We start from the raw sequence: 57,671 nt of genomic DNA, 5'->3' as shown, positions 1-57,671 counted from the left end.
CAGCAGGTGGCGCTGAAAATGCGCCGCACGGGCTTCGGCGATCCTTCACTAATCATCGACTCGCGGGGCTGGTCCCTGCGTCGCAGCAAGAGCATCAGGAGCATCAAATGAGTCGTTTTCGCCACGCGGTTAAGGGCCGCGATCAGCATATTTTTACCCTGCGGGCGGCCTGCGTCGTGTTGCTGATACTGCTGATGACCGCCCTGGGCGGCTGGATGCGCGCCCCGGAAAAGCTGACCATTCATAACCCGCCGGATTTACGCAAGGGCAGCACCCGCCCCTGGTGGGAAATACCGCCGCCCACGGTGTACGGCTTTACCTATTACATTTTTCAGCAGCTCAACGCCTGGCCCAAAAACGGCAAGGTTGACTATCCCGCCCGCATTCAGTCGCTGTCCTCCTACCTCACGCCGCAGTGTAAGGCGTTTCTTGAGGAAGACGCGAAACAGCGCGGAGAGAAAAACGAGCTCACCGACCGCGTCCGCGTGGTTTATGAAATTCCCGGCCGCGGCTACGACACCAACAGCGTGAAGGTGGTTGACCGCGATAACTGGGTCGTGAAGCTGGACCTGGTCGCGGATGAATACTACCTCACCGAGCCGGTCAAGCGCGTGACCGTGCGCTACCCGATCAGGGTCGTCCGGTGGGACGGCGACTCGGAGACTAACCCGTTCGGCATGGCCCTGGACTGCTACGACGGCATTCCGCAGCGCCTCTCCGCCGCCCCGGAGCTGCCAAAACACACCAACAAGGGGATGTTCTGATGATGTGCTCAACGTTAACGTTCAGCTCCCGCGCCTGCCTGGTGGCGCTGTCGCTTACGCTGATCCCGGCAGCCATACTGGGCACGGCGCCGGCTCGGGCCGACGAGCTGATGAAGTGGGAGCGCGTTCCCCTGCAGATCCCCCTGAAAACCGGCGCCGAGCGCGTTATTTTTGCCGATAAAAACGTGCGCGTCGGCTTTCCGCCCGCGCTGAACGGCAAGCTGCGCGTGCAGAGCACCGGCGGCGCGGTCTACCTGAAGGCCGACAGCGACTTTCCGGCAACCCGCCTGCAGCTGCAGGACATGGAGTCGGGCGAAGTGATCCTGCTGGACGTCCGCGCCGCCGGCACGGGCCCGACCGAGCCGGTAAAAATCATTTACAGCGGCGACGTCAGCACGGCCGGCAGCGCCGCCGCTGACGCTGCCCCGACGTCCGGCGAGGACGCCGGCAGGGCGCCGGCTCGCCGTAAAAAGGTCAGCTACAAGGCGCCCATTCCGGTACTGCTGACGCGCTACGCCGCGCAGAACCTGTACGCCCCGGTGCGCACGGTCGAAGGCGTGCCCGGAATTCATCCGGTTAATCCGCACCTGCCGTCCCGCATCACCACGCTTTACCCCTCGGCGCCCGTGACCGTGTCACCCGTGGCCGGCTGGGGCGCGGCCGGGCGAACCGTGGTGGCGCTGCGGGTGCGCAACACCTCTTCCCAAAAGATCGTGCTCGATCCGCGGGAGCTGCAGGGCCAGTTTATCACCGCCACCTTCCAGCACCGCTGGCTGGGCGCCGCCGGCACGCCGGAGGACACCACCACGCTGTACCTGGTCACCGCCGGCCGCGCCGATGAGGCGTTCGTGCGCGAGCCGTCCACCGCCCGCAAGGCCGTCCGTTCCGCCCAGAAGGTGATCCGCTATGAAGATTAAGTCAAACGGCCTGGTTAAGGTCCTGATGCCGGCGGTGCTCGTCGCCGGCGGTTTTATCGCGGTCAAAAGCCATAACAGCAAGGCGCCCGAGCCCGCCGCGCAGACGGCGGCGCAGGCCGACCCGGCGCTGGCGAACCTCTCCCCGCAGGAGCTGAAGGCGCTCGGCGTCGAGGGCGACACGCCGCAGGACACGCTGAAAACCATCGTGGGATCCCTGAACGCCGTGCGGCAGCAGCAGGCCACGCTGAACAAACAGAACGCCGACCTGCTGGACGAGAATAAAAAGCTGCGCGAGCGGAATCAGAACGTGTCCGGGCAGGTTAACGAGGCCGTTCAGGGCGTTCAGAAGGGCTTCAGCGACCGCGAAAAGCAGCTGCGCCAGCAGCAGAACGCGCTGACGTCAAAAATCAACGATCTGACCTCCCAGCTGCAGAAAACCGGCAAGGGGCTGGCCGACAAGGCCGGCGGCCAGGACGGCGACATTCCGCTGGGCCTCGGGCTGGACGGCATGGGCGCCGGCAGCGGCGGCGCGGCGGCGGCGGGCGGCGACGGCCTGATGTGGGTAACGCCGCAGGACGGTAAAAGCACCCAGTCCGGGCAGGGCGGCAGCGGCAACGGCTCTGCCAGCGCCGGCGGCACAACGGCCTTCCCGACCTCCTTCATGAGCGAAAATGCCGTCACCCGACAGAAGGCAAACTACGAACAGCAGGTTAAGGGTTCAACCAGCGAAAAGGGTGAGGAAGACGAGGCCGAGCCGGTCTACACCCTGCCGGAAAACTCCACGCTCATCGGCAGCCGCGCCATGACCGCCCTGCTGGGCCGCGTGCCGGTCAACGGCACCGTGACCGATCCGTATCCCTTCAAGGTGCTTATCGGCAAAGACAACCTGACCGCCAACGGCATCGAGCTCCCGGACGTGGAGGGCGCCATCGTGTCCGGCACGGCCTCGGGCGACTGGACCCTGTCCTGCGTCAGGGGCCAGGTCAGCAGCATTACCTTTGTGTTCACCGACGGCACGGTGCGGACGCTGCCGAAGCCCGACCGCAGCGGCAAGTCCGGCAACGGTCAGAACGCACAGAACGGCGGTAAAGACACCGGCACCAACGGCGGCATCGGCTGGATTTCCGACGAGAACGGCATTCCGTGCATTTCCGGCACGCGTAAATCCAACGCGTCCACGTACCTGCCGACGCTGGGCCTGCTGGGCGCCGCCGGCGCGGCCGGCGATGCGGTGGGCCAGAACCAGCAGACCAGCCAGACCAACGCCTACGGCGGCGTCACCTCCACGCTGACCGGCGACGCCGGACAGGCCGTGCTCGGCAAGGCGATTTCCGGCAGCTCCGACGAGATCACCGAGTGGGTGAAGCAGCGCTACGGCCAGACCTTTGACGCCATTTACGTTCAGCCGGGCGCGCACCTCGCCGTGCACATCACCCGCGAGCTGGCAATTGACTATGAAGACAAGGGCCGCAAGGTGCGCTACGACTTCACCCTGCCCGGTGAAGACGGCAGCACCGGCGGGCTCGACTGAGGAGAAGTGACATGCAGATTTCAGTAACACTCGGCGTTTTTGTGCTGGTCGCGGCCGCCACCCTGACGGGCTGCTCCACGTCAAAGGATGAGATGCTGCCGGCGGGCGACAGCAACATGCTGGAGCTCTGGAAGGGCACGGACGGCGAAAGCGGCCCGTCGCGCGGCGTGGAGGGGCGCGCCGCCCTGCGCCGCGCCCTGACCGATAACGAACAACAGGCGACGGCCGGCGACGATCGCAGCTACAGCCGCACCCAGGAGTCGGAGATCAGCCAGCAGTTTCCGCGCCTGCCGAATCCCGACATGGTGATGTACGTTTTCCCGCACCTGGCGCAGGGCAACACGCCCGTGCCGGGCTACAGCACCGTTTTCCCCTTCTATGACCAGACGCAGTACGCGATGCCTGGCGAACGCACGGAGGCGCTGTGATGTTCGGACTCTTTAAGAAAAACCGGCCGGCCGGACAGGCCGCGCCGGAGCAGGACGGCCCGGAGCCGCTGGCGCGCCCGGGAAAAATGACGCGGGGCGACGAAAGGCAGGTGTACTCGCACAATCCGTCGATCGTGGACTACCTGCCGTGGGCGGAGTTTCTGGACGAGGATCAGTGCCTTCTGCTGGACGACGGCGTCTCGGTCGGGGCCGTGTACGATATCACCCCGGTTGCCACCGAGGGGCGTCCCGACGCGCGCCTGGAGCAGATCCGGGACGTGGTTGAGGACGCGCTGCAGGACAGCTTTGACGACATCGAGGCCAACCCCTGGATCGTGCAGTTTTTCTGCCAGGACGAAAACGACGTGGACGCCTACCTGGACAGGCTGCGCGGGTACGTTAAGCCGCATGCGCAGCACACGGATTTTACCGAGGCGTGGCTGAAGGAAACCGAAAGCCACCTGCGCGGCATCTCCCGCCCGCAGGGGCTGTTTGTGGACAAGCTTATCACCGGCCAGCCGTGGCGCGGCCAGCAGCGCCGTACCCGCATGATCGTGTACCGCTGGGTGGAGAAAAACAGCCGCGACGTAATGCCGCCGGTCGGCATGCTGAACCAGGCGTGCGAAAGGCTGTGCGGCGCGCTCTCCAGCGTCAACATCGGCTGCACGCGGCAGAACGGCCTGCAGGTGCACGCCTGGCTCCTGCGCCTGTTTAACCCGGCGCCGGAGGGCATGGACCGGGAGCAGTTTTACCGCGCGGCGGCCTACGAGGACAGCCGCAACACGCCCGACGGCATGATCCCCGTGGAAAACGACTTCTCCGAGACGCTGCTGTTCACGCCGCCGCGTTCGGACGTGGAAAACGGCGTGTGGTGGCTCGATAACCTGGCCCACTCGGCCCTGACGGTTGAGCGGCTGCGCAAGCCGCCCGAGCCCGGCACGCTGACCGGCGAGAAAAGCCGGGGCGAGAAAAAGGTCAACGCCCTGATGGACATGTTTCCCGAGGGCACCATGCTGTGCATGACCATCATCGCGGAGCCGCAGGACACGCTGGAGGAGAAGTTTAACCGGCTGGCAAAGAACGCCATCGGGGAAAACACCGAGTCGGGGCGCGTGCGCCAGGACGTGGCCGCCGTGAAGGAGCTGCTGGGCAACCGGCACAAGCTGTACCGCGCCGGCATTACGTTTTTCCTGCAGGCCAGGGACATAAAGGAGATGAACCGCAAGCGCATCGAGCTTTCCACGGTGCTGCTCAACGAGGGGCTGCAGCCCGTTCGCGCCGAGCACGAGGTCGGCCCGCTGAATGCCTGGCTGCGCGCGCTGCCGATGTGCTTTAACCCGCAGCACGACAAAAAGAACTGGTACACCCGCCTGACGTGGGTCCAGCACCTTGCCGGCCTGCTGCCCGTCACCGGGCGTGAAACCGGCACCGGCAACCCGGGCTTCAGCTTTTTTAACCGGGGCGGCGACGTGCTGAACTTCGATCCCCTGAACAAACACGACCGTTCGCAGAACGCGCACATGCTGCTGTTCGGGCCAACCGGGGCGGGCAAGTCGGCCACCCTGTGCTCGATGCTCTGCCAGCTGATGGCCGTTCAGCGCCCGCGCCTGTTCATCGCCGAGGCCGGCAACAGCTTCGGCCTGACGGCGGACTACTTTGAAAGCCTCGGCCTCACGGTGAACAAGGTCAGCGTCAAGCCGGGCAGCGGCGTGACCCTGCCGCCGTTCGCCGACGCGCACAAGCTGTTTGAAAGCGACGCCCCGCCGCTGGCGGTGGACGAAAGCGACCTGCCGGAGATCGATGAGGACGACGAGGGGGAGGACAATGAAAAGCGCGACATCCTGGGCGAAATGGAAATCTCCGCCCGCATGATGATCACCGGCGGCGATCCAAAGGAAGACGCCGCGCTCAGGCGCGCCGACCGGGCCATGATCCGCGAAGCCCTGCTGATGGCCGCCCGTCAGACCCTGGATGAAAACCGCCAGATGCTGCCCAGCGACCTGCAGAACGCCCTGAACCTCATTTCCACTGACGAGGCCGTCGACGGCGGCCAGGTGCGTAACGAGTCGCGTCGGGCCAAGGCGGCGGAGATGGCGGAGTCGCTGGGCATGTTCACCCAGCCCGGCAGCTTTGAGGCCGAGCTGTTTAACAGGGAGGGATCGCTGTGGCCGGAGGTGGACGTCACGCTCATCGACCTCGGCCACCTGGCCCGCGAGGGGTATGAGGCCCAGATGGCGCTGACCATGGTGTCCCTGACCAACACCATCAACAACATCGCGGAGCGTGACCAGTACCTTGAGCGCGACATCGTGTTTACGGCAGATGAGTCGCATATATTGACCGTCAACCCGCTCCTGGCGCCGTACATGACCAAGGTGGTCAAGATGTGGCGTAAGCTCGGGGCCTGGCTCTGGCTCTCCACCCAGAACCTTGAGGATTACCCGGCAGCAGCGGCTAAAATGCTGAACATGGCCGAATGGTGGATCTGCCTGACCATGCCGAAAAAAGAGGTGGAGGACATCGCCCGCTTCCGCACCCTTTCCGACGAGGAAAAGGCCGTGCTGCTTTCCGCCAGCAAGCTTTCCGGGTGCTACACCGAGGGCGTGGTGCTGTCGAAAAAAATGCAGGCGCTGTTCCGGGCCGTGCCGCCCAGCCTGTTTCTGGCGCTGGGCATGACGGAGAAAGAAGAGAAGGCCGAGCGCAAGGCGTTGATGCGTAAACATAACTGTTCGGAGCTGGATGCTGCTATTCTCGTAGCAAGAAAACTGGATCGTCTGCGTGGACTGATGACGGCTGAGTTGGCAGGGATGCCGGAATACAACGATAAAAGAGAGAAGCTGACCGCATGATTAAGCTTAAATACGCGCGCCCCGTAACACAAAACCCGGCGGCCGACGAGACGCCGACGCCAACGCTTTTCGGCCTGTATCCGCAGGGCGAACCTGTCACCACGCAGAGCACGCAGGAGCGGCTTGAGGCGATGAAAGGCGCGCTGAAGGATCGTCTTCAGTCACCGGTCGCCATTACCTGCAATCCGCACCGGATCGGGAAAAACAGCTGCGTCGCCATTCATCTGGAGGATGGCCGGGGAAAGCGCGCGGACATTCTTCTGACCCAGGAGGGCCGCGCCAGCCTGCCGCTGGACGACGAATTTGACTCGCCCCGCTGGTACGTCAACGTGCCCGACGCGGCGGATATGGTTTACATGACGCTCTGGGTTAACAGCGTGTTCGAGGATTAATGTCTGTTGTCATCTCTGATAAAAAAACCGGCCTGTAAGGCCGGTTTTTTATTAGCTCTAAAGCCAGTGGCTGACGATGAAAGACTTCTTTATTCAGAGAATGAAATGTCCGCTAAGAGCGATCAGCGGACCTTCATATTTATGCATTGGACACTCCATCAGCCATTATTTCGCCGCGCTTTAGGGATGCATTGTTCTTATAACTGATATACGCAAAATGTCATCAAAACCCCTCCAACAGGCCGGCATCATCATTTCAGCAGTACTTCTCATCCTTTTTATACGGAGTTAATCCATCCATTACGCAAGCCAGCTACCCCGGCTTATGTTACAGCCACTGTGCGCGTAGACGAGCTCGTCTGACTTTTTACCTTTGTGCAGCTGCCTTCATCGGTTTCTCATCAAAGTAAATCAGGCTTGTGCCTGATACTGAATTAACTCACTGTTATTAAGAGCATTTCCTAAGAATTATTGTCATTAGAAACTTCAATGATGCAAAACTTATTGACAGGGGTAGAACAATCATTCTACCTTCTCGTCATGAACATGACGTCAGGCAATACCCGTGAAAAGATCCTTAAAACTGCTGAAGAGCTTATCTATAAGAACGGTATTCATGCCACTGGCATGGACCTTATTGTTAAGACCTCAGGAGTGGCAAGGAAAAGTATTTATCGACAATTTTCAGGTAAGGAGGACATTGCAACTGCCGCACTGAGTGTGCGCGACGAGCGATGGATGTATTGGTTCAGAACAGAGACAGATAAAGGCAATACGCCACAGGATCGCATCCTGAATATATTTACGGTGCTCAACAGCTGGTTTAAATCTGAGGGTTTCCGTGGTTGTGCGTTTATCAATACAGCCGGAGAAACGGGTGATCCCGAGGACCCCGTTGCCAGTTAGCAAAGATGCATAAACAAAAGTTGCTGGATTATGTCGGCGAACTTTCAAAACAGCTGAATATTCAACATCCGGAAGATTTGTCCAGAAAGTTGCTGATTCTCATTGAGGGAGCAATTACGACATCTTATGTCATGGGGGATCCTGATGCTGCAGATAACGCGAGAGAAATTGCGCAGATGCTGCTTAAGCAGGTCTCTCCGTAAGTCCGGTATAAAACCACTCTGAATTTTAAACAATGATTACAGGAGTCTTTAAATGACGGGATCACAGGCACGTCCACCATTACCGCCGTTTACTCTGGCAACAGCGACAGAGAAGGTACGCCTCGCCGAAGATGGCTGGAACACACGGGATGCTGCAAGAGTGGCACTGGCCTACACTCTGGATACTAAATGGCGTAACCGGGCTGAATTTGCAAAAAACCGTGACGAAGCCCAGGGCTTTCTTGAGCGCAAATGGAAAAAAGAGCATGAGTACCGCCTAATCAAAGAACTCTGGGCATTTGGCGGCAATCGCATAGCAGTTCGTTATGCCTACGAATGGCACGACGATTCGGGTAACTGGTTCCGCTCTTACGGCAATGAAAACTGGGAGTTTGAAGCTGACGGACTTATGAAAAGACGCTTCGCATCAATCAATGACATGCCAATTAAAGAAAGTGAGCGCAAATTTTTCTGGCCACTGGGACGCCGTCCGGACGATCATCCGGGCCTTTCAGACCTTGATCTGTAAAACAGTAAGCCTCTGACAGACTGTATCTTCGCCAATAACTGATTCTTTACGAACAGATGACCTTCGTAAAAAAGTTATTCACGCCGAAGGGCGAGCACATAATAATAGTTTGCTGAATGATCGCGTATTGTCAGACCAGGCTGGTGGGATGGACAAATATCACCGAATGTTTAATCAGAAATTGCCGGTGGGGAAGTGTAACTGTGATTATTGATGAATACAGGCGTAATGTGTGAGGGAGCCGGGAGGACGTAAATCCCCGGCTCCCTTAATTATGTCAGCGATGCGCGACAGTCATGATACTTCTGATGTGGTTTCTTTGTGAAATTTCATTCACGAACGCTTCAGCATAGTCTGCATATGAGATCCGACTTAGACCATCAGCGCCTTTCAATAGGCTACCACCACCAGTCTGGTAGTCGCCTGTTTTCTCCGATGGACTAATCTCCGCGGCAGGGGAGAAAAACGTCCATTCTAAGTCATCTGCGGTCTGATAAATTTTATAAGCCTCATCATGAGCCAGGCCATAAGGATAGTAATCTGATGGAAAGTAAGGGGCATTGAGCAGCTTTTCACCCGGTGCGACTTCAAGACTTGCAGCGCCACCCACAACGATGACACGCTTGATATCTGCAGCACGGGCTGCACTGATTATGGATTGGGCGGCCCCCACCAGTTCACCAATGTGCTCGCCATGGACGCCAAAAGCACTGGCCAGAACATCAGCCCCGTGAATGACTTTTCCAAACGAAGCCGTATCATAAATATCAGCGACTTCAAATTTGACATCTTGCAGCTCTTCGGGAACAGGGCGACCTGTTCTGACAATACCTGTAACAGTATGTCCCTGACGCAGTGCTTCCCTGGCAATCTCAAATCCGATTTTTCCTGTTGGTGCTATTAGCGCAATTTTCATTTCTGATCTCTCTTTCATAAAGTGAGTTGTGGCGTGACTTATCGGACACATTTAAAAAAGTGCACGTGGGAATGACGTCACATCAAAACGATTGCTTATAATCAGGACGTATTTAAATAAATAATTCTTGCGATTAAAACATCACGTAATTTTTTCACTTTTCAGGCGCCTGTACCTCCATAAATTTATTTCTGATTCACCATTAATCTCAGACATTGCCTCATAAATTCTATCCCGCAAAAGCAGGCCGTTACTGATTTTTATTCAGCAGCCAGTTGCAGGTGTCTGTGATTAACCTGGTTATTTCGGTATGTCATTTTTAAAGTCCTGGCTCACATCTCGTTATCATTAACTATTGCGGACCTGAGTACGTCGTCTGGAATGTTCTGTCCCCAGTTATTCATGGTCAGCAGAATCGGTTCCAGTGATTTACCCAATTCCGTCAGTTCATAAATCACCTTGGGTGGTGTTTCAGCATAAGCGGTACGCATGACCAATCCGCTCTTTTCAAAGCGTCGCAAACGGTGGGTGAGTGTATGCGCGCTGATACCAGTTAGTGATGTACGTAATTCGCTAAAACGCTGAGGACCACGCAGCAATTCTCTGACAATTAACGTTGCCCAGGGACCATCAAGTAAAATGAGAAATCTCGCCACACCGCATGATGGCAGGTTACATTTCAACATATGTATCTGACCTAAAGTTTTTGGCGCCAGCACCTGAATCATAAATTATCACACAGCGATGCGTTTTGGGTGACATGACTCTTCACTCATGTCTGAGATTACCCCTGAATGTCTGCAGTCTCAGCTAATCAACTTACCAGTTTAGGGATGATGTCGAGCGCCTGGAGCATTGAAAGCTGATCAAACTGCTCCCAGTGACCAGTGATTTTTCCATTCTCAAGAGAATAGGCAGTAATGCCGTTAAGAGAAAAATGACGGCCTGTCGCCGGCAAATGAAGAAACTGTCCCGTATGCTCTACCTCTGCATGCCAGATTGCGACAACGGTATCACCCTGTTCAATCATCCGGTCAACATGATAAACCTGCCGGAAAGCTTTATTAATAAAGCGCACGCTGTTCTCAAACCCTGTTTTATCAGGTTTTGCGCCAAATACAGGCGAATGATCCTGAAATGAATCAGACAGACGCTCGTTAACTAATTGAGAAGCAATGTCTGCATCGTTTGAGTTATAAAACGCTGTAAAAAGATCGGCACCGTAGGGATTAATACTCATCTTAAACCTCGTTAGTTGAAGTGAAAAAACCTGGTATTGCAGAGATTTTTACCGGTAAAGGGGAACCCCGATAAAACGAAGTTCGCCCGACAAAAAAATCCCTGTCTTTTATTCTGTGCATTACTCTCCCGGATGGTGCATTCATACGTTCCTTCAGGGCTTAATGCTTATCAGCATGAGAAAAATCGAGGATTCTCATGCTGTGCTTCACCGGGCAGGCTCAATAGTTCATTACGTGCATCAGTTACGTCAAATGCACTAATGCAGTTTTTATTCCTTTTCCTGAAATTTTTTATGGATGCGTATGATGAGCTTGTTCACACCTCCATAACTGCGTTGACATGCATTTTTTTACATACCTTGCTGCTCTGGCTCTGAGTGGCATCAGTTTTTACTCTTTTGCTGGCGCGATCATTTTTTTGGGCTCGAATGTAATTCTCCACGAGATGCTGTGGCTGACATTGGCTGCATCGCCCGCCCCTAAAGGCAGATTTAACTCTTTACGGGCCAGAAGACTGACGCTATGCCCAATAAAAAATGGTAAGCCAGCTTTTTTGAACGTCCGCTTCTGGCACATAGCGGACATTCGCTGTTCCATTTTTCATAATGATTCCGCCAATGCCGACAAATTTTCAAAATCCGAAATAGAGTTTACTGCTGAATCCCTGAGCACGCGCTGTCACGCTGGCACCCTGATACCCGTGACGGAGATTTGCAATGCGCATCAGGCCACTCCTGTTTTTTTCCCTGCTGATACCCATCCAGGTAATGGCAGGCACCGTCGTTTTTACCGACGCTCAGCACCCTCCCCTGAACCTTACCGCCGATTCTGAAGTTGTCTGGCTGGACGGGCCCGATCGTCTGCAGCAGGCCATATTCGGCGATTTGTCGTCAGATCCTCAGCAGGCCGCCCTGCAGGCTCAGCAGGTCATTCAGTCGCCCTACTGGCCCCGGAAGCAGGCGCAGATTGCCGGCGCCTATCGTCAGGTGGTCCATGCCTGGGAAATCGGCCTGCACAAGTACCCCGCCGTCGTATTTGATGATCGGGATGTGGTATACGGCACCGCTGACGTGGCACAGGCAAACCTGCACCGCACGCAGGGGGCAGACTGATGCCCGGATCATTTAGAAAACACCTCTGCGCCGCCGGCACGGCCTCGGTTCTGGCCGTGGCCGCAGCGCCCGCCACGCTCGCCGCCATCAATACCGCCGGGATTATCGCCAGCGCGGTGACGCAGGACTGCATCAGCTGGCGCGTGAGCGGCGTCTGCTACTGGCTGATGTGTACGCCCTTTGGTTGCTCGGTCAAAACTTCGGTTAAGGTGACGCACTACATCCCTGAAGTGGTGGTATCGACCTACACCGGCCCGGGCGGCAATCCCTGGCATGAAATGGCTTTTATGAGCGGAGCTGCCGGAGTCGTTGACGGCGGGCTGACCAGCGGCGCCGCCGCCGGAGGAGGGAATGCCGCCGACATCAAGGACGCGGGACGTCGTCAGTCAAACATTAAGTTCAAATACGCGGACGCCATCGGGCATCCGGCAACCTCCCTGATTGGCGGCAGCATTGCCGGCTACTCCTGCGACACCGCGGCCCGGGCATTTAATCCTTACTTCCTCAGTACGCTGGACTCCCTTATGTGGCGTTCGGGCCTCCCAGAGTCGCTTTATCCGGAGGCGCTTATTCCCGGACAGCGCGAGCTGGGCAGCCAGGCCAGCGCCAACATGTGGGGCAACCTCTATCCGCGATCGGGCTTCGTCAGCCAGACGGACGATGACAAGGCTTCCGCCGTCGTCGCCCAGCGCGTGGCCGACATCATTACCCGATCCGGGCAGATCCACGTTTATCAGCAGCTGAAGGGCACCCGCAAGCCGGGCTACTGGCCGCCGGGCGAGGTGAAGGAAAACACCGGCACGGCTAACCATAAATGGCAGCGGCTTTCCCCCACGCTCTCGGCCACCTGCGCCGTATTTCCCGACGGCGCCTGGCCCACGGCGCAGGACGGCAACGAGGCGTACGCCCTGTGGCAGCCCTACAGCTGCTGCAAGCGTCGCGGCCAGACCTTTCTGTATTCAACCAATTTTTAAGAGGCAAGTATGTCATCACGCAAAATTAAAACAGCCGTGCTGGCCGTCGCGATCGCCGGAACACTCGGCTCAGCTCAGGCTGACGATGATAACCGTTCGTCGGCGTTTGGCATTTCGCTCCCCTCGGTCAACAACAGCGCGATCGGCTATGGCAAAGACGTCAGCGGCGCGGTATCCGACAAGCTGTATTACACCCTCGGCGGTGGCTCCGTTATTTCTCAGCCGGCCACGCGCAACAGCATGCGCAAGCTGGGGATGAATATCGGCTGGAGCAGCGATCTGATGTGCGGCAACTTCGATCTGAAAACCACCGTGGGTAATCAGCTGAACGGTGTAACCAGCGGCTACAAAAATCTCATGGGCGAAGTAATCCAGGGTGCCACCGGCGCGGTGGCGAGCCTGCCGGCCATGGTCATACAGCGCGCCAATCCGGGCCTGTACGACATGCTGACCAACGGCGTGCTGCAGGCAAATGTGGCGTTTGATAAGGCGCAGCTTAACTGCCGCAATATGTCGAAGCGGATGATGAACTTTTCCGACGGCAATAAGTGGACTCAGGGCGCCATGATGGAGGAATACAAATCGCTGGTTAACAGTGGAGATGCTGATGCGGTGCGCGTGGATAACGAATCGGAACAGCTGGGCGGCAAAGCGGGCAGAAGCTGGATAGGCGGAGAGATGAGTGGAGGCCAGGGCCAGAAGGCGATTCGCCCTACTCATGATCTTGCCGCCGCCGGTTATAACATGATGAACAGCCTGCCCGTTCTCAGCACGGACTCAGTACACAGCGACAGCTGTGAAGGCGGAGCCTGCAAAAAGTTTGAAAGTGCGGAAAAAGCCGCCGACGCAATCGTCCAGGTTCTTGGCGATCGCTCACTTCGTACCTGCTCCAATGCGTCTGAATGTACCAGCGGAGGTGAAGAGCAACAGCCCAACACCACCATTGCCGGCACGGGATTTGCGCCCATTCTTGAAGAGACCACAAAGACCAATACTGAGCAGCTTGTGAAGCTCGTCAACGGCAGCGAGCCGCCAAACGCCGCCAACCTGGCGAAGCTGAAAACCGGCAGCCTGCCGATTACCGCCGGCGTCATCAGGGCGCTGCAGCGTGATCCGGACAATGCCGCCCTTACCGCGAGGCTAGCCGGCGAACTGGCGATGGCTGATACGGTTGAAACCGCCCTGCTCATGCGCCGCATGCTCGTCACCGGTATGTCAGAGCCGAACGCGGCATCTCAGCCACTGGCGATATCGGAAGGCGATCGCCGCGTCGAAGCGATCGATCGTGAAATCACCGCGCTGCGTAACGAAATGGAGCTCAAACGCGAGCTGTCCCGCAACTCCGTGCTGACCATCATCGATCGCGAAAATGGCCGCGTAAACAGCAACCCGCAGACCCAGAGCGATGACAACACGGACAGCCGCATGAACCGCCTGGCGGTGCCCGAGACTGAAAGCAAATGAGAGAGGCCCGCACCATGAAACCTGTAAAGGAGGCGCGCCGCGCCTCATTTTTCCGTCGTCATCCCGTTCTGCAGCGCACGCTGATCATTACCGGCACGCTGCTGGCTCTGCTGCTGGCCGCGCTGGTTATTGCGGACAACGCGATCAAAAACTCTGACCAGGCGGCCGCCTTCAGCAAGTGGATGGAGCAGGCAAAATACGGCTGGCTGATGTGGCGGCTGGCGATATACGGCGGCCTGACGTGGGGATTTGTGAAAATCCTGCGCGCGCCGGGGTTCAGGTCGCAGTACCGGCAGCCGCTTATGCGGATCGCCGCGGTCAGCGTGATTTTCGCCGTGGTGTGTGAACTGGTGCTGCTCAGCGGCACGGGAGCGTCATAATGCTGACCAACAGTTACCTGGAGTATTTCCTGACCCTGCTCGGCTGGGTCGTCAATAACGGCCTGTGGAATATCCTGCTCAGTACCGGCCTTTTTGCCGCTCCGGTGGCCTTTCGCCTTATCGGCATCTGGCTGAAGGTCCGGGAGGAAGGTGAGGATGAGGGAAACAAGGGTGCGCTGTCCATTCCCCGGATGGAGCACGCCATTTACACCTCCTTTCTGGTCATGATTGCCTGCTGCATGCCGCTGATGAACGTGGACATGAGCACCATCAAATATGATGCCTCCCGCGCGCAGACGTGCGGCACCTGGACGCCAAAGGCGCCGGATGACACCGGCTATTCGCCCGTGATTTCCAGCCTTAACGACCAGACGGCCGCCGCACCGATTTGGTGGTATCTGATGCACAAGCTGGCAAAAGGCATCACCCAGGCGTCCGTCGCCACCATCCCCTGTCGTCCTGACATGCGCCAGATCCGCTTTGAGGTGCAGCACACGCGCATCAATAACAAGGGGCTCGCCGAGGAGCTGCAGGACTTCACCAACGACTGCTATTCGCTGGCGCTGTACATGTGGAAGCGCGAGGATCAGGGCCAGACGAAGGATAAAGCTACCCTGCGCGACATTGAATGGATTGGCAGCAAGACGTTTCTGGGCAGCTATTACGGCAGCCTGCAGTCAAAAACGCCCCGCGCCGCGTTTCCGTGGAGCGAAAGCCGGGACAGCGGGCGCCCGGACACTGGCCGGGGCGGCTATCCGACCTGCAGCGAATGGTGGAGCAAGGCCGAAACCGGCCTGCAGGCCCGCGTCGTTGACCAGGCTGATCCGGGATTATGGACCCGTCTTTCCGCAGCCATGTCCATGATCGGCGGCAATGCGACCGACTACCGGGAGGCCGTAATACGTCGCCTGGTAAGCCCTGAAAGCCTGACGGTTTCACAGGGCGGCCACGTTTATGCCGGCTACGGCGGCAATGCGGATTTCACCCTGGATAACTCGGTGTCGCGCGTTGCGGCAATCGGCGGAACCGCACTGGGAAGCGTCGCGGCGTTTCCGGCATTCGACGCCATGCGCCAGGCGCTGCCCATGGTGCAGGCCGTACTGCTGATGGCCGTGGTAGTAGTCCTGCCGCTTATTCTGGCTTTTTCAGCGTATGAGATTAAAACGGTTATCACGCTGACGTTTGTGGTATTCGCCCTTAACTTCCTGACGTTCTGGTGGGAACTGGCGCGCTGGCTGGACAGCTGGCTGCTGACGGCGCTCTACAGCTCGGACACGCACAGCAGTTTCAACATGGCCGGCTTTCAGAACAGCTCGGATGATCTGATCATGAACTTCGTTATGGCATCGATGTTTCTGGTACTGCCGGCGTTCTGGATGGGGGCTTTGTCTTGGGCAGGTGTCAGGGTGGGTGGTGTGCTCGATGGCGCATTGAAAAGCGGTACAAATCAAGTTCAAAAGGCTGGCGGCAGCGCCGTAGAAGCAGCTAAGGGAGCGGTTAAATTATAAGAGAATTGATGATGAAGATTAGTTACTTAATCTTCATCATCATCCCAATCAACGCGTCCAGAGGTCACATTTATGTCGTCCGGGCCTGAGTAAAGCCCAAAACCTTCAGGCCCGTCTCGATATTCATGCCCCCCATAACTACTGTCCCGCGATCCATAATCCTCGTCGGAAGGATTAATGGTAATGTTAGTCAGCATGTAAACAAAGGCAGCGATCAAAAGTATGACCCCGCCTATTAATAAGCCACTAAAAAGCAGAATAGTTATTAATAATGCTATCAATATCGGAACTGGCAATCGTCCCACGAACGATGGTAAACCATGACGACTGGCCCAGCGCTCAGATGTATCCTGCAGAATTCGGGCTGTCTTGGTTAATTTTTTATAACCACTTGCGGCCTGAACTCCCCTCCTAAATGATTTGTTGTTCATCACCTACCCCCTTCCCTTCAGGATCGCAATTACTGAGATGGCGCTGCGTTATCCGAATCACCTGACGCTCTGAAATGCCGCATATTGAAGCTGTCTCACGGATACTCATCCCGTTTTGCAAACGAAGCTTAATGACATTCTGATGCATCTGCAGATTCGGCTGACGGCCTTTGAATTTACCACCTTCTACTGCCTTTACTATGCCTTCGCTCTGCCGGCGACGTCTGTCCTGATAGTCCTTGCGCGCGATAGCTGCAAGCATATCCAGCATCATTGCGTTTATAGCGCGCAGCATGGCGGCTGTGAATTCGTCTCCGCGATGGTTCTCGAGCGCGACATAACTTGTGGGCAGATCCAGGCTGATAATCGACAGGCTTTTGCTGCTTATAAGCTCTTTAAGTGTTTTCCAGCCATCATCATCAAGACGGGATAAGCGATCAACCTGTTCTATCAGTATCGCATCACCCGGCGCCGCGTTCTCAAGCAGTCGCATCAGCTCAGGTCGCCTCAGTGACGCGCCAGATACATTCTCGACGTACCAGCTGGCAATCCGGTGTCCTCGTTCGGCAACAAACTGCTGAAGACGATTTCGGGCACGTTCCGCGTCCTGCTCTCGCGTGGAAGCACGTAGATAAGCAAAGATGTACATTTTTTACCCGCAAATGACTTTTAGGTTATGACTAAGGATAGTATGACTTTTATATCATGACTTAAAGGTAAAAACGCATGATTTCATGGGGTGACATTTGGGTATACCTAGCCAATTTTTCATGCTTTGTACAAGCATGTCGGATTTTCAGCAGAATTCGCGTAGCGCGATCAATTGGAGAGAATGCTACATGTTATTTATGAGCGAGAAGCGGACGCTTCACTCATAATGACTGATTGCGCGCCGCGCATAAAAAAGCCCGCATAGCGGGCTTCAGTCGTAGACTTCACGTCGATGGCCAATGGTGGCCGCTAGAATAACCAGCTCGTCGTCCCTGATTTCACACAGGATACGATAATCACCGACCCGATAACGCCAGAACTCGCCCAGCTCACCTTTGAGCGGCTTCCCTGACTGGCGCGGATCGGCGGCAGCAGCAATGCGTAAATCCATAAAATCCACAATCCGTCGCGCGTTTTGCTTGTCCATCTTACGTAACGATTTGAGCGCCCGGTCGGAATAGTTAATCGTCCAGACCAAGTGACTTCCTCACGTCTTCAGACGAATGCACATTTTCATCGCCACGGCGAACGCGTGCCACAGTTTCTGCTGAAAGGTAATAATCTTCCAAGTCTTCCAGATGCGCCAGTATCGCTTCCCGCGCATAGAACGTCTTTGTTCTGCCGGTTTGTTTTGCCAGCGAGTCCAGACGTGCCTCAATCTCATCAGATAATCGGATAGCCAGCATGAAGACCTCCTGAATTACAATCGCTATACATGTATATCACACTATACAGCAGCTTTAATTAAAGGACAAAAAATAATCTATCCATACCTCTTGATAACCTGCTTACTGTCGAGATATACAGTTAGAGGGCTTTCCTCCTAAACGCTAAAAGGATATCTCTCATGGCTCTTAAACCTGGTCCTAAAAGGATTGCTGATTCAACAGGGGAACCTGATAAACGTCAGCGCGACAATAAAGATACCCCTGGAAACAATGACAAATTGAAACCCAGCAAATCCAAAAAAATAAGTCATTAACTCCAAAGCCCTTCGGGGCTTTTTTCCCTATCATTCGCGTTTATTCACCATAACATTAGTTCGCCGCACCGCCGCCGGCGCCCTCAGCGCGTTTCACGCCAGAACCCGGTCCTTTCCCTGCCCGAAACAGTGAAATTCATCCTGATAAGTTTTAAGCATTTGCATAGACATGCACGGAAGTGAATGGCGAGTTGTTAGAGTGCATATCAGAGCCAGCCTGCTGTTTTAAGCATAGATTCACCAAAAATTGATTAACGGGACAATGGCCTCTCAGATTTTTTCATGTGCTTAAGACAGGCGCGTTCACGTTGAAAGACGGACAAGCATCGCCCTGCGGGCGATATGCCTGGTTTTCCGTACGCAACGTCTTATTGAGCAAAAAAACCGAAGTCAGGGCTGAAAAAAACGCTCAGGAGTGCAGGCAAAGTCATCCTGTCATTTGACAGAAATACTGCAATTACCTCAGCTCATATCCCCCTTCACTTATACACCACCTGCCTGGCCATGACCGTCAGTGAACTATCACCCTGATTGACAAGCCTCCAGGGGGTACGTATAAAACTGACCGATAATAATGATTTTCATTTACACCGGGGTTCTTTTCCCGCCCTGCTGCTGTTATCCGGAGCGTTCCGGACAGGATCACACAGGCCGCCATCTGAAAATCTTCCACCGCCAGCCGGCTCATCCGGAGCTGAAAACAGGTCGTATTATGAAAATGCTGAAAACCGCTGTAACCCTCTGTGCGCTTGCCCTGGGATGTGCCGCTTCCTCTTTTGCCACCACGTATCCACTGACGATAGAAAACTGCGGTCAGAAAATGACCTTCACGCATGCGCCAGAGCGGGCGGTCGCGCTGGGACAGAACACCGCGGAAATCATGCTGCTTCTGGGGCTGAAAGATAAGCTCGCCGCTACCGCCTTCTGGCCCACAAAAGTGATGCCGGAACTCGAAAAACAGAATGCGCAGGTAAAATTACTGACCGTTGAAATCCCCACGCTGGAATCCATCCTGGCGGTCAACCCGGATTTTGTGGCGGCCCAGCTTCCCCTGTTGCTCGGCCCGGACAGCAAGGTGGCAAAACGTGAGGACTTTTCCTCGCTCGGAATAAACAGCTACCTGTCTCCGGGAATGTGCGCCACCAGGAAGAACACCGGTGACATCTACGGCAGCCGCGACGCGCTCTGGAACATGGACCTGCTGTATAAGGAAATCGCCGATATGGCGGCCATCTTCAACGTTCAGGACCGCGGAGAAAAACTTATCGCCGACTATAAAACCGGGAGGCGGCCCTGCGCAAAAAGTTTGCAGGACGTGCCGGCAATCCCTCCTTCGTATTCTGGTTCTCCAGCGCGTCGCCGTCTTCTGACGCCTACGTGGGGGGTAAAAACAGCGCCTCCGGCTTTATCGCCAGCGTACTCGGCGGCCATAACGCCATTACCTCCGCCACAGAATGGCCGACGGTAAGCTGGGAAAGCATCATTGCGGCCAATCCAGATGTCATCGTGGTGTCCAGCCTGGACCGCAACCGGTGGGCGCTGGATAAGGCCGAAGAGAAAATCAAATTTCTCAAAAGCGACCCCGCGGTCAGCCAGCTTGAGGCCGTCAGAAAAGGACGCGTCTTTGTTATGGATGGTCAGGCGATGAATCCAACCGTCCGGACCCTTCCCGGCGCGGAGCAGGTGGCAGAACAGATGGAAAAATCAGGAATTAAGTGATGTCGGCAGGAAGATTAACGTCAAAACTCATCAGGCGTACCGTGCTGACGCTGGTTTCTCTGTTGCTGCTGTTACTGATGGCCGGCTTTGCGGTGGGCGTGGGCGAGCTTTCCATTCCGCTGCAGACCACGTTTTACGCCTTCGGTAACAAGCTGGGCCTGACGGCGGTTCCGCTGAACCGCATTCATGAAACGGTTATCTGGGATTTCCGGCTGAGCCGCGCGCTGGTCGCCGCCTGCAGTGGGGCGGGACTGGCCGTCTGCGGCGTGGTGCTGCAGTGCCTGCTGAAGAATGCACTTGCTGAACCGTACGTGCTTGGCGTCTCCGCAGGCGCCTCGACCGGTGCGGTATCCGTGGTTGTGCTGGGGCTGGGAACCGGCGCAGTTTCGCTGTCGGCCGGCGCTTTTACGGGCGCCTTTGCTGCGTTTGCCTTTGTCGCCATCCTCACCAACGGCGCCAGGGGCGGCAGCGAGCGCACCATCCTGGCCGGCGTGGCCGCCTCGCAGCTGTTTAACGCCATTACCGCCTACATCATCAGCACCTCTGCCAATGCCCAGCAGGCCCGTGACGTCATGTTCTGGCTTCTGGGCAGTTTCAGCGGCGTGCGCTGGCCTGAGTTTACCCTGGTAATGACCGTGGTGATGCTGGGTCTTGCCGTCTGTCTCTGGTATGCCAAGGCGCTGGACGCCTTCACCTTTGGCGAGGATGCGGCGGCCTCGCTGGGCATCCCTGTGGGCTTTATCCGGCTTGTCCTGTTCTCCGCGACCGCCCTCATGGCGGCGACCATCGTCAGCATGGCCGGTTCAATCGGCTTTGTGGGTCTCGTGGTGCCGCACGTGGTGCGCTACTTTTCAGGGCCGTTGCACCGTCCGCTGCTGCTTGCCAGCGCCGTGGTTGGGGCGCTATTTATGATGCTGGCCGACATTGTGTCACGGACGGCGATAGCGCCTCAGACGCTGCCGGTTGGCGTGGTGACGTCGCTGGTCGGGGTGCCGTTCTTCGCCGCCATTCTTTACCGCGCCCGGAGGAAGCTGTGAGCATCAGCGCCAGAAATATTTCCTGGCGAATCGGCAAAAAGCTCATTGTCGATGACGTCTCCCTGAGCGTATCGCAGGGCCAGACGCTTGGCCTGCTGGGTCCGAACGGCTCGGGTAAATCATCGCTTCTGCGCATTCTTGCCGGTCTGCGCCGGCCCGACAGCGGCAGCGTGCTGCTCGACGACGCGGACATTGCCCGCATGGGCAAAAAGCAGGTAGCCAGGCGCGTGGCCTTTGTGGAGCAGCACGGCGCCACCGATGCCAATATCCGGGTGGAGGACGTGGTAAAGCTTGGCCGCACGCCGCACCATTCTCCGTTTTCATCCTGGACCGTCGCAGACGACCGCATCGTTACCGAAGCCCTGGATCGCGTGGAGATGGCTGACCGGCGTTCGCAGGGCTGGCAGAGCCTTTCCGGCGGTGAACGTCAGAGGGTACACATTGCCCGGGCGCTGGCCCAGTCGCCCGTGGAGATACTGCTCGACGAACCGACCAACCATCTGGACATTCATCATCAGATACAGCTGATGCGCCTTATCAGCACGCTGCCGGTGACCAGCATCGTGGCGCTGCACGACCTGAACCATGCGGCCATGTTCTGTGATTCACTGATTATCATGCAGCACGGGCGCATCGTGGCCAGCGGCACGCCGGACGAGGTGCTGACCGAATCGCTGCTGATGGACGTCTTTCAGGTGGAGGCGCGCGTGGGCGTTTCGCCCTTCCACGGTAAAAAGCATATTCACTTCCTCTGAAAAAGCGGGCGCATGTATAAGGTGCGCCCGCTCTTCAGAGCCGGCTTTTACGCTCTCTGATATGGGATGTCTTCGCCACCCGGCTTAAAGCACAAGCGTTTCATCGTCCGTATAGGCCAGCGCGCTGACCAGCTGACCCGGGTCGGTACTTTTCAGCAGGGGGAAGTTCAGCAGCCGGAAGCCGTTGCTGAACAGGATGTCGCAGGTCTTGCTGGCCGTATCCAGCCTGATGTCCCGGAAGTTACGCATGACAAAGCGACGGCATTTTTCGCGATCGGTTTTAAGAGCCAGGTTCAGCAGCGAAATATCGTTAACGGTAGCCAGCCGCTCCCGGCTCTTCAGGGCGTGCATCGTTACCTCGTTACTTTTGAACTCCCTGTGCAGCGCCTTTATCCTTTCGGCCAGCGCGGTCACCTCCGGCGCCACCTGCAGGGCCTCCACGAGCTGGTCAATGCTCTTCAGAATCAGAATATTTCGATCCTGCAGTATCCTGACGGGCACTTTAACGGTCCGCCCGGGCTGAAATTTATCCACAACGGCCAGCACCGTTCGTATCAGGTTGGCATCGGCAATGTCTCGCCTCAGCGCGGGCGCGTCGCAGCGATGAAGGCGCCGCATGGGACAGACGTAATATCCCATTCCCCGCGCGTCGATGCCGTTCAGCATAATGCTGTGGCCGCACGCCTTACAGGTCATTACCGAGCGAAAAAGATTAATCAGCCAGGGGTTATTTGTCTCTTTATCCTTTCCGTAAGGTCGGCTCCGAAACCCGCGCACGGCACTGAACGTTTTATCGGCAATAACGCGGGGGAAATAGCCCGGGATTTCCTGAATGCCGTTTGCGATTGTCCGGTATGACGGGACGTACACGCCGGTAAGCGCCTTATTAGAGAGCAGTTTCTCTACGGTGGAAGGATTCCATCGCCCTGCCTCGCCGGTCAGCGTAACCACGTTTCTGTCGTTGAGCATTTTGGTAATGCCGTTGATGGAGTTGCCCTCCAGACGCAGGCGAAATATCTCCTGAAGGGTGGCGGCATGTTCGGCTATAAGCTCAAAGCTTTTTCCGTCATGGCTCACTCTCAGCCACCGCGGGCAGCTGCGGGTAATGATACGGCCCGATGCCTCCGCGTCCTCTCTTTTTTTCTGCCAGGCAGACTTCATACGGCGCGACTTGATTTCGCTTTCCTCATTGGCTCGCTGGGCGATGAGAATGGCTTTTATCAGCGAGTAAGGGTCATCAAGAGAGTCTTTTGTGTAATGCGTGTGATCGGTCAGGGTAACCACATCTATGCCGGCGCTGAGAATACTGCGAAGCCGCTCCGTGGCCTCGCCAATCTTTTCGCGTGAAAGGCGGTCGAGGCTTTCCACAAGCAGTACCGTTCCATGCGGAATGTAACCGCCCTGTACGGCCTCCATAAACTCAGAAAAAGCACCGTGAACGGCATGGGAGCCGTCAAAGGCGCTGAGGCCGAGATCTTTGTAAGTAAGATCGTCCAGCAGATAATTCGGATGCGAATCCAGCCACTCTGCCACGAGTTTATTCTGGCGGCGAAGTGAGTCTCCGTACTGCTGCGAGGAAGTGGAAAAGCGAAGGTATGCGATGGCTTTTTTCATTGCTGATGCTCCGAAAGAACATGAGCGATAATGCTGGCATAAAACCAGCAGTTATTAAGAGAAATCACGCCAACTTTACTGCGAGCCTTCAGGCGTCAAAAGATGCATATGCCATGATTGCAAAGCGGGCTGACAACACACCCATGTTCGGAGCGAGCAGAGGATCTTTGACACTGAGATATTCAGCTTCTACTGGCATTTATTTTGTACCAGCCCTTTTCAGCCTGAACAGGAACCGGACATCCTGTATATGTTTGATTTCAGACGGGTGACTCGCCCAGCACCCAGCTGGGTCCGGTATCGGTAAAGCCCGCAGGGTAACGACTCGCGGCATTATATGACTGTATCCAGCCCGGATAACGAATCCCCGGATGACTGACCTCATCCAGCATCCCTTTTTCTTCTTCACTGAGCTCAACAGACAGTGCGCAGAGGTTGCCCCTGAGTTGCTCCACATTACGCACGCCCGCTATAACGCTGGTCACCTGCGGTGACGAAAGAAGCCAGGCGAGCGCAATGCTGGCTGGCGTGGTGTAGTGTTTTTCAGAAACGGCTCTGAGCACATCCACGATATCCCATGCCTGGTTCTTGTCGACGGGTGGAAATTCGATCTTCGCGCGCCTGCCCGAAGCGTCATGATTGCCGCTGCGATCAAATTTCCCTGAAAGCAGCCCGCCTGCCAGTGGACTCCAGCACAGAAGTCCGCTGTTGCTGTCCTTGATTGCCGGCAGGAGTTCATGCTCAATGTCGCGGCAGGCCAGCGAATAAAAAGACTGTACGCTGACAAATTTCTCAAGCTTATGTTCAGCCGAGACACCCAGGGCTTTGGCAAGCTGCCAGCCCGCATAATTCGAACAGCCGATATACCTGACCTTACCCTGACGCACCATATCATCCAGCGTACGCAAAACCTCTTCAGCCGGCGTTGCAGCATCAAAGTTGTGAACCTGATATAAGTCAATGTGATCGGTTTTAAGCCGCCGCAGGCTGGCTTCAAGCGCCTGCATCAGGTGATAGCGCGACTGGCCTGCATCGTTTGGGCCCGCATTCATTCTGCTGTGCGCTTTTGTTGCAAGGAAAACGTGACCGCGGCGCTGCGCCAGTACTTCACCCAGCACGCTTTCAGAACCCCCCGAACCGTAGACATCGGCGGTATCAATAAAATTGATGCCGGCGTCCAGCGCCTCACCAACGATAATGTCCGCCTCTTTGCCCGTCAGACGGCCGATGGCATTACCGGCGGCATTATCCGCCCCGCCAAATGTCATCGTCCCGAGACAAATGCGTGAAACATAAATCCCTGTTTTACCCAGTTCTGCGTATTTCATTTTGTTTTCTCCGTTAAGCGTCAAAGGATAATGACGCAGACAGATGCTTTCTTTTATTATAAAAATCCCTTTTTTATTATTCATTCGTCCAGGAAGTTATGGATCCGCTGTCTGATGTTCTTTCATTCCTGAAGGTAGAGGCCATTCTCACGGCCCGTATGGAAGCACGTGGCCCCTGGGCAATGCGGTTTCCCTCTTATAAACACATTAAGTTCGGGACTGTGCTTGAGGGGAACTTCTGGCTCTGGATGGACGGAATGCGGCCTCTGCTGCTTGAAAAAGGGGACTTCTATCTTCTGACTTCGGGTGACGCTTACTGCTGTGGCTCAAATCCGGCATTGATGGTGAGTGACGGACGGCAGATATTCTCTGCTCACCGTGAAGCGGATGGCGTGGTTCGCTACGGCCAGGGAGAACTTATCAGTGAGGGGATTGGGGGGAGATTCGTATTTGAGGAGGCTTCCAGCCCGCTGCTTTTAAAACACCTGCCTCCGGTGCTGGTTTCACGACAAGAGGAAAGTTCTTCTCCTGCACTCACCGCCCTTATCACTTTGCTTTCGCATGAAACATCAGCGCTGCGTCCCGGACACGACATTGTAGCCAGTAGCACGGCAATACTTGTTCTGGTGCAGATGCTGAGGGAATACCTGGAGAGTAATCAGAAAGGAACATCCTGGCTGAATGCGCTCGGCGACAGGAAAATAGGAGCCGCACTGTCACTGATACATTCTTCTCCATCTGCAGACTGGACGCTGGCAAGTCTGTCTGCAAAATCGGCTATGTCCCGCAGCGCGTTCGCCAGTCGGTTTCACCAGCTTACCGGTTCAACGCCGGGGAATTATCTGACGTCATGGCGAATGGAGCTGGCATGCGCTGAACTCAGGAAACATCACTTAAGTATTACTGAGATAGCCAGATTAATCGGATATAAATCTGTTCCCTCTTTTTCTCTGGCATTCAAACGTCATACCGGAAGAACGCCAGGAGGCTACCGTAATCTGCATAAGAACAGTTAACAGGCCACTCTGATAATTGTCTATTTAATGTGTTTGCAAAATTATCAAAAAGTTAACGCAGTGTTCAAAGATACAAGGTCCGCATCTGGCACAAAATGGACTGACATCAAGCCAATGTCCGCTATGAGCGAGAAGCGGACATTGCTAACAGCGTTATGAGTGAATCAACGGGGAGCAGGTCACTCGCAGCGATCAAAGCGCCTGCCAGGTCAGATAGTTTTGCTTCACCTTACCTCCCCGAGACAACGTCCTTCGGCGACATGTTCATAATACATGTGCGCGATCCGCATTTAGTTCAGCCGACTCATTCAAATCTCAGTAAAAATTCTCAGATTAAAATCCAGCAATGACTAATGCCGCTGCGAACATAACTTCATCCCGAGAAATAATGATTATTTAGCTTAAGTGCTTTGTTTAGCGTTACTAAAAGTTTATTCCGTAAAGCAGTAAATCAACAATGCGGTATAAAGTTAATGAAGGAATAACCGATAAAAAGGTTAAGGTGCTTTGCAAATGTATCTTTTGTAATTGTCACAATAACGAATTAATTCACCAGGAATTATAAATGAATAAGATTCTTAACAATATAAGTCTTACCGCCAAATTTGCCATTCTGGGCCTGTTTTCCCTGGTCCTGTTCTCAGTTCCTACCATGCTTTTCGTTTCCGAAGGTAATAAATACATTCAGGACAAGCAAAGGGAGGTAACAGGTGTACCTGTAGAAAATAAGATTTTAGCCCTACTCAATTTGATACAGCGCCATCGTGCAGAAACCGCCGTTGCCATTGCAACTAAAAATCCAGCAACACCGTCCCGCGCTCAGGTCAGAGATGAAATTGAAAACATTACTGACGTTATTACTAAAGATATGGCCAAGACAGAAGGCAGCGCTGCCATAATCAGCAAAATTAATGATGTGCGCACACAGTGGAGCCAGCTACAGCAGAGAATCGATTCTTCACAACTGACTCTAACAGCCAGTCTTGATGCACATGCCCTCCTCATTCGCAACCTTTTGAACGCGAACCGTGATGTGCTGGATTTTTACGGCCTTTCTCTCGATTCAGATATCAACACGTACCGTTTAATTACGAGTAATTTTTCATCATTGCCTGAATTGACCGAAAGCCTTGGGAAAATACGTGCATTCGGCACTTCCCTTCTTGCCCGAAATGAAAGCATAAGTGAAGCAGACTCTGTCCGTATGGAGTCTTTAATCAGTAATGGTTCGTATAACCTGAATTTATTTGTTCAGGATTCTGAAAAACTATTTTTATCTGATAACACACTTAAGCAAAAGTTCAGTGCAGATGCAGATGCAGCCGTTCAGGAGGCAAACAGTGCTCTCAAAACCGCTGAGGCGATTTTTCTTAACCGGAGCATGACGAATCAAAACCCGAAAAACTATGCAGCGCTCTTTACGCACGCTATTAACAAATTCAGCGACTACGCCATTGGTGGAGGTAATGAGCTGAATGAAATGCTGAATGCGCAGATTAAGGAACACCGGTATGCACAATATGCACTACTGACAGTTCTTGTTTTTATCGTCCTGTTGGCAGTAATTTTCGCTCTGGTTATCATTCGCTCCGTTACCAGACCTGTCAGTGCAGCATCAAAGCTGGCGCTTGAAGTCGCAGGTGGTGACCTTACGTCAACATTTACGGTGACAGGACGTAATGAAACTGCCGGACTGCTCAAGGCATTACTGCAAATGAGTCAGCGACTTACACTTACGGTTGAAAACATCAAAAGCAACGCTGTCACTATCGCTACCTCATCTGAAGAAATTGCTCGCGGAAATGGTGATCTTTCTGCGCGAACTGAACAACAGGCAGCCTCTCTGGCTGAGACTGCGGCCAGTATGGAGCAGTTATCGTCAATTATCGGCAATAATGCAGATAACACGCGCCATGCTGCTGAAATGGCCAACTCCGCTACCAGTGCGGCCTTAAGAGGCGGTGAGGCGATGGAGTCAGTGCTGGCTTCAATGGAAAAAATAAGCAACAGTGCGGGGCAGATTAAAGAAATCATCTCCGTTATTGACGGGATAGCGTTTCAGACTAATATTCTTGCTTTAAACGCAGCCGTTGAAGCTGCCCGGGCAGGTGAGCACGGCAAGGGCTTTGCTGTTGTTGCATCTGAAGTCAGGGCACTCGCACAGCGATCGGCTGGAGCGGCGAAGGAGATCAAAGGACTGATTGAGCAGTCAGTTGAGCATGCCGAACAGGGAATTTCGATGGCCCTGGATGCCGGTGAAAAAGTTAAGCAAAGCGTGGAAGCTATTGAGCAGACATCTCAATTAGTCAGAGAGATTTCATCTTCTTCTGAAGAACAGAGTGCGGGCATATCTCAGATAAATATTGCGGTGACACAGATGGATCAGGTTACGCAGCAGAATGCCGTACTGGTTGAAGAGTCTGCATCATCTGCTGATGAACTTGCAAGCCGGGCCGCAAGCCTGAGGGATGCTATCAGCGTGTTCCGCACAAACGCTGTATAAGTGGTTCAAATACTTTAGTTGTGTGCCATTTAATGCGGCAACATTTTTACAAAACTTCTTCTGTATTTGCATTTGATAAGCCATCTTGAGGGATGGCTTATCTCATTTAAAACCATGATAAAGTTATACTGTTGCAATTAAAGGCTCGGTGGACTAATTGAACGCCTGTTGAAATATTTGGCATTACCCCCCAATTGCCCATATGAGCTACGCTCATAACATCCGTAATGCAACCTGCAACGCGTTCCTCTTTATAGTTGTTTCTATTGCGGATGGCCTTCATAATTCCTCTCGTGCCGGACGGCGCGTTACACCTTCCCCCTGGGGCGCTGTTCTGCACTCGCGCCATCCGGCCATTCAGTCAAATCTCTTACTACGCAGTTTCATCAATCAGACTTCAAATTTAAAAATGGCGATATGCAGCAAATCATTAGAGGCGGGGTTAGCTGCATAGAGGCGCTGGCCTGCTCTCGGTAAACTAACATTCCATGATGCAAGCAACGTCCGCTTTTGGCACAAAGCGGACATCCAGTGAAGCAGTAGCTCACAAGCGAATATCAGCGTCTTCCATTGCCGTTTTTACTCTGAGAATGGTCTGACGTGTAGTATTAAATTCGCGGGCGATCGAACTGATGCTTTTCCCTTCACTAAGACGCAGCAATACTTCTTTCTTTTGTTCGTCATCCAGCGCAGGCGGACGACCAAAGCGCTTCCCAGATGCCTTTGCACGCGCGATACCTGCATGTGTGCGCTCAAGTAGCAAATCCCGCTCAAATTCCGCGACTGCAGAGATTACCTGCATTGTCATCTTACCGGCAGGACTAGTGAGGTCTACCCCACCCAGTGCCAAGCAATGAACTCTTATCTCTGACGCAGAAAGCATCTCAACGGTTTTCCTGATATCCATAGCGTTGCGTCCGAGGCGATCCAGTTTCGTTACGATTAAAACGTCACCGTTTTCCATTCGATCAAGCAAACGCATAAATCCAGGGCGCTCGGCAGCCGACACTGAACCACTGATATATTCTTCAATCAGTCGCTGGGGTCTGATGGCAAACCCGGCAGCTTCGATCTCCCGCCGCTGATTCTCGGTATTCTGTTCAAGGGTAGATACCCTACTGAATAGACCCGGGTTTCGTAGACACTTTTTTGCCTCATAATGGAGGCCTAATGAAGGAGTGTTTATGTCAGTTAAAACGTTCACTGAAGAATTCAAAATTGAAGCCGTAAAACAGATCACTGAGCAGGGGTACCCTGTATCTGAGGTCTCCTCTCGACTTGGTGTATCCACTAATAGTCTTTACGCCTGGGTTAAGCGCTACCAGAAGCCCGAGCCGCAGCGTAAGCAGGACGATGCACTTCAGCACGAAGTAAAGCGCCTCAGGCAAGAACTTAAGCGAGTAACTGAAGAGCGGGATATCTTAAAAAAGGCCGCCGCGTACTTTGCAAGAACGTCAGGCTGAAGTACGCCTTCATTAAAAAAATGTCGTCCTTTTATGCTGTACGCCGGTTATGCCTGGTTCCTGGCCTCCATCACAGCGGTTATTACCAGTGGCTAAAGCGGACTAAATCTTTGCGTACCCGGCAAGATGAACGGCAAACAGGCTTGATTAAACAACTGTGGCTTGAAAGCGGTACGGTTTACGGCTATCGAAAAATCTGGCTCGATATGAAAGATCTGGGTGAATGCGTCGGACGTAACAGGATCGCGCGCCTGATGAGGCTCGCTGAACTAGCATCTCAGACTGGATACCGAAAACGACGCTATTACGGTGGCGGAAAGCCTTCTTTTGCCAGTCCAAATTACCTTGAACGCCAGTTCGTTGTCCCAACCCCAAATACGCATTGGGTGAGTGACATGACTTATATAAGGACGCATGAGGGTTGGCTGTATCTGGCTGTTGTTCTTGATCTCTTCTCACGCAGGGTTATCGGCTGGAGCATGGGCGGACGAATGACCGCTGAGTTAGTAATGGATGCATTATTGATGGCGGTATGGCGACGTAAACCAACGGCAGAAGTATTAATCCATTCAGATCAGGGCTCTCAATATACGAGCGAAAGATGTCAGCATTTTATGACAGCTCACAATTTAAAAAGCAGCATGAGTCGTCGGGGTAATTGCCATGACAACGCAGTGGCAGAAAGCTTTTTCCAGTTGCTAAAACGGGAACGCATAAAGAAACGGATCTATAAAAATAGGGAAGAAGCGAAGGCGGATATCTTCGATTATGTCGAGATGTTTTATAATGCTAAACGCCGCCACAGTGCCTGTGAGGATCAACCCCCTGCAGTTTATGAAAGTGCCTGGTTCATGAGGCACGGAACAGTCTAGGAAACTAGGGTCTATTCACTTCGCTTGATAGGAGGACTCGTCCCGCGCTATTTGACCCCGGCGCAGGAACCTCGGGTGCCTGAACATTATAGTACATCTGATGTGGATATCGTACTTAACTTACAAGTGATCGCTGAAGGGGAAAATTATGCTTCTCTACACGATCAGCTGGTTGAAAGAGGCTTCAGAAAAAACTCTGATACAAACGCATGGCGCTGGGAGTTCCCTATTCAGAATGGTTCTCCTGTATTGGTAGAGTTTCTGCAAGGAAACAATGCTGGCAGAAAACCCGGCAGAGAAGTCCCAATTGACGGTGAGGCGGTCTCTGCTCTCGTGATCCCCTATGCTGAAGTATCATATGAATGGTACGCCGAGAAAGAGATCTCTGCGATGCTCTTTGGGGATAAGGGCCAGGGAGACGCAGGAATTGTTTTTGAAACCATACGGTTTGCGGATGAAGTTGCGTTCATATTGTTAAAAGCGATTTCGTTTCATAACCGCAACGAACCAAAGGACGCGGCCGATTTAATCCATGTGATGCGTTATGCCGGAGAACCTGAAGAAATTGCAGAGAAATTTCTTGATCGCATAAAAAGTGGGAAACATCGGACAGCCATCGAGAAGGGACTGAATGCACTGCAGAAATGCTTTGCTGAAGGTAATAACAACGTTGAAGGCTACCTGCTGACGGGCCCAGTGCGTTACGGGCAGTTCATGCATGGTACCGATGCAAATTTGGAAAATGAGAGACTGCAGGAGCAGCGCTTCGCCACCGCACTAGTAACCGAAGTTCTACATCTCATAGATGAAGGCCAAGATAAAGATCAATAAAGCAGATCGTGGGATCTGTTCCGCTGTTTCCCGGTATAGACAGAATGAATTATTCTGGTTAATAGCGGCTTCAGTACGACGTTGTGAGCGGGCTTATGCCCTCAGACCACAGCCGGCAAGCCCTAAAAGCTGCTTATGGCGGTGCGGCGGAGCGGGAGTATTTGCCGCTCGTAAGTTTTCTATTTGCGGTGGCCCTAAAACCGGAAAAAGGCCGGTTTATTGCCATAAAAAGCCATAGGGCCATAACAAGGAAAGCCTGCGATCATGCCATTAGTGAATTAAGGGTATAAAACACCTTGGTAATAGCTCTTCAAATTACAAATAACCCTCCTCCAGACTCATTGCATAAAAGCCACTGCAGAAGCTGTCATCAGTGCCATTGCAACAGTCTTAGATACCGCTCGATGAAATTTTCAACTGCTGCGACGCGGCCCCTATGCTACTCATACTCAGCTACACACAGGCTATCCCCAATTTCTGTGGATAACTGTTCAGCGGTTTGTGCAATGAGGCCGAAAAGTCACTTATTCTGGAGGGGATTCGAGGCTATATAAGAGGCTAGAGATGGTTCTTTTGTGACAACGTCACCTATTGGGGTCGAATCTGACTATAGTGTAGAGTTGGTATTGTCAATTTAGAGACACACGCACCCGCTTATGAACAGAGCAGATGCTCTGTCAGTAAATTATTAACACTTGGTCAAAAGTCATTCGAAAATAACCGTATTGCGCTATGTGAATTCTGAGCAATTAGCAGGGGTCTAGGTCGCCAGATTTCACGTAGCGCAACCATAAGAAATGCGTCGTTTTGGACCAGACACGTGATCTTCTGAACCAAATTTTACAGTTAAGCCCACTTTAAAGCAGCAAGAGCGTCTATCTTGATTATAACTTCATATAACACTAATTATATAAAGAAGTCAGTGGCTCAAAAGGAAAACGCGTCAGGTGCCTTATGCGTAAATCCGATCAGGAAACCGTGCTGTGAACGCTGAACTGCCTCTGGTCCTATAAGCAGCAGACAGTGAGAACGCCAGCGGGCTGCGGCCTGTTTTGGCGTATTCAGGCGTTAATTACGGTGCCCTCACAAAGGAAATGGGCGCCATGAAATTGCAAGAGCCACATCCACGGGTTAATGGTTCGAGACATGGCTGAAAGAACTATTTGCGGCATTCAGGGTTGAGCCATGAGACACCTTTCATAATACCGGCGAGCAGATTAATGGCAGCTATAAAATAGAGGGGGGAGATTTATTTTATGAAAGTCAAGTGTCACCAGACTATTACACCAGCTGCGGTTTTACACGTTTTTGAAGGCAAGCTGCGGCAAAAGGCTTCCTAGACACGTCGGGTAATTATCAGCTGGAGGGGATATTCGGAAGTCGGGCTTCAGGCGTTCAGCCGAGGGAACAGCATTAGTTGCGTAAGCGGAGCCGATCTGTAATACAGTCAGGCGGCCGCATTGCATTACGGGTAATGCTAAATGCAAAAATTCGCGAAACCTCCGCGTCAGGCAGCCACTTTGTAGCCTACCAAGAACTGTGTAAATTTAAATAGATATAATGAGTTAAATTTATATATACGCCATCTGGAAAAGAAATTCGAGAGAGTTGAGACATATTCTAGAAGAGGCTGCATTTGTAATGCAGGCGAGGTCAGTAAATGTAAGCGGTATCAATGACTCAGCATGAAAAAACACTCCAATTTATAATTATATCCATTTTTTGCAGATTTTATAAATGTGATGGGTCGTGGCGAATATTAATTTCGCCACGTCGGAGAATATTCAGTAATACTCAAAAGGTGTTAGGGGAAATAAATTGTATTTTTTGGAAATGCGATTACGGTATCTTGATCTAATCTTGCGTAGAACGTAACTTTGTATTTGTCTGAGCTTGAGATAACTCACCATGGGTATGACACCAACAATAAAGGATACATTCCCGAGAAGAGTATCTCCAGGCCTGTTGAAGGAAATTATTGCTGCTGCCAACACACATAATGGTAGCGTGTAGATAATAAACGATGAAACAAGAAACTCTGTCTTTGCAAAAAATTTGTATAACCAAAGAGATTTCTTGCGCGTATCAATTTGACTGTTGCGATTTTTTTGTATTTTTTCGAGAGTCTCCTGCTTTTTCTCTGATAGTTTTTTTTCAAGCGCCTCGTTCACCTTTGCTGATGCATCAAGCTGATGCTGGAGCGCTTGAATAGTATTTTTTCCCGCTTCAGCTTCCTTTGCCTTGAAGGTTAGTAGGGTGATGTTTCTTATTGAATCCTCGATAAAGTCATTATGTAAAAACTGGGTGCTTTCACCAATAATTTCAGATGTGAAATCTTCTGGCATGTAGAGTTTTGAACGGAGTTCAGACACGATTACTCCGGCGCTCTCCATACTAAGACTTCCTTGCTTAACTTTTTTCTGAAGATCCTTAAACGAATCCGCTATTTTATTCCCGGCTTCTGTAGACAAAATAACTTGGGCTTTCGCCACCACATTAAAGCTAAGCGGCGTTTTTTTTCTGCCGCCAAATCCCTTACTTAGCTTGAACCAGAGTCTTTCTGTCATGTAGTCAGTCGCAGAAGCATAAGGGGTCAGATTTCCCCCGGATTTAGTGGCCAAAAGGTAGGATATTTTCTTTGTAGCATTTGTTCCAGTGAGGAAAATGCAGCCACTTTGTTCCAGCCCACGATTATTAACCCCTCTGCGCAGATGATTTATTTTCGTGAATATTTCAAGCGTGTTTGTCACGTTTTCTTCGTCCAACTCAGGATATTTTGCCCTTATATAACTGACTTCACTGGTGCCTTCGACTATGTATCTGGGATCCGAGTAATAATCAGCATCCTCTTCAACCGTTATTTTTAGTTTTTTCAATTCTTCAATAAAAGTTACTTTCTTGAATAGCACATCAGTTGGATAATGACATCCATTTATTATTGCGGCCATAGCAGGTTTAGCGAGATGCGGTTGCCTTCCTTCTTCAATAGTTTTTTGCGCGGCATAGAAGAAACCCTCAAACTCTTTAAAAGTCTCTTGAAAATATTTAAGGGTAATCCTTACTCCTTTTGGAGTGTTATAATTTGCATCTGTAATTAACCCGTATAGTTCGTCGAATATTTTTTTTCTCAGTGTGCCGTTGAGGCCCAGCGCATCGAAGAGGATCTCCGTATCCAGAAATATTGTGAAGTTGTTACACCATGGTTCTGGGTTCGCAAGGTCGGAAGAATGGCATATGGCGGTATAGATAATAAACCCCTCTTCCACGCTGTTAATTTTCCGAGTAAAGCTCTCATCATCTGAGTTTTTTATAATAAATTCGCTTATGGCGATTTTATTATCGCAGTCTTTCAGCGCGCCTGTGAAATATAAATGAAAGTCAGAAGCAAGCTCATTGCGTAATTGCTCACTCAACACTTTTCCTGAGCGGGATTGAATATAATCAGTCAGGCGTCCGATAATAAAATCCTGTTCATCTTGGATTTCTCTGTAACTGGCTCCAAGACTGTCAGACTTGTCAAACTTGTCTGTCACATGATACTTTCCTTCCATCTGGGTCAGTAGTTGATGTCGCTTCATTCTTTTTCTCAAACATGTTTCAACAATAGCCTCGGGGATATTGAATCCAAAGTCCTCTTCAAGCTTATTAACACATTCTGAAACGTTAAACACCCACATTGAATTGATATTAATGGTGGAAGTTATAAACTTGGTTAACACATCATAAATATCAATGCGATTGTCATGTAGTTTGCGGAATAAAGCTGCTGAGGCTAGTATCTTATGATCTTGCATGTTACTTGTTGTAATCCTTAGCATAGGTCTCACCTCTTATACCGCATGATTGCTATATACAGGGTTGAGGGTAGGCAGAATCTGAAATTATATGCATTAATTTAGCTTCACAAATTTTTTTTGTCCAAAGTTATTTTAGAACTATCTATGAAAATTCATAAAATAAAGTTTAATGACAAAATTTATGTTTTCCCTGCTGCTAAGTTTAATTTCAGCTCCATTTATTAAAGTTAGTTACTGGCAATTTGAGTTATTCAAGGTTTTTCTTTCGCAAAATTTTATTCGAAAAGATTTTGGGTAATCGTTCTCACCTACTGTGGGCCTTTCCGTATTCCGCCAAAGTTGGAACACGCATAAGCTGGCGCAAAAAGTCTTACCCACTACCGCCTGAGCTTTCATCCCGTTAGACTGAGGAACAAAAGGAGGCTGGCTTGAAATTGAAATTGAATCGCCACGGGTTTAACAGATACCTCAGAGTCATTTAAGGTGGCTTAAAGAGAGGTGCTCATGAGCGGTAAGCGTTATCCAGAAGAGTTTAAAATTAAAGCAGTCAAACAGGTTGTTGATCGTGGTCATTCTGTTTCCAGCGTTGCAACACGTCTCGATATCACCACCCACACAGCCTTTACGCCTGGATAAAGAAGTACGGTCCGGATTCTTCCACTAATAAAGAACAGTCAGATGCTCAGGCCGGGATCCGCCGTCTCCAGAAAGAGCTGAAGCGGGTTACCGACGAACGGGACATATTAAAAAAAGCCGCGGCGTACTTCGCAAAGCTGTCCGACTGAGGTACGCCTTTATCCGTGACAACACCTGTTGCTGGCCTGTTCGCCTGCTCTGTCGGGTGCTGGATGTTCATCCCAGTGGCTTTTACGCCTGGCTTCAGCAGCCGCATTCACAACGCCATCAGGCAGACCTGAGATTGACAGGACAGATTAAACAGTTCTGGCTGGAATCGGGATGCGTCTGTGGTTATCGCAAGCTCCATCTGGACTTGCGGGACAGCGGGCAACAGTGCGGAGTCAACAGAGTCTGGCGACTGATGAAACGTGTCGGGATAAAGGCTCAGGTCGGATACGGAGCCCGCGGGCACGTAAAGGCGAGGCCAGTATCGTGTCGCCCAACAGGCTCCAGCGGCAGTTCAATCCGGATGCTCCGGATGAGCGTTGGGTAACGGACATAACCTACATCAGGACCCACGAAGGCTGGCTGTATCCTGCCGTGGTTGTTGATCTGTTCTCACGCAAAATTATCGGCTGGGCAATGCATTCCCGGATGACAAAGGACATTGTCCTGAACGCACTGCTGATGGCTGTATGGCGGCGTAATCCCCAAAAACAGGTGCTGGTTCACTCTGACCTGCTCCCCGTTGATTAATACACCGCGATGTTAGTAATGTCTTCATAAGCCACATGAGGACATCCCCATGAAGAAGCGTTTTTCCCACGAACAGATCATCAGTATTCTCCGCGAGGCTGAAGCCGGAGTTTCTGCCCGTGAGCTCTGCCGTAAGCACGCCATTTCCGACGCCGCGTTTATACCTGGCGTAAGAAGTATGGCGGCATGGAGGTGCCTGAGGTTAAGCGCCTGAAGTACCTTGAGGAAGAGAACGCCAGACTCAAGAAGCTGCTCGCCGAGGCCATGCTGGATAAGGAGGCGCTTCAGGTGGCTCTTGGGCGAAAGTACTTACGACAGACCAGAAGCGGGAAGTCGTGGTGTTGATGTGTGATGCGACCGGTCTGTCGCAACGTCGTGCCTGCAGACTCACAGGTTTGTCCCTGTCGACCAGCCACTATGACGCTCAGCGTCCAGCTGCTGATGCCCATTTATCAGGGCGCATTACTGAACTGGCACTGGAGCGCAGGCGTTTTGGCTACCGCCGCATATGCATACTGCGCCGTGAAGGGCTTCTGGTTAATCACAAGCGCGTGTACCGCCTTTATCATCTGAACGGGCTGGACGTTAAACGCAGACGTCGTCGTAAAGGGCTTGCAACAGAACGTCTGCCGCTGCTTTGACCAACCTGATCTGGTCGATGGATTTCGTCATGGACGCACTGGCCATCGGTCGCAAGAGCAAGTGCCTGATCTGTGTGGACGACTTCACGAAGGAGTGCCTGACTGTCACCGTCGCCTTTGGATTTCAGGCGTGCAAGTCACACGTATTCTGGCCAGCATTGCACTGTTTCGCGGCTATCCGGCGACGATAAGAAGTGACCAGGGGCCGGAGTTTACCTGTAGAGCCCTTGACCAGTGGGCCGTTGAGCATGGCGTGGAGCTGCGGCTTATTCAGCCCGGCAAGCCGACACAGAATGGATTTATTGAGAGCTTTAACGGACGTTTTCCCGATGAATGCCTGAATGAGCACTGGTTCAGCGATATCATTCACGCCAGAAAAATCATCAGTGAAAGACATCAGGATTATAAAGAGTGCCGCCCGCACTCCACGCTGAATTATCAGATGCCGTCTGAATTTGCGGCGGGCTGGAGAAAGGGTAATTCTGAGAGAGAAGGATACGATATTACTAACTGAGCGTTGTATCTAATCCTGGGGGCAGGTCAAAACGACTACTCAAAATCAGCCGGCTCCTGACAGTCTTTTGAAAGACTAGACCATAAAGCGGCGCTAGGATACTTCCAGTTGGCCATAAGCCAGTCATGTTGCAGACTGCCGTCTTTTTCAAAGATCGATTTACCATGAGCGAGTGGAAAACTGAAGTAATGTGGTTCATCGTTTGGCCCGTCGTATAAGGTAGCTTTGATGGCGGCATTCGGACCATAAAGCGCCGAGAACTTGCTATTTAATGACGCGATAAGATAGTGCTCTGCCACAGTATAAGGTGCTTCCGGAGTAGCAACAAAAACCTTGCTGAAAGGTGGTTGATCAAGCAAATCAGCTAAACCCGGCATAACAATCGCACTACTTATCATCACCCACTTAGTTTCACCCGGTGCGATACTGAGCGGTGTATTAGCGTTTTTATCAGAGGTAAGCGAACAGCGACCATACCAGCCTGCTCTACCGTTACGTGCGACATGACTACCAGTAACTGTCACACTAGCGGCCGTTATCATGGCAGTGATGTTGCTATAATTACGTACTTCCATAACCAAGAAGGCTTCGTCCCGCCCCTCATGAATATCTGGTCTGATACGGTAAGGTTTCAGCCTTGCTTTGATGACTACCAGATTCTCTTTTTTACTGCTCAGCCACTGTCTCATGTTGCTGATAGTGGCACCGATATCATTGAGATAACCACAAAGAACTGCAATTAAAACTAACATTCCGGTGGCTTTTGCTTTATGCGCTAAGAAGCCACGCCAAAGCACACGAATCAAATTTACAAGGTTGCGAAACATAACGACTCTTCAGTGGAATAAAGGTAAGAAATATCAATATACTCCCTATGATTAAAAGCAGCTTAGATCGCTTGATGCAGATAAAACCCTGCATACTCTAAAAAGTCAAAGGCATGCACAATATTTATGATTTTATCTCTACAGAGACCCTCACCTTACTATTTTCTTTAAAAATCAAAATTTTAATAAATTCTCCATTAAACTTTTTCATTTAGACTTATTTAAATTCTTGTGCATTTTTTGACCTGCGCCCAGCTGATTAGTATATCTCAGAGTCATTATCCTCAGCGAGGCTGAAGCCGAGTATCCGCCCTTGAATTTTGCTACCAAGGTGTACGAATCAACCGGCAGCAGGCAAAGGGGTTTAACAGTGGCGAATCCAAGAGGGTTAGCTACTAGGAGCGCCATCTATTTAGAGATGACCCTAGCAGAGTTGTCTGATGAATAAAATTTCTTCTGTAGTTAAGGCTGCCAAGATGATCTTTTCAATAATTCAATGTGTGTTGTAACTATATAAAGGAGGTTTACTGAGAACATGCCGCCCTATTCTTTCGGATCATCTCTGAATTTTGACAAACGTCGGCTTCAATGAAATGCTTCCGTCGGTTTGGCAAAGTCGAAATCACAATCTAAATGAAGCATGCACGCTTCTTTCTCATTAATTTCTTGAATCACACACGATCAATCAATAACACTCAAATGTGTATTTGAGCATGAATAATTAATTGAATTTTAAGTCATTTTTATATTATTAATACACATTTACTCAATTACTTTTTTACTCATTTACTCTTAAGTACTTTGTTGTGTATACTCAAATACACTTTTGCACAAAAAAGGTTTGTTTCATGAGAGTTATTTCTTTCCTTAACCCTAAGGGCGGCTCAGGCAAAACTACCGCGGTAATCAATGTAGCCACCTGTTTATCGCGTAAGGGGCTAAACGTAGCCGTGGTCGATACAGATCCACAGATGAGCCTGACAAACTGGAATGAATCAGGTAAAGCCCAGTTTGACGTATACACAGCGGCGTCAGAGAAAGATGTATATGAAGTTCGAAAAGGGCTCAAAGACTACGACTATGTGGTTATTGATGGTGCGGGTTCATTGTCAGTCATCACCTCCGCCGCGGTAATGGTCAGTGATTTAGTAATCATATCCGTGACGCCTAGTCCGTTAGATTTTTCTGCATCAGGAAGTGTTGTCACCGTTCTCGAAGCTCAGGCTTTCAATCGCCCTGTCGACGCTCGTTTCTTGATCAACCGTAAAGTTAATCAGGCAACTATGCTTCGCGTTTTGAAAGATAGCATCGCTAATACCGGCATTAAGGTATTCAAAACAGGCATAACGCAACGTCAGGTCTACGTAAAAACTATCCTTGATGGCGAAACCGTATTTGAGACTTCTGACAGTGGCGCAAAAGGTGAAATTGAAGTGCTTACCAATGAAATTCTGGCCACTTTTGAGTAAAAAATTTTTAGCTCAAATGTGTTTATACTCAAAAACACTATTACTCAATTGAGTATATGATATGATTGATTTTTACAATTAAGAGGAGTTCATTATGTCCCTCCAGAAAAAGCATGAAGCTAAAAAAATGATGGCATTTGGCGAGCATCGGGATGTGCAGAAGGTTTTAGAATCAAAACCGACCGGAAAAACAAAGCGTGTAAATGTGAACCTTGATGAAGAACTGCATACACGATTCAAATCTGTTTGCGCCCGCAAAGGCACATCAATTTCTAAGGTTCTGGAAGACCATATCCATGAATGGCTAAAAGTAAATGAGTAAATACTCATTTACTCATTTACACTTTTAAGTAAAGACACAAAGGAGTACATGCAAGCGTTATGAGAGATAAATAGTAAAAAGGACAACGAGTTACTAGAAATCATTATAAGAAAAATAGAGGATCACCTTGCATTTTCACATGCTTGAGCCTGAATACGTTATTTAGGTAATCGGTCTGTAACTAACATAAAAAATCCAGTCTATTTAACAGATCGATTGAAGGTGCGTTTTTAATAGTGCTTCTCACCCAATATTTCCACCCAACCTATTCCTCCGGTGCTATTCGCGTCCCTTGAAGCTTCTTTCGAAACAGCCGCTAACTTGTTCACTAATGTGTTGGGGTGATTCATCAGGTGGCAGCCACCTTTGAGCCTTTCTATATTTCCCTCCCCGAACAACAAACAGTCGTCTGTGTGAGCAAAAAAACGGCAGAAAATCATCTAATGTTTTGATAGTCATATTGCGCTGTTCCTGTTCTGTGCCGCCGGGTTTTCATCGGCGTCTTTCTCTGTTTAAAACAATATCAAGTATTGCGATACTGCCACATCCAATCACTACTATTAGCTAACAATTCTTTAGCTAACTTACTCCTTTACTCAAATGAGTAAATATTCTTTTGAGTAAACACATACGATTTTGCAAATGAAGCAAATTGATGTCAGCTATTCAAAAGTTGCGGCAATCTTCAAAATGCCGTACCCAAAGAGAAGAAGTGCATCGGATCAAGAGGCAGGCAATTTGTAGGCAATCAGCAATCAACTTTTATCAAAATTGACTGTTGGATTTTCACAAAATGAAGGTAGCAGGGGCGTTGCTTATTGATACTCCGCAGGAAAAATTAATGACTTCAAAGCGCAACCATGAGATTACTCAAATACACATTTACACCTAAACTCATAAACACAAATGTGTTAGCCAGATGAATTACGTCATTCACTTCTGCAACCAACCATGGTGAATAGCCCATAGCTTCTGGAAGCATTATCCAACATCAAGCAGAAAGAGGAGTTAGAGCTGAGGGCTAGAGATACAAGCGGAAGGGCTCAGCAATAAAAAGAAGTTCACTAATGGCGAGCGTATCAAATTGCCCATTGAGACGTTAAGCCTATCAATAGGTCGACTAACGTATTGAGTAAGCGAAGCTTTAAGTGATTTACGATAGCACCAGAAATAACGCTCACATAAGAAATTTGACCGATCTCCTTAGCCGAAGATACACGAGCTAACCTTTGCAATACCATCGGCGCACATAGCGGCACAAGACTGCCCACTTCACTGCCTAGCATATCGCTCGGTGGATTTACCGAAGCTATGTCCCGACAAATACTCAATCAGCTCAAAGATTCTCTCATGATTAGCTTCAGAAGGCCTGCTGCCAGTCATGGAAACAAGCTTAAGCCAACCATCGCTAGCCGTGATTGCTTCAACAATCTTTCTGGTTTCTCCAAGTAATAATTCAGCCTCTTGTGCCCGGCATGAGTAAGAATGTTCTTTCCGCGATAACGTCGGTCAAAGTCATAATCTTAAAACGATTATAATCAGTACCTACCACACCCGTTTTTCTGTATGTCATTCGATCACAACATGGAAATTTCGTTCAACAAGAACACCCTGCTGTTGGGCATCCTGTATGCCGCACCGAGCGAGCCCGCATCATTCTTAATCATTACTATTGAGCCGTTAAATGTCTGAGTGGGCTTCGCGAAAGCACCGCCGTAAAGTGCTACAAACGAGCTGTAAAGCATTCTGCCATGATTAACTATCTTCCCGGCCCAAACCAGCCCATAGCGCTCTTACAATGGTTATGTGAGCAGTGAGAGGCTTTAGCTATGGATGCTTACTATGGGAAAACGGTGGTCGCACTGGCTCTTATAGCCGGAGTTGAAAATTGCGAACTGAGTATGTGCTCCTTTGGCATTCTAAAAAACCTAACTCAAAGGTCTTTAGGGAGTCAGGGGCAATCGTAGATGCAGAGGCGTATGCAAATATGTTTATAAACTGGAAAATGGCATAAAGTAAGTTAAGTGGAATGCAACATTGACTGGGTAAACTTTGAGTAGCAATGCTGCTGTCAGAGGTAAACACAATGATGATTCCACCAAATGAGGACGTTCTGGTACTGGCGGAGCGCTGGCTGAAACTGCTGTCCGACCTGGGCAGGGCTCAGGCCACACTCTCCGCCTACCGCAGTGCCCTCAGCCATTATTTTGCGTTCTGCAGCCAGAACAGCATTGAACCTGAAAAGGCCCGGTTTGAAGACCTGGCCGCCTACATCAGCCCTCAGCTACCCGGCATGCCTTTTCCCGCGGCCAGCGCCACGCTCCAGCTGCGCCTTTCTGCGATCCGTCTCTGGTATGACTTTCTGGTTTATCAGGATATCTGCAGTCTCAACCCGTTACCCCGTTCGGGTTTGCCGGGGAGCGCTTATACGGGACGCGGTCTGGTTCCCCGTATCACACGTCTGCCCGTTATTCCTGATGATGAGCAATGGCTCAGATTCCTGATGCATGTCTCTGCCGCCTCCCTGCGTGACAGATTGATGCTAGCCCTGGCGTATTACGGTGCGCTTCGTCGCGCAGAAGTAGCCTCCCTCATGCTTGAAGATATTGATCCTGCTCATCGTCTGATTCGTGTTCGCGCCGAAACGACGAAAAACAGGCGGGAAAGGATAGTCTGCTACAGTTCCGCCGTAACACCGGTGCTGGCAAATCATTTCCGGCAGTTACGGCTCGCGGGTTACCGAGAAGGTGCATTGTTTCGCTCGGCTTCTGATCGTAACCACGGTGCCCCCCTGTCTTTCTGGAACTGGAGTAAAACCGTCCGGAAATGGGCACTTGATGCCGGCCTTCCACAAATCACCACACATACCTTCCGCCATCTTCGTCTGACGCACCTGGCACGCTTTGGATGGAAACTCCATGAACTAGCCGCATACGCAGGACACCGCGATCCGCGTACTACCCAGATTTACATCCATCTTTCAGGTTCTGATTTGGCTGGTCGGATGGCCGCTGCAGTAGCTGAAATTGATCGAAAAGTTGCCGGCCTTATTTTTCAGACGGAGACTCGCTGATGAAAGAAGAAATAATCATGTGTACTTATAGCCCCTTTGAACGTGCAGATTATCAGCTGAATGATGTGCTCACTGCTGAAGAACGGGCAGCGCTAAGTACAGGCCATCGCAGATCAGCCGCTCTCGAACAGCCGGATTCTTTGTCATTGTTACTGATGCCTTTGCAGGATATTGCCACTCGCAGTGGAACCAGTGACAGGCTGATCAGAATCATAATTCTTTCCGTTCTGGCAGAAACACACCGGACAGGGAAACCCTGCTGGCAGTGGCCGCAGGAAAAATGGATTTATCTGTTACAGCAGCATGAATCAGGCAGGCCGCTGCTTGCAGCTTTTGCCTTTCATCTTGGCCCATTTTCTTCTCCGTTCAGTTTGCCGCATCAGGGCGCGCCGTCGCTGTATGCCCGAGCCATTTTTGGACAGAACATTTTCAGTCAGGAGCTCAGCCGTCTGACTGAAGCTCTGGTTTCGCTTGGGTATAAAAGTCAGAACCAGAAAAATGCTCTGTCAGCCATACTCGGCGTACTGATGCTGATGAATAAAAATCCTCAACTTGAAAGCTTTACGATCGATCTGCTGTGGCGGGCACAGAATTATCACGATCGGGGAATAGCAAAAACAGCTGGCAGGGTTTCACACGCACTTGCCGCAATGGGCATCATAAAAAATTCTGTGCGTATGCGGAATTATAAAGAATGGCATGAAAAACCCACGCAAGGTATCGCGGCAGACTGGGTCAGGTGGTGCCGGAAATGGAGGCATACGTCAGTGCTTCGCCCCCGATCGCGGGAGAACCAGTACAGTTTTATTCTCCGCTGTGGGCTGTGGCTTGCCCGTGAATATCCGGATATTCACGAACCGGCCGACTGGACAATGGAAACCTGTGCCAGCTTTATTGCGGCAGTTGGACGAATGAAGGTGGGCGAGCTGTCACTGGGCACTGAAGGAGGTGCCCGGCAATCTGCCCGGATAGGTGAGCCCTTGCTGCCGAATTCCCGTAGTGGATTTGTTTATGCGGTTCGCCGTTTCATGATCGATTATGAAAACTGGGGCTGGGGGCGACTGAAATTCAGTCCGGCACGACATCTCTCTACGCCTGGCACTCCACTGTTCCGTCAGAGTGTAAATCCCCGCGTCATTGATGATCCGGTCTGGCTGAAGCTGATCTGGGCAAGCCTCAATCTGCGCCATGAAGATCTCCTGAGTGACATTCACTATCCTCTGTCCATGTTGCAGGCGATGGCCGTTATCTGGACACATGCCGGGCTGCGCCAGAACGAGTTAATGCGTCTTACTGCTGGCTGCATCACTCTGCAGGCGGATGATATCAGGCGGGAGGATGGCAACATCATTCCGGCAGGAACGCTTTGCTACCTCAGCGTACCGGCAGGAAAAACGTCTAAAGCCTTTGTAAAACCTATCTCTGCCGTCGTGAAAAAGTACGTTGATATCTGGCTCAGCGAACGTCCACAGGAACAGGCAGCTCTTACGGATGAGCGTACCGGTGAAAAAGTCCGCTTCCTGTTTCAGTTTCGGGGCAAACCTGTCGGCAGGGATGTCATAAACCGGACTGTCATCCCGGTTCTCTGTGCCAGAGCGGGTGTGCCTGCGCAAGACAGCCGGGGGCCAATTACCAGCCATCGGGGGCGCGCTTCAGCAGTTACAGCCCTGGCCAGTGTCCCACAGGGCATGACTTTGTATGAGCTGATGCAGTGGTCAGGTCATTCTACGCCTCAGTCCACCATGCATTATATTCGTATACGTCCTACCCAGCTGGCTGCGTCTTTTGTGAAGGCGGACCGGGTGGCGCATATGATGAGCGTGCTAATCGATCATGATCCGGAGGCTGTCAGCCTGACCGGACCGGCAACCTATTACGATTTAGGGGATTCTTTCTGTACGAACCCATTCTGGAGCAGCTGCCCTCACCGTATGGCCTGTATCGGGTGCGATTTTAACCTACCTAAAGAAAGCGCCAGAGGCCTGCTGCTGGAAAGTAAGGCTTCAGTGAAGCGTTATCTGGAGGAAGTTCCTCTGACTGCTGACGAGCAAGAAATTGTCGTTAACGATATGGAAAAACTGGATTATGCATTGAAAAAACAGTAAGGCACCCTGTTTCGCCCCGGAGAAGCATTTTGCCTGAATGGACCCGGGGCGAAGGTTCAGACAGGTTATATTACTTTCTCATTAAAGATTCCCAGAGGTCCTCCGCCAGAAACCTGCTTTACGTTAACAGACCCCAAAGCGGAAGATGATTATTTTTTCAGCCACGTTTCCATATGCTCAATTTCACCTTTTTGCGCTTTGATAATGTCCTCTGCCATCTTCTTCATTTCCGGATCTTTCCCGTATTTCAGTTCCGTTTCGGCCATGGCAATAGCCCCTTTGTGGTGCTCAATCATGCCCCTGGCAAACGCTCTGTCAGCATCCTGCTCCTTCATGGCATTCATCATGCCGCTGTGCATCTTTTGCATACCAGACATGTACTCTTTTGAAGCCGGGGACATATTCATATCCTGGGACATCTTTGAATCCGGCTGCTGTGCTATAACGGCAGCCGGCAGGGCAAAAATCAGTGAAGCAAAAACAAATTGCGTTTTTTTCATAACGTCACTCCTTCATGTATTGGATTCAGACTTCAGATTTTCCCGATATCCTTTAATGTGCCGGGAAACCTATTACTGATACTAAGGCAGTACAAGACCATGAAAATTGCCGACCTGCCGGTAAAACGTTAAAACACCTCCCGGGGAGCCGGCATCATTGCCGTGAACGTAATTACATTATCGTTCATGGAAACCTGCAGATCGCCCTCATGAGCCAGTAAAACAGAACGGGTGATGGACAGCCCCAGCCCGGCACCGTCCGTATTATGCTGACGGGAAGCGTCGCCCCGGTAAAAGCGGTCAAAAAGCCGGTTCAGACTATCCCGGTTGATATTTTCTGTGGGGTTAGAGATATGTATAAAAACCCTGCCGGCGTGGTGTTCAGCCAGCACATTAATAGCTGATCCCGGTAATGAATATTTTATGGCGTTAGTTATCAGATTACTCATTGCACGACGCAGCATCAGGCGATCGCCTCTGACAACTGCCTCCCCCTGCAGAGAAAGCGTTTTACCGCTGTCACCGGCAAGCGGTTCAAAAAAATCGAGGAGCTCTTCCAGCTCTGCGTTTAACGAAACGTCCTGTTTCTCCAGAGGCATCAGCCCGTTTTCAGATTTAGCCAGGAAAAGCATATCACTGCTCATTCTGGCGAGCCGGCTCAGCTCTTCCAGATTTGAAAAAAGTACCTCACGGTAACTTTCGGCATCACGTTCACGGGACAGCGCAACCTGAGTCTGCATCATCAGATTACTGACAGGGGTACGCAGTTCATGCGCGATATCCGAAGAGAACTCAGACAGACGACAGAATGAATCTTCCAGCCGTTCAAGCATGCTGTTAATTTCAGCTACTGTTACCTTTAGTTCGGCTGGCAGATTATGGCCAGGGAGACGTTTGCTCAGGCTGTTAATCGTAATTGCTGAGGCAAGCCGGTTTATTTCATTCAGAGGCCTGAGTCCCATCCGGGTGACGAGCCATCCCAGAAAAACGGAGATAAATATCAGGGCGACATTAAACCAGACCAGCCATCTTTTAAGCTGACCGATAAACTCATCATGAAGGCTGGTATCATAGGCGGCCGTAATCAGTACATCGTTTAGTTTTCCTGCGCTCTTAGCATTAATTTTTCTGACCATAACGTTATAACGCCAGCTATCTTCCTCTACCGTCTGCATAATACCCGGACGGGTAGCTTCGTCGCTAAAGCGCTCATAAGGCACCAAAAAACCGGGTGATGAATAGTCGGCCAGCATCTGGTTATCGGTTGTTTTAACGGAAAGATAAAGTCCGCTGTGACCAACCATGGCATCCGAAAGCTTTCGTGCAAGCGATGCGCTGTCGAGCTTTCCGGCGTGCACCTCGCCCTCAAGAAGCTCTGTGGCAAGTTCAAGCTTTCCGGTCAGCAATGTGGCATCCTGATGACGAAAATAACTGCTGAGGGCGGCTACAAGCAGCACACTCGAAAGAAGCCAGACGGACATCATCACGCCGGCAAAGATTATGCTCAGTCGTGATGTCAGGGACCAGTTACGCTTCACTCTTCCCGTATCTCCAGCACATATCCGATACCCCGTACCGTGTGAATAAGCTTTGGTGTAAAGTCATCATCCACCTTACTGCGAAGTCGTCTGACGGCCACATCAATCACATTGGTATCGCTTTCAAAATTGATATTCCAGACCAGAGATGAAAGCAGGCTCCTTGGCAGCACCTCTCCGGTCTGCTGTAACAGTAGCTCAAGCAGCACAAATTCTTTAGCAGACAAGTGTATCTTTTTGCCGGAACGGCTCACACTCCGGCGGGTGACATCCATAACCAAATCAGCAATGCGGTGCGTACCGGACGTTTGCGTACGGTTGCGTCTGAGCAGGGTGCGGATACGCGCCAGGAGCTCGGCAAAATCAAAGGGTTTGAGCAGATAGTCATCCGCGCCAAGATCGAGACCTTTAATCTTTTCACTGACGTTATCCCGGGCAGTCAGAAACAGCACGGGCTCTTCGTGCCGGGCCATACGCATCTGCTGAAGAATATCCCAGCCGTCCATTGAGGGCAGCATTACATCCAGAATAATGAGATCATAATGCTGTCGCAGGATATGCTCCAGTCCCTGACGCCCGTCGTTTACAAGGGTTACATCATATCCCGCTTCCAGAAGCCCCTGTTTCAGGTAGGTACCGGTTTTCAGTTCATCCTCAACGATCAGCATAGTGGTCATGGGCAGCTTTCCTGCAGGATACGGTTAGTCGTTATTCCATACCGGTACCCGGCGATAGCGTGCCCAGCCAGGCGACGGTTGCCAGTATCAGTACCGAAACAGTAAATTCCGTGATAATGCTTTTACGCATCAGGTAAATACCCATCTTATATTGGCCCTGAAGCAGGGCCGTTTCCAGTCGCGGTGTAAGCCGGAAGCGATTGGCGGCGGCCAGCAGCAGCATAAGAAAAAACAGAACAGTTTTTACCAGCAGCAGCAGACCATAGTCACTGCCCGGCAGGGTACTCAGAGGCTTTTCAACGATAAATACGAAGTTAACTACGGCGGTGATGACAATGCTCAGCACAATGATCGTGCCGGCACGGGCAAAACCCGACAACGCTGCGGCCAGCTGGCTGGCATAGACAGCCTTTTCAGCCTTTTTGATGCATAAGAGCAGAGTAAAAGCCGCCAGTGCACCGATCCAGGCCCCGGCCGCTGTCAGATGAATGATATCGCTCAGAAGATGAAGATAGTAGCTGATGCCGTCATTCATTGCCGCATGCCCGCCCCATGCCAGTGTAGCAAGTGCTATACCGCCGGACAGGGTAAGCACATAACGTGACAGCCCGACATGCCTGAGCCGCAGGCCAAGCCCGATAAACGCCATGACCAGTGCAGCGAAGCGGATAACCCAGCTCATGCCCACTGCAGTTTCCCCGACAACCATCTCCATAATATGGAGAGTCAGTTCGCCGGGATCACTGACGCCACTCATGGCCTGAGCGACAAGCAGCATATTTGCAAGGGACAAAACCATGCCAGCAGAGATGAGCGTAAAAAAGAACGACCAGACGCTGAACAACGATACCGATTTCTTCAATACTCCCTTTACCCCATAAATTTCGAATAAAGGCAGGCCAAAAAGAAGCATAAGATCAAGGTAAAGAAAAAAACGGATGATAATAAAAGTCTGATCGTTCATGGTATTACTTCACGCTGAAACTGTAGTTGCCGGTCCGGGGGTGAGTATCAGAAGATACCGCCCGCCATTCCACTTTATAGGTTCCTGCAGGCAGAGTTTTTGCCGGTGTGATAATCATCGTTTTCGGATCGCTGCCCGCTGAGACTTTAGCCGCAACCGGCATTGGCGCATGAGAAGACATGCCCGGCATGGCGGTCATTACAAGACGGGCACCGGAAAATTTCGTTACCAGATTTTCGGTGAAATGCAGTTCCAGTTTAGACGGTGCCGTTATCTGAGACTTATCAGCAGGGACAGCAGACGCCAGTTCCGGATGCGCCTGTGCAGCAAAAGCCGCGCCAGAAGCAATTAAAGCGAAGAAATATTTGGCAGATGAATGTTTCATAATAATACCTGTTTTGTTTGAATTAACTGCATCAGAACCACATGCGAGCCCCGAGGAGGAAGCGCACTTCATTATCTTTTTCACCTTCACGGGCAGCCATATCAGCAGTATTGCCATAGAGCTGGCTCCACGAAACCCCCACGTAAGGTGCAAATTCTCTTTTCACTTCATAGCGAAGGCGAAGAGCAAGTTCGGTACTGGAAAGGCCTTTACCGGTTTCCCGTGCCTCATCATCTTTCCCGTAAATATTCGCCTCAAAGGAAGGTTGCAGGATCAGGCGATTGGTCAGCAGCACATCGTATTCGGCTTCCAGCCTGAGCGCTGTCCGTCCCTGCTCGCCGGCAAACGCAGTCAGCTCACTTTCAAAGTTGTACAACGCCATGCCCTGAAAACCAGCAGCCAGCCAGGTTTGCGGTTTTCCGGGTCTGAAATCCTGCCGGGCACCGGCAACCACGTCCCACCAGGGTGTCAGTGCATGCCCCCATAAAGCCTGAACTTCTGCGGATTCGACTTTACCTCGGGTGGTTTCACCTTCGCTACGTAACCAGAGTCGATTGATATCCCCGCCAGCCCAGCCGCTTACATCCCAGCTGAAGCCACCCGGATCGTTGTTTTTTTGCCATTCCAGCTGATCGGCAAGCACAAAGTAATTTATGCTGTTGTCATGAACCTTATGCCCATGTACGTCCGGGAATGCTGCCTTACGGTCCGCCTCCGTAACCGGCGGAATGGTGTACGGCTTCTGCTGGCGCCGCGGGCTGCATGGATTCCATACCCTCCATACCGGATGTCCCAGGCGTCATTCCTTCCTATAGAGCATGATCCATTCCCTGCATAGCAGAATGGTCCATGCCTGACATATCATGCTGTTGTAAATTGTCAGATGGTCCCGTAGGTGCTGCAAACACGGGCATCACTATCGCTCCGGCAAACGCAGTGCAGGCCAGCAAACCTGCAGCGGAACGTGAAAAATACTTTGTCATATCATTCCATCCTGAAACTGACATTATCGCTACCTCACTCTGTAACCCGGACTTCACGAAACATGCCGGTTTCCATATGGAAAAGAAGATGACAGTGATAAGCCCACCGCCCGAGTGCATCGGCAGTCACCCGATAGCTTCGGCGGGTACCCGGAGGCATATCGATAGTGTGTTTGCGTACCAGGAAATTACCGTCCTCATCCTCCAGATCGCTCCACATACCATGCAGGTGAATGGGGTGCGTCATCATCGTGTCGTTAACCAGCACCACACGCACGCGTTCGCCATATCGCAACGTAACCGGTTCTGAATCGGAGAATTTAATACCGTTGAATGACCAGGCGAATTTTTCCATATGTCCGGTGAGATGTAGCTCGATGGTACGCGATGGCTCACGCCCGTCCGGATCGTCAAATGTGCTTTTCAGATCGGCATACGTAAGGACTTTTCTGCCGTTATTGCGCAGACCAATGCCCGGGTCACTTAATTTAGGCGCCGGCATCATGGCCTGCATATCAACCAGAGGATTGTCTGTTTCAGATGCAGGATGTTTCTGCATGTCCCCCATGCCACTCATACTGCCGTGATCCATCCCGGCCATGGCGCTATGGTCCATTTCCGGCATACTTTCTGCAGCTCCGGAGACACCAGAGCCATCCATAGCCTGCATAGCATTACCATCCATGCCCGTCATGGTGTCGTTATTCATGCTCTGCATCTGGCTGTGATCCATATCGCCCATGCTGCCATGATCCATGCCGCCCATACCCATATCGTCCATAGTCAGCCAGGGGCGAGGATCGGGAGCCGGTACCGGAGCATAAAGCCCTTCACGGACAGCCAGCGTGCCGCGAGCGTAGCCGCTTCTGTCCATAGACTGCGCGAAAATAGTGTAGGCATCTTCAGCCGGCTCCACGATTACATCGTAAGTTTCGGCCACAGCGATGCGGAACTCGTCAACAGCAACAGGCGTGACATACTGGCCATCAGCCGCCACGACCGTCATTTTCAGCCCCGGAATGCGCACATCAAAGTAGGTCATGGCGGAACCGTTAATGAAACGCAGGCGTACCTTCTCGCCTTTACGGAACAGCCCTGTCCAGTTTTTTCCAGGGCCCTGCCCGTTCATGAGATAGGTATATGTGGCACCACTGACGTCAGCCAGATCCGTCGGATTCATCTTCATTTCCGCCCACATTTTCCGATCGGACAACGTACTGCCTAAACCTTTTTCCCTGGCGTCACGGAAAAAGTCAGAAACGGTAGGTTTCGCAAAGTTGTAATAATCGGACTGCTTTTTCAGTTTGGCGAGAATGTCTGATGCTTTTTCATCAGACCAGTCGGTAAGCATGACTATGTGTTCACTGTCCCAGACAAACGGTTCTGGTTCAGCTGCATCAATAATAATCGGGCCATAGACACCTTCCTGCTCCTGCAGGCCGGAATGGCTGTGATACCAGTATGTACCGTTCTGCTTTATCTTAAAGGAGTAAACATAGGTATCGTCCGGCTCAATACCATGAAAACTCAGTCCCGGTACGCCATCCATATTCGCCGGCAGAAGAATGCCATGCCAGTGAATTGATGTCGGTTCAGAAAGGCGATTTTTAACTCTTAATGTAACGGTATCGCCTTCTTTCCAGCGCAACAGAGGGCCTGGCAGGCCGGCATTAATGGTTTTTGCATACCGGGTTTTACCGGTGATATTTAGCGGCGTCTCGCCAATAAACAGATCAAAGTCTGTGCCGGTAAGTGTGCGGGACTGCATCAGGCTTACCGCCGAGAATGCATCGAATGTTCGCAGGCCCAGTCCGCCCACAATGCCAGCGGCAGTGATCCCTTTAATGAAATTACGTCGTGAACTTTTAAGCTGCATGACTGAACTCCGGCAATTTTCTGTTATCCCGGGAGAATGGCTCTCTCCGCTCCGGAAGCACAAGCCGTGCTTACCGTTCAGGATGAAAAATTTTTGTTACCGGAAAGCTACCACAGCTACAGACTTTGTGTGATTACAATTGTGTAATGTTGGAACGCACTGTTTATAAATTACATTTCTGTCATTTTTCGCCGTAACGTTTTTTCTTCTGTACGATGAACATCACTAAGGCCACAGGTAAACCCGGCCGGTAATTGTTTATTCTTATTTTACATTCAACGTTAAGGACTGCCACCATGAAAAAAGTAAAGCTTATCCCTCTTGTGATCCTGATTTCCGCTTCGTCCGCATGGGCACAGCAGCATCCTGAAACAGCACTAGATAACACTGATAACCGTGTTTCTGTCTCTGCGATGAATGAGCATGAACGTGCCATTCTTGCGCATGAGAGCATGGATAATGCAAACTCAGCTGCGCATCAGAGCATTATCGATATGCACCGTAAAATGATGCTGGAAGAGAAATAACGGATAGTATGTGGACAGAAAATTCGCCCGGAGTTTTCTGTTCTTCTTTGCCACTGCATCCGGGATGTGTTGTGTATTACCCTCATCATTAATGTATTTCCGGTAAATCTTCTTTCAGGCTGATTTCAGCCGGCCCGCTGACTGTGGCGGGCTACATTTTTATATTTTAAACATTCTTTTTACCGCAGCCCCCGGTTTACTCAACGTGCAGTAAGGTGTAACTGTATTTAACTTTTTTCACCCGGTTCAGGTCTTGTCTGCCAGCTAATCGCCCTAACCTGCACTGCAATCTGCGATTTATCTTCAGGTTATGCCTGAAAGGCCTCATGTTGAAACGGTAGAAAGCATCACAATGAATATACAACCGCTTACAGGATATCATCAGAGCCTATAGATTTTGTAAGTCAGTTTTTTACATTTCATGTCGTATACGCCGCTATTATGCATAATGAAAAACTCTAAACCGTTCAGAAAGGTGTGCTCTTGCATTAGCCGTGAATATTTAAAATAATTGCCAGAGGAATTGATTAATGTGATTTGGCATCACTCAAAAAAAAAGCGACATTAAGCAAATTATTTATTGAGAAACATCACACTCAGCCATGTAAAAATACTAAGCTGGTTGAAACAGCTTCAACAGAACTCCTCGCCATTAGTTCAAAGCGATAACATCTTCAATTGCAGCAGGAAAATAAAATTAAATCTTATAAAAAGATGTTTATTTTTTGTAAGCGTTGCAAAAAAGCCCCATATAGGGGCTTTTTTGAATAAAGGGATCGTATCTTTAAGGTAAGAATATCTACACCTTCAAAAACATTAAGGACTGATATAGCAACCCGCTTCCGTCAGTTTTACTTCATACCGCGATGTATTGCAGCCATTGACTGGTGTGCTTCTGACTGGCCGTTACTCATATTTTCGTGGACAACGGCGGCCCTTTCATGTTCATCCATTTCTGCAAAAGATGGCGCGGTACTTGATTTCATGTCGGCCATATCATCTGACATTTTCTGATGGTTCTTCGCCATTTTCTGATGGGCATCAGAAGCACCATTTTTCATGGAATTATGAACATTAAGGGCCTGTTCATGCTGATCCATACTCTTCATTTGTAATACTTCCCCCCTGACAGATTCAGGAACGGATGAAAACTGTTGCTGATGCGCTGCCGCCTGGGCATTATTAACATGCTCATGAATGTTGATATTTCCATCCGCCCAGGCTGAAGGAATTAAGCTAAGTCCGACAGAGGAAGCGAAGATTAAACTTTTCATAATAAGTTTCCCGTTGATAATGGAATAAATAACGGACTGTCAAAGATGTCATCAACTAAAGAACTTACAAGCCAGACTGATTTCATCTTAAAAAAAGATAATATGCGTAACTCAGTGCCTGCGATTTCTGCTGATATTGATCCATAAAGACTTTTCCGCCTGCTTAGTGAGGACGATTCTACCAGCTGCATTCTGTTGAAGGCGTGACAGCTTAATGACACCTCTGTAATATATTTATTATTCATCGAAAAAACTGGAGGCGTTCGGGAAACTATGTAGCCATTCGTGGTAAAGTAAGTTAAGTGGAATGCAACATCTCCGGTATAAACTTTAATCAGTTGTTATGAGCTGAAAGGGAAAGGCCGTGAACACCACCATGTATTCCGCACCTGCACTTCTGCTGACTGAGCAATGGCTTAAAATTCTTTCGAATTTAGGAAGAGCCAGCGCAACTATTAAAGCCTATCGAAGTGCCCTGACGCATTTTTTGGCCTTCTGTGAAATACACACTATTGCTCCTGAAAGGGCTTCCTTTGAGGACTTGGCGGCATATATTCGCCCTCAGCTCCCTGATATGCCGTCATCCGTTGCCAGCGCCACACTCCAGCTGCGCATTTCAGCTCTTCGCCTCTGGTATGACTTTCTGATTTACCAGGATATATGCAGTCTCAATCCGTTACCCCGCTCGGGTTTGCCTGGCGCCAGTTATACCGGGCGTGGCCTGGTCCCCCGTATCACCCGCCTCCCCGGTATTCCTGATGACGGACAGTGGCTCAGGTTCCTGAAACACGTTTCTGCCGCGTCTCTGCGTGACAGGCTGATGCTTGCTCTGGCTTATTATGGCGCGCTCCGGCGCACGGAATTGACGGCTCTCAGGCTTGAGGACATTGATCTGGCTCACCGCCTGGTCCGCATCCGCGCAGAGACGACGAAAAACAGACGGGAAAGAATAGTCTGCTACAGCGCCGACGTTACGCCGGTACTGGCAAACCATTTTCGGCAGCTACGGCTGGCAGGCTGGTCAGGTGGTGCTCTGTTCCGTTCCGCCTCTGACCGTAATTACGGCGCTCCTCTCTCGTTCTGGAGCTGGAGTAAAATCGTGCGGAAATGGGCGACAGAGACTGATCAGCCAGACATCACCACGCATACTTTCCGTCACCTTCGGCTGACGCACCTGGCGCGGGCTGGATGGAAACTGCATGAACTGGCTACGTATGCAGGGCACAGGGACCCACGCACCACACAAATTTATATTCATCTGTCGGGAACGGATATGGCGGCCCGCATGGCTGTTGCCGTCGCTGAAACCGACCGGAAGATCGCAGGGCTTATCTTTCAGACGGGGCAGTGTGATGAACGCAGGAACAGCAATTAATAACATTTATGTCCCTTTCAGTCGTTCGGATTATCAGCTGAATAATGAGTTAAGCACTGAAGAGCGCGAGGCGTTAAGTACCGGGCACAAACGTACCTCTGCTCTGAGCCAGCAGGGGCCGCTGTCATCTTTACTGCGGCCTCTTCAGGATATTGCTGACCGCAGCGGCACTAGTGACAGACTGGTCAGGATTATCCTTCCTGCCGTTCTGGCGGAGATACACCGGACAGGGCAACCCTGCTGGCTGTGGGGATCGGAAAAGTGGCTGACGCTGTGCCAGCAGCACCGCTCAGGCAGGCCGCTGATTGCGGCGTTTGCCTTCCATCTGGGTCCGTTTACTTCACCGCTCAGCCTGCCGCACCATGGTGCGCCGTCGCTGTACGCCTGTGCCATTTATGGCCGGGAATTTTTTACTCAGGAGCTCAACCGGCTGACGGACACTCTGGTTTCACTGGGATACAAACATCAGAACCAGAAAAATCATCTGTCAGCCCTGCTGGGCATACTGATGATGATGAACGGTAATCCTCAGCTCGAAAGCTTCACGACTGATCTCCTCTGGCGCGCGCAGAATTATCACGACCGTAGGATCGCAAGGACAGTGGGCAGAGTTTCATATGCGCTTGCCGCAATGGGCATCATAAAAAGCCCCGTGCGTATGCGCAATTACCAGGAATGGCACGAAAAACCGACAGATAACATCGCCCAGCCCTGGGTAGCATGCTGCAGGCGGTGGAGGGAAACGTCAGTGCTTCGTCCCCGCTCCAGAGAGAGCCAGTACAGTTTTATCCTCCGCTGCGGCCTCTGGCTCGCCCGGGAGCACCCGGAAATACGCGAGCCATCCGACTGGACAATGGCGACCTGCGCAAGCTTTATTGCGGCAGTCGGAAGAATGAAGGTCGACGAACTTTCTCTGGGAACAGCGCGGGGAGTGCGCCGGTCTTCCCGTTCAGGAGAACCCATGCTGCCAAACTCCCGCGCCGGTTTTGTGTATGCCGTTCGCCGCTTTATGATCGACTACGAGAACTGGGGATGGGGGCGGCTGAAATTCAGTCCGTCCCGCCATCTCTCGACGCCTGATACGCCGCTGTTTCGTCAGGGCGTCAATCCCCGCGTTATTGATGATCCGGTCTGGCTGAAACTGGTATGGGCCAGTCTGAACCTGCGTCAGGAAGATTTGCTGAGTGAAATTTATTATCCTCTGTCTATGCTGCAGGCTTTGGCAGTCATCTGGACGCATGCAGGGCTGCGTCAGAATGAGCTGATGCGCCTGACCGCTGGCTGCATCATTCCACAAACGGAAGATATTAACCGGGACGACGGCAGTACCATTCCTGCCGGGACTCTTTGCTACCTGAGCGTGCCAGCAGGCAAAACCTCTAAAGCCTTTGTTAAGCCGGTTTCTGCTGTGGTGAAAAAGTATGTCGATATCTGGCTGGCAGAACGACCAGAGGAGCAGGCCGCTCTGACGGATGAACGCACCGGTGAAAAGGTCCGTTTTCTGTTTCAGTACCGGGGTAAATCCGTGGGAAGAGATATAATAAACCGCACCGTCATTCCGGTTCTCTGTGCCAGGGCAGGAATGCCGCAGAAAGACAGCCGGGGTGCCATTACCAGTCACCGGGGACGAGCATCGGCCGTGACTGCCCTGGCCAGTGTTCCTCAGGGCATGTCGTTATACGAGCTGATGCAGTGGTCAGGTCACTCTTCGCCGCAGTCCACCATGCATTATATTCGTATACGCCCGACACAGCTGGCGGCCTCTTTTGTAAAGGCTGACCGTGTGGCGCATATGATAAGCGTGCTGATTGATCATGACCCGGCAGCAGCCAGCCTCATGGGGCCTGCGACATATTATGATCTGGGCGACTCTTTCTGTACTAATCCCTTCTGGAGCAGCTGCCCGCACAGAATGGCCTGCATCGGCTGTGACTTTAATCTGCCAAAACAAAGCGCAAAAGGGTTGTTACTGGAGAGCAAGGCTTCCATAAACAGGTATCTGGAAGAGGTTCCGCTTACACCAGATGAAAAAGCCATAGCAGAACAGGATGCTGAAAAAAGTAGAACAGGCTCT

The 57,671-nt window shown here is 51.4% G+C and carries 46 protein-coding genes and 6 pseudogenes (2 of these 52 cut by a window edge); 31 read left to right on the top strand and 21 right to left on the bottom strand.

Annotation, left to right across the window (positions count from 1 at the left end; genetic code table 11):
* From EM595_RS20355 to EM595_RS20315, 9 genes and pseudogenes are all read left to right on the top strand, one after another.
* A protein-coding gene (locus tag EM595_RS20355; protein WP_067437301.1) for a TIGR03750 family conjugal transfer protein crosses the window boundary here: on the top strand, positions 1 to 111 show its final stretch. 255 nt of this gene lie to the left of the window's left edge; the window shows 111 of its 366 coding nt (coding positions 256-366); its start codon lies beyond the left edge, outside the window; its stop codon occupies positions 109 to 111.
* A complete protein-coding gene (locus tag EM595_RS20350) occupies positions 108 to 764 on the top strand; it encodes a PFL_4703 family integrating conjugative element protein (protein WP_067437299.1) in 657 nt (218 codons plus the stop codon). The genes EM595_RS20355 and EM595_RS20350 overlap by 4 nt, the downstream gene beginning before the upstream one ends.
* Positions 764 to 1,681, top strand: a complete 918-nt coding sequence (locus EM595_RS20345; protein ID WP_419190163.1) for a TIGR03749 family integrating conjugative element protein — start codon at positions 764 to 766, stop codon at positions 1,679 to 1,681. Before EM595_RS20350 ends, EM595_RS20345 begins: the two co-directional genes overlap by 1 nt.
* Positions 1,671 to 3,212, top strand: a complete 1,542-nt coding sequence (locus EM595_RS20340) for a TIGR03752 family integrating conjugative element protein (protein WP_067437296.1) — start codon at positions 1,671 to 1,673, stop codon at positions 3,210 to 3,212. Before EM595_RS20345 ends, EM595_RS20340 begins: the two co-directional genes overlap by 11 nt.
* 11 nt (positions 3,213 to 3,223) lie before the next feature.
* Positions 3,224 to 3,640 (top strand): TIGR03751 family conjugal transfer lipoprotein, encoded by a 417-nt coding sequence (locus tag EM595_RS20335; protein ID WP_067437293.1) that lies wholly within the window; start codon positions 3,224 to 3,226, stop codon positions 3,638 to 3,640.
* Positions 3,640 to 6,489, top strand: coding sequence for a conjugative transfer ATPase (locus tag EM595_RS20330; RefSeq protein WP_067437290.1), 2,850 nt, complete (start codon positions 3,640 to 3,642; stop codon positions 6,487 to 6,489). Before EM595_RS20335 ends, EM595_RS20330 begins: the two co-directional genes overlap by 1 nt.
* On the top strand, positions 6,486 to 6,881 hold the full coding sequence (locus EM595_RS20325; RefSeq protein WP_067437287.1) for a hypothetical protein: 396 nt from the start codon (positions 6,486 to 6,488) through the stop codon (positions 6,879 to 6,881). The genes EM595_RS20330 and EM595_RS20325 overlap by 4 nt, the downstream gene beginning before the upstream one ends.
* Positions 6,882 to 7,421: 540 nt before the next feature.
* Positions 7,422 to 7,990 (top strand): annotated as a pseudogene (locus EM595_RS20320) (TetR/AcrR family transcriptional regulator).
* Positions 7,991 to 8,042: 52 nt separating this feature from the next.
* A complete protein-coding gene (locus tag EM595_RS20315) occupies positions 8,043 to 8,519 on the top strand; it encodes a nuclear transport factor 2 family protein (RefSeq protein ID WP_067437284.1) in 477 nt (158 codons plus the stop codon).
* A gap of 277 nt (positions 8,520 to 8,796) precedes the next feature.
* Here EM595_RS20315 and EM595_RS20310 read toward each other — a convergent pair whose 3' ends face one another.
* From EM595_RS20310 to EM595_RS20295, 4 genes are all read right to left on the bottom strand, one after another.
* Complete coding sequence (locus EM595_RS20310; protein ID WP_067437282.1) at positions 8,797 to 9,435, bottom strand: NAD(P)-dependent oxidoreductase; 639 nt, start codon at positions 9,433 to 9,435, stop codon at positions 8,797 to 8,799.
* Positions 9,436 to 9,767: 332 nt separating this feature from the next.
* Positions 9,768 to 10,121 carry a winged helix-turn-helix transcriptional regulator gene (locus EM595_RS20305; protein ID WP_067437279.1) on the bottom strand — a complete coding sequence of 118 codons (354 nt, stop codon included), beginning with the start codon at positions 10,119 to 10,121 and terminating at the stop codon, positions 9,768 to 9,770.
* Between the two features lie 128 nt (positions 10,122 to 10,249).
* Entirely contained in the window at positions 10,250 to 10,675 is a 426-nt protein-coding gene (locus EM595_RS20300) for an ester cyclase (protein WP_067437276.1), read from the bottom strand.
* A gap of 391 nt (positions 10,676 to 11,066) precedes the next feature.
* Positions 11,067 to 11,273 carry a hypothetical protein gene (locus EM595_RS20295; protein WP_157883960.1) on the bottom strand — a complete coding sequence of 69 codons (207 nt, stop codon included), beginning with the start codon at positions 11,271 to 11,273 and terminating at the stop codon, positions 11,067 to 11,069.
* Positions 11,274 to 11,392: 119 nt separating this feature from the next.
* Between EM595_RS20295 and EM595_RS20290 the strand changes: the two genes are divergently transcribed.
* From EM595_RS20290 to EM595_RS20270, 5 genes are read left to right on the top strand one after another with little or no spacing between them, the layout of a single operon-like run.
* The gene (locus EM595_RS20290) at positions 11,393 to 11,788 is read left to right on the top strand and encodes a TIGR03757 family integrating conjugative element protein (protein ID WP_067437269.1); all 396 of its coding nucleotides are present in this window, start codon (positions 11,393 to 11,395) and stop codon (positions 11,786 to 11,788) included.
* Complete coding sequence (locus tag EM595_RS20285; RefSeq protein ID WP_067437266.1) at positions 11,788 to 12,762, top strand: TIGR03756 family integrating conjugative element protein; 975 nt, start codon at positions 11,788 to 11,790, stop codon at positions 12,760 to 12,762. Before EM595_RS20290 ends, EM595_RS20285 begins: the two co-directional genes overlap by 1 nt.
* 9 nt (positions 12,763 to 12,771) lie before the next feature.
* Positions 12,772 to 14,226: an integrating conjugative element protein gene (locus EM595_RS20280; RefSeq protein ID WP_067437262.1), complete on the top strand. Its 1,455-nt coding sequence runs from the start codon at positions 12,772 to 12,774 to the stop codon at positions 14,224 to 14,226.
* A 14-nt stretch (positions 14,227 to 14,240) separates the two neighbouring features.
* Positions 14,241 to 14,606, top strand: a complete 366-nt coding sequence (locus EM595_RS20275; RefSeq protein WP_067437259.1) for a hypothetical protein — start codon at positions 14,241 to 14,243, stop codon at positions 14,604 to 14,606.
* Positions 14,606 to 16,114, top strand: a complete 1,509-nt coding sequence (locus EM595_RS20270; RefSeq protein ID WP_067437256.1) for a conjugal transfer protein TraG N-terminal domain-containing protein — start codon at positions 14,606 to 14,608, stop codon at positions 16,112 to 16,114. Before EM595_RS20275 ends, EM595_RS20270 begins: the two co-directional genes overlap by 1 nt.
* Positions 16,115 to 16,140: 26 nt before the next feature.
* On the opposite strand, the gene EM595_RS20265 is transcribed toward EM595_RS20270, so the two are convergent.
* From EM595_RS20265 to relB, 4 genes are all read right to left on the bottom strand, one after another.
* The gene (locus EM595_RS20265) at positions 16,141 to 16,545 is read right to left on the bottom strand and encodes a hypothetical protein (protein WP_067437253.1); all 405 of its coding nucleotides are present in this window, start codon (positions 16,543 to 16,545) and stop codon (positions 16,141 to 16,143) included.
* Positions 16,526 to 17,194, bottom strand: coding sequence for a recombinase family protein (locus tag EM595_RS20260; protein ID WP_067437248.1), 669 nt, complete (start codon positions 17,192 to 17,194; stop codon positions 16,526 to 16,528). Before EM595_RS20260 ends, EM595_RS20265 begins: the two co-directional genes overlap by 20 nt.
* 273 nt (positions 17,195 to 17,467) lie before the next feature.
* On the bottom strand, positions 17,468 to 17,734 hold the full coding sequence (locus EM595_RS20255; protein ID WP_067437246.1) for a type II toxin-antitoxin system RelE family toxin: 267 nt from the start codon (positions 17,732 to 17,734) through the stop codon (positions 17,468 to 17,470).
* Positions 17,718 to 17,942: a type II toxin-antitoxin system RelB family antitoxin gene (gene relB, locus EM595_RS20250; protein WP_067437243.1), complete on the bottom strand. Its 225-nt coding sequence runs from the start codon at positions 17,940 to 17,942 to the stop codon at positions 17,718 to 17,720. Before relB ends, EM595_RS20255 begins: the two co-directional genes overlap by 17 nt.
* A 161-nt stretch (positions 17,943 to 18,103) precedes the next feature.
* On the opposite strand from relB, the gene EM595_RS21490 reads away from it, so the two are divergent.
* The 4 genes and pseudogenes from EM595_RS21490 (at position 18,104) to EM595_RS20235 (ending at position 21,749) form a co-directional block, all read left to right on the top strand.
* Positions 18,104 to 18,238 carry a hypothetical protein gene (locus EM595_RS21490; protein WP_269447003.1) on the top strand — a complete coding sequence of 45 codons (135 nt, stop codon included), beginning with the start codon at positions 18,104 to 18,106 and terminating at the stop codon, positions 18,236 to 18,238.
* 574 nt (positions 18,239 to 18,812) lie between these two features.
* Positions 18,813 to 19,957: pseudogene (locus EM595_RS20245) on the top strand (ABC transporter substrate-binding protein).
* Positions 19,957 to 20,994 (top strand): FecCD family ABC transporter permease, encoded by a 1,038-nt coding sequence (locus EM595_RS20240; RefSeq protein WP_067437241.1) that lies wholly within the window; start codon positions 19,957 to 19,959, stop codon positions 20,992 to 20,994. The pseudogene EM595_RS20245 and the gene EM595_RS20240 overlap by 1 nt, the downstream one beginning before the upstream one ends.
* Complete coding sequence (locus tag EM595_RS20235) at positions 20,991 to 21,749, top strand: ABC transporter ATP-binding protein (protein WP_067437238.1); 759 nt, start codon at positions 20,991 to 20,993, stop codon at positions 21,747 to 21,749. Before EM595_RS20240 ends, EM595_RS20235 begins: the two co-directional genes overlap by 4 nt.
* An 84-nt stretch (positions 21,750 to 21,833) precedes the next feature.
* Here the strand turns inward: EM595_RS20235 and EM595_RS20230 are convergent, their stop codons facing one another.
* Both EM595_RS20230 and EM595_RS20225 read right to left on the bottom strand, forming a co-directional pair.
* Positions 21,834 to 23,363: a recombinase family protein gene (locus EM595_RS20230; protein WP_067437236.1), complete on the bottom strand. Its 1,530-nt coding sequence runs from the start codon at positions 23,361 to 23,363 to the stop codon at positions 21,834 to 21,836.
* 260 nt (positions 23,364 to 23,623) lie between these two features.
* Positions 23,624 to 24,691 (bottom strand): aldo/keto reductase, encoded by a 1,068-nt coding sequence (locus EM595_RS20225; RefSeq protein ID WP_067437396.1) that lies wholly within the window; start codon positions 24,689 to 24,691, stop codon positions 23,624 to 23,626.
* 98 nt (positions 24,692 to 24,789) lie between these two features.
* Here EM595_RS20225 and EM595_RS20220 point away from each other — a divergent pair, with 98 nt between their 5' ends.
* Together EM595_RS20220 and EM595_RS20215 are read left to right on the top strand one after the other, a co-directional pair.
* Complete coding sequence (locus EM595_RS20220; protein ID WP_067437234.1) at positions 24,790 to 25,707, top strand: AraC family transcriptional regulator; 918 nt, start codon at positions 24,790 to 24,792, stop codon at positions 25,705 to 25,707.
* A 565-nt stretch (positions 25,708 to 26,272) separates the two neighbouring features.
* A complete protein-coding gene (locus EM595_RS20215; RefSeq protein ID WP_067437231.1) occupies positions 26,273 to 28,210 on the top strand; it encodes a methyl-accepting chemotaxis protein in 1,938 nt (645 codons plus the stop codon).
* Positions 28,211 to 28,754: 544 nt separating this feature from the next.
* On the opposite strand, the pseudogene EM595_RS20210 reads toward EM595_RS20215, so the two are convergent.
* A pseudogene (locus tag EM595_RS20210) lies at positions 28,755 to 29,333 on the bottom strand (recombinase family protein); the annotation flags it as partial.
* Between the two features lie 61 nt (positions 29,334 to 29,394).
* Here EM595_RS20210 and EM595_RS20200 point away from each other — a divergent pair.
* Together EM595_RS20200 and EM595_RS20195 are read left to right on the top strand one after the other, a co-directional pair.
* Positions 29,395 to 30,545, top strand: a protein-coding gene (locus tag EM595_RS20200; RefSeq protein WP_157883959.1) for an IS3 family transposase whose coding sequence is annotated in 2 segments (ribosomal slippage) — positions 29,395 to 29,629 and positions 29,629 to 30,545 — 1,152 coding nt in all. Because the reading frame shifts where the segments join, the coding sequence is not laid out codon by codon here.
* Positions 30,546 to 30,620: 75 nt separating this feature from the next.
* Positions 30,621 to 31,376: a hypothetical protein gene (locus EM595_RS20195; protein WP_067437223.1), complete on the top strand. Its 756-nt coding sequence runs from the start codon at positions 30,621 to 30,623 to the stop codon at positions 31,374 to 31,376.
* Between the two features lie 1,784 nt (positions 31,377 to 33,160).
* On the opposite strand, the gene EM595_RS20190 is transcribed toward EM595_RS20195, so the two are convergent.
* On the bottom strand, positions 33,161 to 35,170 hold the full coding sequence (locus EM595_RS20190; protein ID WP_157883958.1) for a hypothetical protein: 2,010 nt from the start codon (positions 35,168 to 35,170) through the stop codon (positions 33,161 to 33,163).
* A 507-nt stretch (positions 35,171 to 35,677) separates the two neighbouring features.
* On the opposite strand from EM595_RS20190, the pseudogene EM595_RS20985 reads away from it, so the two are divergent.
* Both EM595_RS20985 and EM595_RS21230 read left to right on the top strand, forming a co-directional pair.
* Positions 35,678 to 36,529 (top strand): annotated as a pseudogene (locus EM595_RS20985) (IS3 family transposase); the annotation flags it as partial.
* Positions 36,530 to 36,596: 67 nt separating this feature from the next.
* Positions 36,597 to 37,702 (top strand): annotated as a pseudogene (locus EM595_RS21230) (IS3 family transposase).
* Positions 37,703 to 37,737: 35 nt separating this feature from the next.
* Here the strand turns inward: EM595_RS21230 and EM595_RS20160 are convergent.
* The gene (locus EM595_RS20160) at positions 37,738 to 38,529 is read right to left on the bottom strand and encodes a hypothetical protein (protein WP_067437215.1); all 792 of its coding nucleotides are present in this window, start codon (positions 38,527 to 38,529) and stop codon (positions 37,738 to 37,740) included.
* A gap of 848 nt (positions 38,530 to 39,377) precedes the next feature.
* Between EM595_RS20160 and parA the strand changes: the two genes are divergently transcribed.
* The 4 genes from parA to EM595_RS20135 all read left to right on the top strand — a co-directional run bounded on the left by parA (position 39,378) and on the right by EM595_RS20135 (position 45,498).
* Entirely contained in the window at positions 39,378 to 39,998 is a 621-nt protein-coding gene (parA, locus tag EM595_RS20155; RefSeq protein WP_067437212.1) for a ParA family partition ATPase, read from the top strand.
* A gap of 94 nt (positions 39,999 to 40,092) precedes the next feature.
* A complete protein-coding gene (locus EM595_RS20150) occupies positions 40,093 to 40,320 on the top strand; it encodes a plasmid partition protein ParG (protein ID WP_067437204.1) in 228 nt (75 codons plus the stop codon).
* Between the two features lie 2,086 nt (positions 40,321 to 42,406).
* Complete coding sequence (locus EM595_RS20140; RefSeq protein WP_064740974.1) at positions 42,407 to 43,393, top strand: tyrosine-type recombinase/integrase; 987 nt, start codon at positions 42,407 to 42,409, stop codon at positions 43,391 to 43,393.
* A complete protein-coding gene (locus EM595_RS20135; protein ID WP_067437198.1) occupies positions 43,393 to 45,498 on the top strand; it encodes a tyrosine-type recombinase/integrase in 2,106 nt (701 codons plus the stop codon). The genes EM595_RS20140 and EM595_RS20135 overlap by 1 nt, the downstream gene beginning before the upstream one ends.
* A gap of 149 nt (positions 45,499 to 45,647) precedes the next feature.
* On the opposite strand, the gene copM is transcribed toward EM595_RS20135, so the two are convergent.
* The 7 genes and pseudogenes from copM to EM595_RS20100 all read right to left on the bottom strand — a co-directional run bounded on the left by copM (position 45,648) and on the right by EM595_RS20100 (position 52,421).
* On the bottom strand, positions 45,648 to 45,998 hold the full coding sequence (gene copM / locus EM595_RS20130) for a CopM family metallochaperone (RefSeq protein WP_039389835.1): 351 nt from the start codon (positions 45,996 to 45,998) through the stop codon (positions 45,648 to 45,650).
* 128 nt (positions 45,999 to 46,126) lie between these two features.
* On the bottom strand, positions 46,127 to 47,536 hold the full coding sequence (locus EM595_RS20125) for a heavy metal sensor histidine kinase (protein WP_067437195.1): 1,410 nt from the start codon (positions 47,534 to 47,536) through the stop codon (positions 46,127 to 46,129).
* Positions 47,533 to 48,213, bottom strand: a complete 681-nt coding sequence (locus EM595_RS20120; protein WP_067437192.1) for a heavy metal response regulator transcription factor — start codon at positions 48,211 to 48,213, stop codon at positions 47,533 to 47,535. The genes EM595_RS20125 and EM595_RS20120 overlap by 4 nt, the downstream gene beginning before the upstream one ends.
* Before the next feature lie 31 nt (positions 48,214 to 48,244).
* Positions 48,245 to 49,177: a copper homeostasis membrane protein CopD gene (gene copD / locus EM595_RS20115; protein WP_061716749.1), complete on the bottom strand. Its 933-nt coding sequence runs from the start codon at positions 49,175 to 49,177 to the stop codon at positions 48,245 to 48,247.
* A 4-nt stretch (positions 49,178 to 49,181) separates the two neighbouring features.
* Positions 49,182 to 49,562 carry a copper homeostasis periplasmic binding protein CopC gene (copC, locus tag EM595_RS20110; RefSeq protein ID WP_039389843.1) on the bottom strand — a complete coding sequence of 127 codons (381 nt, stop codon included), beginning with the start codon at positions 49,560 to 49,562 and terminating at the stop codon, positions 49,182 to 49,184.
* A gap of 31 nt (positions 49,563 to 49,593) precedes the next feature.
* Positions 49,594 to 50,365: pseudogene (locus EM595_RS20105) on the bottom strand (copper resistance protein B).
* Between the two features lie 214 nt (positions 50,366 to 50,579).
* On the bottom strand, positions 50,580 to 52,421 hold the full coding sequence (locus tag EM595_RS20100) for a copper resistance system multicopper oxidase (protein ID WP_039389849.1): 1,842 nt from the start codon (positions 52,419 to 52,421) through the stop codon (positions 50,580 to 50,582).
* A 296-nt stretch (positions 52,422 to 52,717) separates the two neighbouring features.
* On the opposite strand from EM595_RS20100, the gene EM595_RS20095 reads away from it, so the two are divergent.
* Positions 52,718 to 52,948 (top strand): PcoE/SilE family metal-binding protein, encoded by a 231-nt coding sequence (locus tag EM595_RS20095; RefSeq protein WP_039389851.1) that lies wholly within the window; start codon positions 52,718 to 52,720, stop codon positions 52,946 to 52,948.
* 851 nt (positions 52,949 to 53,799) lie between these two features.
* Here EM595_RS20095 and EM595_RS20090 read toward each other — a convergent pair.
* The gene (locus EM595_RS20090; RefSeq protein ID WP_061716752.1) at positions 53,800 to 54,222 is read right to left on the bottom strand and encodes a PcoE/SilE family metal-binding protein; all 423 of its coding nucleotides are present in this window, start codon (positions 54,220 to 54,222) and stop codon (positions 53,800 to 53,802) included.
* Positions 54,223 to 54,598: 376 nt separating this feature from the next.
* On the opposite strand from EM595_RS20090, the gene EM595_RS20085 reads away from it, so the two are divergent.
* Positions 54,599 to 55,597, top strand: a complete 999-nt coding sequence (locus EM595_RS20085; protein ID WP_067437394.1) for a tyrosine-type recombinase/integrase — start codon at positions 54,599 to 54,601, stop codon at positions 55,595 to 55,597.
* Positions 55,575 to 57,671: the 5' portion of a tyrosine-type recombinase/integrase gene (locus EM595_RS20080; protein WP_231938810.1), read on the top strand. Its footprint extends 18 nt past the window's final position; only the first 2,097 of its 2,115 coding nucleotides appear in the window; its start codon is at positions 55,575 to 55,577; its stop codon lies off the right edge, out of view. The genes EM595_RS20085 and EM595_RS20080 overlap by 23 nt, the downstream gene beginning before the upstream one ends.

Origin of the sequence: Duffyella gerundensis (assembly GCF_001517405.1) — a bacterium.
Lineage (GTDB): Bacteria > Pseudomonadota > Gammaproteobacteria > Enterobacterales > Enterobacteriaceae > Duffyella > Duffyella gerundensis.
Note: the sequence above shows the minus strand (reverse complement) of the source record. Positions and strands in the feature narration are given on the sequence as shown.

Excerpts from the sequence above, each read along its gene's own strand:
- EM595_RS20350 (WP_067437299.1), top strand. The coding sequence starts at position 108 with ATGAGTCGTTTTCGCCACGCGGTTAAGGGCCGCGATCAGCATATTTTT.
- EM595_RS20345 (WP_419190163.1), top strand. The coding sequence starts at position 764 with ATGATGTGCTCAACGTTAACGTTCAGCTCCCGCGCCTGCCTGGTGGCG.
- EM595_RS20340 (WP_067437296.1), top strand. The coding sequence starts at position 1,671 with ATGAAGATTAAGTCAAACGGCCTGGTTAAGGTCCTGATGCCGGCGGTG.
- EM595_RS20335 (WP_067437293.1), top strand. The coding sequence starts at position 3,224 with ATGCAGATTTCAGTAACACTCGGCGTTTTTGTGCTGGTCGCGGCCGCC.
- EM595_RS20330 (WP_067437290.1), top strand. The coding sequence starts at position 3,640 with ATGTTCGGACTCTTTAAGAAAAACCGGCCGGCCGGACAGGCCGCGCCG.
- EM595_RS20325 (WP_067437287.1), top strand. The coding sequence starts at position 6,486 with ATGATTAAGCTTAAATACGCGCGCCCCGTAACACAAAACCCGGCGGCC.
- EM595_RS20315 (WP_067437284.1), top strand. The coding sequence starts at position 8,043 with ATGACGGGATCACAGGCACGTCCACCATTACCGCCGTTTACTCTGGCA.
- EM595_RS20310 (WP_067437282.1), bottom strand. The coding sequence starts at position 9,435 with ATGAAAATTGCGCTAATAGCACCAACAGGAAAAATCGGATTTGAGATT.
- EM595_RS20305 (WP_067437279.1), bottom strand. The coding sequence starts at position 10,121 with ATGTTGAAATGTAACCTGCCATCATGCGGTGTGGCGAGATTTCTCATT.
- EM595_RS20300 (WP_067437276.1), bottom strand. The coding sequence starts at position 10,675 with ATGAGTATTAATCCCTACGGTGCCGATCTTTTTACAGCGTTTTATAAC.
- EM595_RS20295 (WP_157883960.1), bottom strand. The coding sequence starts at position 11,273 with ATGGAACAGCGAATGTCCGCTATGTGCCAGAAGCGGACGTTCAAAAAA.
- EM595_RS20290 (WP_067437269.1), top strand. The coding sequence starts at position 11,393 with ATGCGCATCAGGCCACTCCTGTTTTTTTCCCTGCTGATACCCATCCAG.
- EM595_RS20285 (WP_067437266.1), top strand. The coding sequence starts at position 11,788 with ATGCCCGGATCATTTAGAAAACACCTCTGCGCCGCCGGCACGGCCTCG.
- EM595_RS20280 (WP_067437262.1), top strand. The coding sequence starts at position 12,772 with ATGTCATCACGCAAAATTAAAACAGCCGTGCTGGCCGTCGCGATCGCC.
- EM595_RS20275 (WP_067437259.1), top strand. The coding sequence starts at position 14,241 with ATGAAACCTGTAAAGGAGGCGCGCCGCGCCTCATTTTTCCGTCGTCAT.
- EM595_RS20270 (WP_067437256.1), top strand. The coding sequence starts at position 14,606 with ATGCTGACCAACAGTTACCTGGAGTATTTCCTGACCCTGCTCGGCTGG.
- EM595_RS20265 (WP_067437253.1), bottom strand. The coding sequence starts at position 16,545 with ATGAACAACAAATCATTTAGGAGGGGAGTTCAGGCCGCAAGTGGTTAT.
- EM595_RS20260 (WP_067437248.1), bottom strand. The coding sequence starts at position 17,194 with ATGTACATCTTTGCTTATCTACGTGCTTCCACGCGAGAGCAGGACGCG.
- relB (WP_067437243.1), bottom strand. The coding sequence starts at position 17,942 with ATGCTGGCTATCCGATTATCTGATGAGATTGAGGCACGTCTGGACTCG.
- EM595_RS21490 (WP_269447003.1), top strand. The coding sequence starts at position 18,104 with ATGGCTCTTAAACCTGGTCCTAAAAGGATTGCTGATTCAACAGGGGAA.
- EM595_RS20240 (WP_067437241.1), top strand. The coding sequence starts at position 19,957 with ATGTCGGCAGGAAGATTAACGTCAAAACTCATCAGGCGTACCGTGCTG.
- EM595_RS20230 (WP_067437236.1), bottom strand. The coding sequence starts at position 23,363 with ATGAAAAAAGCCATCGCATACCTTCGCTTTTCCACTTCCTCGCAGCAG.
- EM595_RS20225 (WP_067437396.1), bottom strand. The coding sequence starts at position 24,691 with ATGAAATACGCAGAACTGGGTAAAACAGGGATTTATGTTTCACGCATT.
- EM595_RS20220 (WP_067437234.1), top strand. The coding sequence starts at position 24,790 with ATGGATCCGCTGTCTGATGTTCTTTCATTCCTGAAGGTAGAGGCCATT.
- EM595_RS20215 (WP_067437231.1), top strand. The coding sequence starts at position 26,273 with ATGAATAAGATTCTTAACAATATAAGTCTTACCGCCAAATTTGCCATT.
- EM595_RS20190 (WP_157883958.1), bottom strand. The coding sequence starts at position 35,170 with ATGCAAGATCATAAGATACTAGCCTCAGCAGCTTTATTCCGCAAACTA.
- EM595_RS20160 (WP_067437215.1), bottom strand. The coding sequence starts at position 38,529 with ATGTTTCGCAACCTTGTAAATTTGATTCGTGTGCTTTGGCGTGGCTTC.
- parA (WP_067437212.1), top strand. The coding sequence starts at position 39,378 with ATGAGAGTTATTTCTTTCCTTAACCCTAAGGGCGGCTCAGGCAAAACT.
- EM595_RS20150 (WP_067437204.1), top strand. The coding sequence starts at position 40,093 with ATGTCCCTCCAGAAAAAGCATGAAGCTAAAAAAATGATGGCATTTGGC.
- EM595_RS20140 (WP_064740974.1), top strand. The coding sequence starts at position 42,407 with ATGATGATTCCACCAAATGAGGACGTTCTGGTACTGGCGGAGCGCTGG.
- EM595_RS20135 (WP_067437198.1), top strand. The coding sequence starts at position 43,393 with ATGAAAGAAGAAATAATCATGTGTACTTATAGCCCCTTTGAACGTGCA.
- copM (WP_039389835.1), bottom strand. The coding sequence starts at position 45,998 with ATGAAAAAAACGCAATTTGTTTTTGCTTCACTGATTTTTGCCCTGCCG.
- EM595_RS20120 (WP_067437192.1), bottom strand. The coding sequence starts at position 48,213 with ATGACCACTATGCTGATCGTTGAGGATGAACTGAAAACCGGTACCTAC.
- copD (WP_061716749.1), bottom strand. The coding sequence starts at position 49,177 with ATGAACGATCAGACTTTTATTATCATCCGTTTTTTTCTTTACCTTGAT.
- copC (WP_039389843.1), bottom strand. The coding sequence starts at position 49,562 with ATGAAACATTCATCTGCCAAATATTTCTTCGCTTTAATTGCTTCTGGC.
- EM595_RS20100 (WP_039389849.1), bottom strand. The coding sequence starts at position 52,421 with ATGCAGCTTAAAAGTTCACGACGTAATTTCATTAAAGGGATCACTGCC.
- EM595_RS20095 (WP_039389851.1), top strand. The coding sequence starts at position 52,718 with ATGAAAAAAGTAAAGCTTATCCCTCTTGTGATCCTGATTTCCGCTTCG.
- EM595_RS20090 (WP_061716752.1), bottom strand. The coding sequence starts at position 54,222 with ATGAAAAGTTTAATCTTCGCTTCCTCTGTCGGACTTAGCTTAATTCCT.
- EM595_RS20085 (WP_067437394.1), top strand. The coding sequence starts at position 54,599 with ATGTATTCCGCACCTGCACTTCTGCTGACTGAGCAATGGCTTAAAATT.